Genomic DNA, 57671 nt, shown 5'->3' with positions numbered 1-57671 from the left:
GGCACGAACAATGATTTTTTGCGACTGACCCGGGTTTTTATTCAGGTCGTAATAGGTGCACATTTCATGTTCGTTCAATATCTCATAAACCATTTTGCAGCCCTCACAACAAAAGTGTTTGTCGTGCGCCTGTATATCTGTGTCTTTGCAGGTTTCACCACAATGGTAACAGAGGGTTTCTGTATGAATATGACTTCCTTTATGCATGATCCGTTGTTGTGCGTTGATTGGTTAGTCTTGGATATAAACTGCTTTGCTCAAAATGAATCCAGCGTAATACATCAGTTTCCATCTGAAACATTTCATTCACACAAGATTTTAAGCTTTGTGACCAACTGGGGTGTGTGATATAATGATGCATCAGTTGACGCATTTTTTGCAGTAATTCAATCAGCAATTCATGTGTATGCAGCATTGTTTCAACCACTTTAGGTTGAATAGTAATTTTGTCTTTACTAATTTGTTGCTGAATAAAAGGAAAAATGATCCCTGTTTCCTTTTTGAATGTGTGGGTTAATTCGTCTTCAATTTTTTGAAAAACGAGTTGCACTATTTCTGAAACAGGTGCTGGCAACTCATCGATAGATGCATGTTTATCAAGGTAGCTACGTATGTTGGCACAGGATGCCAGAATAGGGGCATGGTAAGTAGCTGGGATAATTTGACAAATTTCTCCCAATGTTTCCTTCCCCTGAGATAACTGGCTACCGGCCTGCAACAACATGATGAATTTATTTGTTGCAAGGTAGTTGTGCCGCAAAAGCTCAACTATGATACTACTCAAGCCAAAACATGATTTTTATCATGTTTAGTCTTGCAGGTTCGCCGTCTGAACCAATAATTGGTGTTTGAGGATTTTTATTTTCTTGCCATCCAGTTCAACCATACCATCTTTCTTAAAATCAGACAGCAGGCGAATGGTAGATTCTGTAGCGGTGCCGACTAAATTGGCTATTTCTTCGCGAGACAAGCGCACATTGAGTGTTGTGCCATCTGCTTCAAAGCCATAGGTTTCTTTGATAAATAAAAGTGTTTCGGCTAATCTTTCCCGGATGGGTTTTTGAGCGAGGTGAGTAAGTTTAACTTCTGTTTTATGTAATTCGTCACTCAATAATTTCATCATCTCAAAAGCAAGACCTGTGTCGTTTTTGAGTGCGGTTACAAATATTTCTTTAGGAATAAAACACACCTTGGTATCCTCCAGTGCCACCGCAGAAGCGCCATATCTGTCGCCACTGAGCAAAGCCCTGTACCCGAGCACATCACCGGAGTTCAGTAAGCGCACAATCTGCTCCTTACCATCATCGCCCTGGTGTGAAAGCTTAATTTTGCCATCGTTGATGCAATAAACCCCGAAAGGATAAGATCCTTCATGAAACAATACCTGCCCCTTTTTATAGGTATTACAGATTTTCTGCTCATTAATGGTTGTTACGTACTCTTCCCTGGCCTTACAAAAGATAGACTTAAACCGCTGGGCGCAAGTTTGACAGGTGGAAGAATCGTGGTCGGTATGCATCATGGTTATTAAGGTACAAAAATATAACTTATTGACTATTGATAATATTAAAAAAAATTGAAATCACCAGTTCAAAAGCAGCTTTTGAAACGCTGATGAGTCGCCATTAAACACGTTACAGTCTATTTTCGACCTTATTCCATTGATGGTACCTTGTTCACTATGTTGCCAAAAATGCCAGGAACGATTAATACGTGGTTTTTCCGGCTGAAAATAATGTGCCACCCAAAGAGGATATTCATTAAACTCTTTACCGAGGTAACGTTCATAAAAGTCGGCATAAGTGTAGATCATTGGCTTAACGCGATAATAAGCCTCGATTTCTTTCAACCATTCCTTCAATCTTTCACGCATCAAAGCAGGTTTTACGCCATATAGTTTTTCGATATCTACAACAGGTGGCAAATCGCCTTTTCGAAGGTGAACCTGACGAATAAATTGCAAAGCTTGTTTTTTACCGCTTTTGGTGGCTAAGAAGAAATGATAAGCTCCCCGAACCATTCCAGCCTCTTTTGCATCATCCCAGTTTTTATGAAACCGCTTGTCTGTATCATTCAACCCTTCCGTAGCTTTTATAAAAACAAAACCCATACGTGTTTGCTGCTCCTTCATTCCATATACTGAAGGCCAGTGTACAGGGCCTTGATGGACACTTACATCGATGCCATGAATTTGAAAACCCGGGGGTAGTGGAACACCAAATGCTTCATAACGAACGGCTTCAAGCGTTCGCTCCCTTTGTTCTTCCCATTTATGCAGCAGGGTAAAATATAATATAAGCGCAAAGCCCCCTATCAGTAATACCAACCATAATTTTTGCTCCCTGTTCAGTCTACGGGTATTTTTCCTTGCCATAGCCGTACAAAAATCGGTTAAATAAGTATTCCTTAACTATCCGAGTTGATTAAGCAAAACAGTATTTGCACCTTTTTAGTAATTTTACACCGATGGCTTATTTTAATTGGAATGACAGCGTAAATTTTCTCAGCAAGCTAACAGCTAAGCGTATTTGGAACAGTATTAAAGTTTACAGCAGTTACCAGCTCAGTAAATTCAGCAAGAAGCCAATACAATGGGGCTTACCTATTTCTATTTCATTTGAACCTACCACTTCCTGTAATCTAAGATGCCCCGAGTGCCCTAGTGGACTGCGTGCGTTTAGCAGGCCGACGGGAATGCTACAGAAGGATTTTTTTAAAGAAACCATCGACGATATTCATCAGCACCTGCTATACCTGATCTTTTATTTTCAGGGAGAACCTTATCTGAACCCAGATTTCCTCGATATGGTGAAATATGCTGCTGATAAAGGCATTTACACAGCCACTTCAACCAATGCACATTACCTGACCGATGAAAAAGCCAGGAAAACAGTGGAGAGTGGTTTGGACAGATTAATCATATCCATTGATGGAACTACGCAGGATGTATACCAGCAGTACCGGGTAGGTGGTAAACTGGATAAAGTGCTGGAAGGTGCGCGAAATATAGTGAAGTGGAAAAAAGAACTGAATAGTAAAACGCCTTTTATCTTTTTCCAGTTTCTGGTAGTAAAACCAAATGAGCATCAAATACAGGCCGTTAAAGAACTGGGTGCTGAAATTGGGGTAGACCAGGTTCGTTTTAAAACAGCCCAGGTATATGATTATGAAAATGATCCGCATAACCTGATTCCGGTTAACAATAAATACAGCCGTTATAAAAAAGACAAAAACGGAAATATGCAGGTAAAAAGCGGATTAACCAACCGATGCTGGAAACTCTGGCATGCTAATGTAATTACATGGGATGGTCTGGTAGTACCCTGCTGCTTCGATAAAGATGCCATGCATCAACTGGGGAATCTTAAAACACAAAGTTTTAAGCAAATCTGGTATAACGATAATTACCGGCAATTCAGGAGCGAACTAATGACCAGTAGAAAAAATATAGATATCTGCGCTAATTGCAGTGAAGGACTTAGTGTGTGGCAGGATTAATAAGTGAATCGTGAATTGTCAATGGTGAATTGTCAATGGTGAATGGTCAATGCTATTTTCATAACTATTTCGGTTCATTAAGCAATGCAATTCACAATTCACCATTGACCATTCACAGACCTTCTTAATTTTTCCTACATTTACAACTATGGGTATTGAAAAAGATATACAACAACAGCATTTCAGGAATGAGTACCAGAAGGCTTCTGTGAATATCATTTATTCTGCCAACTGGTTGAATGAGAAGATCAAAACCATGCTCGATCCGGATGATATCACCCCGCAACAATACAACATACTCCGTATTTTGAGAGGAAGCCATCAACCATTGAGTACATTACAAATACGTGCCCGCATGCTCGATAAAATGAGTGATACCAGCCGTATTGTAGAACGCCTGTTAAAAAAAGGACTGGTAGAGAAAAAAGTCTGCTCGGCTGATAAAAGACTGGTTGATGTGAGTATTTCTAAAAAAGGACTTACCCTTCTCGATAAACTCGATAAACGCAACTCAGAAATAGACCAGTTATTACAGGGCTTGTCAGAAACAGAAGCCAGCACCTTGAATAAATTACTTGATAAAATGCGTGATTAACTGCCTAATTGTTAATTTCTATACATTCTACTCGTTTTCATCCACAGTGCCTTATTTACCTTATGGGTGGCTTTATCTTTGAAACATGAAATGGTTTCAACTCCTTTTGCTGTTTATTGTATTGTCTGTAAAGCCTCTTAGTGGTATTGCACAATATTCGCCTAACTACGAATTCAGGGCCGCATGGGTAGCCACTGTTGAAAATATTGATTGGCCCAGCAAAAGAACACTTTCAGTTGCTGACCAACAAGCCGAGTTTATACAATTAGTTGAAATGCACCGCCGCAATGGCATGAATGCCCTGATAGTGCAGGTTCGTCCATCTGCCGATGCCTTCTACCCTTCTACACTTGAACCCTGGAGTGAATACCTTACCGGTAAACAAGGACTGCCCCCAAATCCGTATTACGATCCACTCGCTTTCATGATCGCAGAAACACATAAACGTGGTATGGAATTTCATGCCTGGCTGAACCCATACAGGGCTGTGTTTAACATTATCCGATCTTCTGTTGCACCTAATCATGTTACCAAACAACACCCTGAATGGTTTGTAACTTATGGCGACAAAAAATATTTCAATCCCGGATTAACAGAAGTTCGTAAACATGTGGCAGAAGTGGTGAAAGATCTTGTTAGCAGGTATAAGATCGATGCCATACACATGGACGACTATTTCTATCCATACAAAATCCCAGGTCGTGAATTTCCTGATCAGGCTACCTATGTAAAATATGGGAAGGGGATGGAAAAAGATGAATGGAGAAGAAGCAATTGTGATAGTATCATCGTTCTCTTACAACAAACCATCCGCAAAGCAAATCCAAAAGTAAAATTCGGTATTAGTCCTTTCGGTGTCTGGAGAAACAAAAGTCAGGACCCCATGGGTAGTGAAACAAGATCAGGACCAACCAACTACGATGAACTTTATGCTGATGTATTACTCTGGCTGCAGAATGGCTGGATTGATTATATAGCGCCACAGTTATATTGGGAAAGAGGGCACCCATTAGCCAGCTATGATATTTTATTACGTTGGTGGAATGAACATAGTTATGCCCGTCATTTGTACATTGGTCACGGCATTTACCGCGCCGGCTCCAACACAGCCTGGAAAAACAGGGATGAAATTCCTGCACAGATAAAAGCCCTTCGCGGCTACGAAAACACACAGGGTAGTATTTATTACAACAGCAATGTCTTCAACCGCAACCCCAACGGCTGGAACGATAGTTTACAACAAAACTATTATCGCTATCCCGCCCTTGTACCACCTATGTTTTGGTTAGATAATACCACCCCACCACAACCACTCGTTGAAAAAATCAACGAACATACCTACCGACTGGTATATAAGGGCGAGGAAAGAATCAAAGGTTTTGCTGTATTTATGAACGATAGTAAAGGAGAACCTGATTTTGGCAATAGTCAACTCATTGAATTCATTGTCGGCGATAAAACAGCCACAGTAGATATCAATAAACACGCTGAAGCCAAAGGGAAAAAGATACTCATAGCCTCAGTTGACACAGACAACAATGTAAGTCCGCTCAGGTTGCTCAACTAGAAAGAGGGTATTTTTGATCTTTGATCTTTGATTTTTTGATTTTGGGGGTTATGCTGGTAATTAAGCCGCCTGATACGGACAAGGCTTTCTTCGGGAGTTCTTCGGGAAAACAGGGGGTTTCTTCGGGGTTTCTTCGGACATCCTTCGGTAATCCTTCGAGAACTCTCGAAGCGGCTTCGGGAAGTACCGAAGGATTACCGAAGAAAACACGACCATGATTCGAAGAAATACCTGTCTTGATCTTTGATCTTTGAATTTTGACTTTTGATTTTAGGAGCATCCTACCGTATAGGAACGCCAACTATAGTCTATTCTCCCCGCTGCCATGCCATTTCCCAAAACGTTCTTCTACTGCGGTAAAGCGGTATTCAAATATTTGTTGAAGCTGGCGGCGTACAAACAGGGTATTGGCTATATCTCCAAGTATCCAAAGTGGAAGTTTATAATGAATGATATCGGTCATTTCAACCCCTCCCTCAATGGCTCTAAAGTGATGTTGATGGTGCCATAAGCTATAAGGTCCGAAACGTTGTTCGTCCACAAAAAACTGCTGATTTACTACATGGGTTATTTCGGTCATCCAATATAAGGGTATACCAAGAATGGGTTTCACTTTGTATTCAATAACCTGTCCCTGATACATCGTATTTCCATGGTGCTTGCTAATGATATTAAAACCAAGGTTTGCAGGTGTAATTTCTTTCAGGTTCTCTGGCCTGCTGAAAAAATCCCAGGCCTGTTCTAATGAAACAGGTATTTGCTGAATTGTTTTTAATGAATATACTCTCGACATGGGTCTGTTTCGGTTAATAACAGCTAACGTACCAAAAGGTTTAGCTCCATGTAGGCAAGCGCAAATAAAATAGCATTGACTGTCTCTTGGCTGCAAGCTACTAGCCTCTAGCTGCTAGCCTAGATTGGTGCTATTTTTAGGCTTGCAGCTTGCGGCTTGTAGCTTGAAGCCAGTTTTACCCGGCCTGCAATGGCAATATGGACCATATACCATAAGCTATAAGCCCTATCTCCATTCTTCTCTTTAAACTATCTTTATTGCATGATATCGCGTGAACAGCAACTGGCACAGTTTAAAAAAGTTTATGAAGGACTGAATGAACAACAGCAAAAAGCAGTTGATACCCTCGAAGGGCCTGTGATGGTTATTGCCGGCCCCGGCACGGGCAAAACCCAGATATTAGGTGCAAGGATTGGTAAACTTCGATTAGAAACAGATACACAACCCGAAAATATTCTCTGCCTCACTTATACAGACGCAGGAGTGGTAGCCATGCGTAAACGCCTGCTCAGTTTTATTGGACCCGATGCCTATAAAGTAAATATCTGCACTTTCCACGCGTTTTGTAATGATATCATTCAGGATAATCTATCCTTATTTGAAAAAACTGCACTTGACCCTATTTCAGACCTGGAAAGGATAAGTCTGTTCAAAGAATTAATCGATAGTTTCCCCAAGAACCATCCTTTGAAAAGATACAGGGGTGATGTGTATTATGAAATTAACAACCTGCAACAGCTTTTCAGTACTATGAAAAGAGAAGGTTGGACAGCACCCTATATTCAATCATGTATTGATACTTACCTCGCTGATTTACCCAACAGACCTGCTTTTATTTACCAGCGAACAAGTGGCGCCAATAAAAAAGGAGATCTTAAGCAACATAAGATTGCAGAAGAAACCGAAAAAATGGAAAAGCTGCGTGCAGCAGTGGAAGAGTTCAATCGCTTTCAGCAATTGATGCGTAAAAAGAACCGGTACGACTTTGATGATATGATTAACTGGGTAATTGATGCATTCAATAATAATCCAACCTTACTTGCTCGTTACCAGGAACAATACCAGTACGTATTGGTAGATGAATTTCAGGATACAAGCGGAACACAAAATGCATTGATTAAACTCCTTATTAATTATTGGGAGGTTCCGAATGTATTTGTGGTTGGTGACGATGATCAGAGTATTTATAGATTCCAGGGTGCGAACGTTGAGAATATGGAAGCGTTTGCCCAGCAATTCAGCAAATCACTTCATACGGTTATCTTAACTAATAATTACAGATCTACCCAACCGATTTTAGATATTGCCAAATCACTTATTGAGAGAAACAATGAGCGACTGGTAAAAAAACTTGATGGATTAAACAAGGAGCTTATTGCATCCAATACGGCACTAAAAGAAATAAAAGATCAGCCCAGGGTTTTTGAATACGAAAATCCAAAACAGGAAATGATTCATATTACCCTGCAGGTTGAGGAACTGATCAGTAAAGGAGTGCAACCCGGGCATATTTGTGTAATCTATCGGGAGAATAAATACGGAGAAGAACTTGCCCGTTATTTTCAGTTAAAACAAATACCGGTTTATAGTAAGCGGAATGTAAATATTCTCGCAGAGCCATTAGGCAAACAACTTATTCAGGCTTTAAGATACCTGGCTGCCGAGCACGATATTTCTTTTGGTGGCGATGAAATACTATTTGAGCTGCTACATTATAAATGGTTCTCCATACCTCCGATTGAAATCGCCAAATTAAGTGCTGAAGTAGCTGACAGAAGGTTTGGAGAAAGAAAAGTTTCGCTCAGGCAACTGATTGCTGAAAAATTGGATGGCCCTTTGCCTGATTTATTCAGCAAAGAAATCCCAGGTTTAAGAAAAGCGCAGTCTGCCTTTGAAAAACTTATTGAAGACGTACCCAATGTAACGCTCCAGCAACTTTTCGAAAACCTGATCCGGCATGCCGGCGTGTTGTCATATATCATGCAAAGTCCGGATAAACACTGGTTATTGCAGTTGCTAACTGGTTTATTCGACTTTATTAAAGAAGAAACGCACCGCAACCCGCAACTGAGTCTTCAGCAACTCATCAACATTTTCGACCTGATGGAAAAAGAAGGTCTTTCCCTACCGCTGGTAAGGGTTGGGGGAAATGATCAGGCAGTTAATCTTTTAACGGCACATGGTTCAAAAGGACTGGAATACGAATATGTATTTATTGCAGGTTGTAATGCATCGAACTGGGAGAAGAAAAGAAAACCAGGTGGCGGTTATAGTATGCCAGATACCATCTTTTCATCGCAACCGGTACATAGTGAGGAGGAAGAGTTAAGGAGATTGTTTTATGTAGCCTTAACAAGGGCTGCGCTTCAGTTGAACGTATCTTATGCAAAAGCAAATAAAGATGGAAAAGAAATTGAGCCTTCTATGTTTGTTGCAGAAATAAGAGAAGAGCATCAGTTACCTTTTACTGCTATTTCACTCGACGAAAATACCATCGCAACATTTGCGGCACTTTCTTTCAGTCAGGAACAAAAGCCTGAAATAGAAAAAATTGAGGCAGACTTTATTTCACATATCCTCGAAAAATTTGTGATGAATGTAACGGCACTCAATAATTACCTGAAATGCCCGCTCCAGTTTTATTTTAATAACCTCGTGCGCGTTCCTTCAGGAAAATCAGAAGCCACTGAATTTGGTTCGGCCGTACACCATGCATTGCAGTTGTTGTTCCAAAAAATGCAGCAAAGAGAGCAAGTGTTTCCTGATATTCAGGAATTTCTGACAGATTTCAGGTGGTATATGAACCGTCATCGCGAAAACTTCACCAAAGAGCAGTTTGAGCGAAGAATGGAACAGGGAGACCAGGTATTACCGGAGTATTATAACCGGTACGTGAATCAATGGAATAAAGTTGTAGCAATTGAAACCAATATCCGAAACGTAACCGTAAAAGGAATTCCATTAAAAGGAAAGCTGGATAAACTTGAGTTTGATGGCAAGCAGGTTAATGTGGTAGATTATAAAACCGGAGATGCTGAAAGAGGAATTAAAAAATTAAACCCACCCAGTGAAAAAGAACCCGATGGTGGCGATTACTGGCGGCAGGCGGTTTTTTATAAAATACTGGTCGACAATTACCCTTCTAAAAATTGGCAGGCTATTAGCGCAGAATTCGACTTTATTGAGCCCGATAAAAAGAAAGGATACCTGAAAGAGAAGCGTGTGATAACACCTGAGGATATCACAACCGTAACACAACAGATAGAAAAAGTATGGGGCAAAATACAGGAAAGAGATTTTTATACAGGATGCGGTAAACAAGACTGTCGCTGGTGCTCCTTTGTAAAAACCAATGAAATAGCCGTTGTTTTACACGACCCTGATGAGGAAAGTGATGATTAACATGATTTTTCAGCAGAAGCTTCCATAGCTCAGCAGAAAGCCTGTAAGTTTGCAACATTCATGAAACGAATTAACCATTTAACTTCCTATACCTTATTACTGGCCTTGTATACCACATTGCTTGGTTTGGCCAGTTCATGTGCCAATATTGTTCCTCCGGGTGGTGGTCCCCGCGACAGTTTGCCGCCAAGATTGGTTACGGCAATGCCAAAGGATTCTGCAGTTAATGTAAAAACAAAGAATATTACCCTCAGTTTCGATGAGTTCGTCAAACTGGAGAACCCTTTTGAAAACCTGATTTATTCTCCGGTGGTGAAAACACCTCCTTTGGCAGATTACAAACTCAGGAATGTAACCATTCGCTTTCGCGACTCACTCGAAGCAAATACAACCTACGCTATCGACTTTGGCAATTCCATCCAGGATGTAAATGAAGGTAACATCGCTAAAAATTTCCGGTATGTTTTTTCTACCGGACCAACTATCGATTATAACAGTTATACTGGCAAAGTAATTGTGGCCCAAACAGGTAAGGTAGATAGTACATTATGGGTAGTGTTGCACCGCAATCTTGCAGATTCAGCCATTGAAAAACTACAACCGCGTTTTTATACCCGACTCAATGGTAAGGGAGAATTTAATTTTCAAAACTTACCTGCGGGAAATTTTGCAGCCTATGTGGTAAATAAAAACAGTTATAATAAAGTCTTCGACAGCACTGAACTTTTTGCTTTCAGGAATGACCCTGTGCTGGTTAGCACTAATACGCCTTCAGATACGTTTTATGCGTTCATCCAATCTCCCAAGCTTACAAAATCATCGGGTGATGGTGCTGCATTGCCAGCCAATATAAGGGATGACAGAAGATTAAGGTATCTGCCCGATTTGGATAATGGGCAGCAGGATTTAATGGCTGGCTTACCATTGTATTTCAACAGAAAACTCTTTTCAGTTGACACTACTAAAATTCAATTAACGGATAGCAATTTTGCAGACATAAAAGGATACACGGTTCAGTTAGACTCAACCCGTAAAAAACTCATTATTGATTATCCCTGGAAAGAAAATAATGTATACAAGTTGGTAATTCAGAAAGAAGCTTTTGCTGATACCAATTCGGTAATGTTAACCAAAGCAGATACACTAAGAATTGCAACAAGAAAAGAAACCGAGTATGGAACTATCCGATTCAGGTTTACAAACCTGAATCCATCGCAAAATCCGGTGTTGCAAATTGTAAGAAATGATGAACTTATTGCGTCCTATCCGATTAACACCAACGATTTTACTATTAAAAGATTCAAACCCGGGACTTATGAATTAAGGATTTTGTATGATGCCAATAAAAACGGTAAATGGGATACTGGCCAGTTTGGTTCCGGAAAAAAACTTCAACCCGAAAAGGTAATAAGCATCCCCCGCCCCCTTAGTATCCGCGCTAATTGGGATAATGAGGTTACGATTGGTTTGCTGTAAATGAATTATCTACTACTAATAGAACGCAGATTATCATGATCTATCATGATAATCCGTGTTCTATCATATCCAGAACTGTCCGGGGAAAATAGGCTGCGAGCTTCTAGCCCCTAGCTGCTAGCCTTGATTGGTGCCTGTTTTAGGTTTTCTGCTTTTATTTGAATAAATGACAGGGCTTGCGAATTTGTTTTGTAAAAATCCTACTTAAAATAAAAATTCAACTACCATATTTACACTTTGGGTGGTTAAATGAATAGCAAAAAAAAGCTAGCAGCTAGAAGCCAGTAGCTAGAAGCTGTTCCCCCCGACAGCAATGACTAATAACTTGCAGCTTGCGGCCTGCAGCTTGCAGCCTGAACCTCACCCTTCCTCCCTATCTTTGCCAAATGCAACTTCCTTCATCACTTCTTGAAAATGCGGTAGCGCAGTTTGCCAAATTACCTGGTATTGGTAAGAAGACGGCATTGAGGCTGGTGCTGCATTTACTTAAGCAGGATGTAAATGATGTTCAGCATTTTGGGGAAACCATTGCGCGGATGCGAAGGGATATCAAGTTTTGCCAGCGTTGTCATAATATCAGTGATGGTGATATTTGTTCAATCTGTGCCAATTCAATGCGCAACCAGAAACTGATTTGTGTGGTAGAAAATATCCGCGATGTTATCGCCATAGAAAGTACCCAACAGTTTAATGGAGCCTATCATGTGCTGGGGGGTATTATATCTCCACTTGATGGTATTGGACCAGATCAGTTAAGTATCGAATCGCTGATTACAAGAATTGAAAAAGAAGAAACAGAAGAATTGGTTTTTGCACTTAACCCTAATATTCAGGGTGATACTACCATATATTATATCCAGAAAAAACTGGCTCATCTCTCCTGTCGCGTTACCACTATTGCCCGTGGTATAGCATTTGGCGGAGAACTGGAATATGCGGATGAAATGACCCTTGCCCGCAGTATTGCCAACCGCTTACCTGTACAACAGTACGTGAAATAACAAAATTTTAGTCTCAGGCAACCTTTGCCACACTCATGCGTAATTGTTGGTATTGATGGAATTAACTAATTTGCAGTTTAAACATTGAATTTGCCGCCGGCCCTTTTTGTATATTTAAAGGGTAAAAGGCCGGTTGTATTCATCCATCTAAACAAAAGAAACATGGAATTTGCAGGTATTGTAGCGGGATTGATTTGCGCAGGCATCATTTGGGTTATTATTTTGATCCTTGCTCTGGTAAAGCTCTTTAATAGAAGTGATCTGGATCAAAATACCAAATTGGCATGGATGGCATTTTTGGTACTGGTACCTTATGCAGGCTTGTTGATTTACATACTTCGCAATTGGGGTAAAGCGAAACAACTATTTTGGATTGCGGCTCTCGGCATCGCTTTATCTGCAGCGCTTACCATATACTTTGTTTATTCGCGTGAGCACCGCGATGTAGCAAAAGAAAAAGGCATTCAGGTGTCGGCTCAGCAGTTATTTGAAGCTTTTGTAGCGGATGAAGCCAAAGCCAACACCCTATATCTCGATAAGGCCATTGAAATTACGGGTGAAGTAGTAGCCACTACAACAAACCAGGATGGTAATATTGTCGTAGATTTTAAAACGAATGATCCGTTTTTTGTCATTAACTGTACGTTTAAAACAGATCCAGGTACGCTGAAGGCGGGCGACAATATTACATTTAAAGGCATTTGTACCGGATATATTCCAGATGCAAATGTGGTCATTAACGAAGGTGTATTAGTAAAATAAGCAAGGATAAATTTTATGAAACTGATGAAAGTTATAGCCATATTGTTCCTGTTCGTATTCGCAGGAAATGAGGCCAAGGCACAGAAAGTATTTGGTACCAGAAATGGACGTATCACATTCGAATCTCCTACTGATGGTGATGTGAAAGCAGTAAACAATGAAGTAACCAGCAGGGTTGCAGATAATGGGCAGTTAACTTTCAGCCTGCTGATGAAGGGCTTTAAGTTCAAACTTGCAGAAATGCAGGAACACTTTAACGACCAATATGCTGAAAGTACCAAGTTTCCAAGGGCCGATTTCAAAGGAACTATCAGCAATCTGAAAGATGTAAATTTTGCCAAAGACGGCAGCTATAAAGTAAGTGTAAAGGGCGATCTTACCATGCATGGTGTTACAAAAAATGTTACCGTAAATGGCGTAATAGAAATAAAAGCAGGTAAGCCAAATGCCCGTGGATCATTTACCATTAACCTCAAAGACTTTAAGATTGACGCTTCATCTGTTACAGAAAAAGTTGAAGTAGAAGTTAGCTGTCAGTACCAGTAATCATTTTATCAATATAAACCAACTGTATGAAGACCCTGTTAAAAAGGTCACTGGCAATCTATTGCCTGGCCTGTACCACTTTAATTGCCAATGCACAGCAAGTTGACCTGTTTAAAATGCAGGATAGTACCAATGCTGCAGACGACAAAAACAAATCAGAAGCAGTATTAAATACTTTCTATTCTACCCGTTTGGTTACCACACAAACAGTAGAAATAACCGGAAAAGGCAGTATGGATTTCCGCATCAACCACCGTTTTGCACCTCTTAACCAGGGCTTTTATAATCTCTTTGGTTTAGACTTTGTTTCCGCCCGTATCGGTTTTGATTTCGGATTATCCGATAACCTTATGATAGGCATCGGCAGAACCGGAACAAACAAAGAAGGTGATGCCTTTTTAAAATACCGCATTCTAAGGCAACAGGCTGGGGTAAAAAATGTGCCTGTTACCATTACCGTTTTAGGTGCTACTGCCTACAGGGGAATACGGTATTCAGATCCTACACTAAACGTGAAAACAAAAGACAGGATGTATTATACGGCGCAATTAATGATCGCCAGAAAATTCAATGAACATACCTCTTTACAAATATCGCCGACTTACACCCGTTACAATAGAAAATTATTCCTTACAGGAGGTTCGCAGGATCTGCTATCTATTGGATTTCTGGCCCGCCAGAAAGTGAGCAAAAAAGTAAGTATTAATGCGGAATATTTTGTTCAAACCCAACGATTCGACGGAACCTACAACCCTTTATCAATAGGCGTTGATATACAAACCGGCGGCCACGTATTCCAACTACATTTTACCAATTCCATTGGTATGAACGAGCATACATTCATACATGAAACTTTTGGTTCATGGGGTAAAGGCGATATCAGATGGGGCTTTAATATTTCGCGGATATTCAATATAGGACGGAAGAAATCGTAGGTTTTTGAGCGGCGTAGTTCTAGCTTCAAGCTTCAAGTCGCAAGCTACAAGCTTAGATGGGTGCTTATTATAGACTTTCTGCTTTTAATAGAACACAGATCTTCATGATTTTCAGGATTTATCATGATAGATCCTGAAAATCATGAAAATCTGTGTTCTATCGTACTCGACACTTATAGTTCGCGGTCAAATTTCCCCAGACTGCAATAGCTTGAAGCTTGCAGCCTGAGGCTTGAAGCTAAAAACCCCGGCACGCTGTTGCCGGGGTTTTTTATTGCATTTTTGCTATCTTTGTATTCTACACAGGCGGATTTGTTTATTGTTCGGCCTGCTTTTCAGCCTTTGGCTGAGAAAAATCGAACTAATAAACGTACAAAAGACCCCAAAGGTACTTCTCCTACGTTTTTTAGTCCGACCACTTTAGTAATAACCAAAAGGTTAAATACAGCGGTATGAGTATTAGAAAAGCACTCGAAAAGAGAATTTTAGTGATCGACGGAGCCATGGGTACCATGATTCAGCGTCATAAACTTACAGAAGCAGATTATCGTGGAGAACGATTCAAAGACTGGCATTGCGATGTAAAGGGTAATAATGACCTTTTATGTATTACGCAACCAGACATCATCAAAGGTATTCACAAACAATACCTGGCAGCCGGGGCAGATATCATTGAAACCAATACATTCAGCAGCACCACCATTGCCATGGCCGACTACGACATGCAATCACTGGCTTATGAATTAAATGTTGCTGCAGCAAAATGCGCCAAAGATGCAGTGAAAGAATTCATGGAAGAAAATCCAGGTACAACTGAAAAATATGTAGCAGGAGCCATCGGTCCATTGAACAAAACATTGAGTCTTTCACCAGACGTAAATAACCCCGGATACAGAGCAGTTACGTTTGACGAAGTGGTAACAGCTTACAAAGAACAAATCAAAGGACTGGTAGATGGTGGGGTAGATATTTTATTAATAGAAACCATCTTTGATACCCTCAATGCCAAAGGAGCCATTTTCGCCGCTAAACAATTCTTCCGCGAAACAGGTATCCCTGAACTTCCGATCATGATCAGCGGAACCATTACAGATGCTTCCGGCAGAACACTTAGCGGACAAACACTGGAAGCTTTTTATACCTCTGTAATGCATGCCGAACCTTTAAGTGTTGGTTTAAATTGTGCATTAGGTGCTTCTGAAATGCGTGCACATATTGAAGAGTTGAGTCAGATAGCCGCCTGTTATACTTCTGCCTACCCCAATGCAGGTTTACCAAATGCTATGGGAGAATATGATGAAGCACCACACGAAACAGCCCATTTTATTGAAGAATGGGCCAAACAAGGTTTTGTAAACATTGTAGGAGGATGTTGCGGTACAACACCCGACCACATTAAACATATTGCAGACAACGTTAAAAAAATTACTCCAAGAGCAGTTCCGGAAGTTGAAACTTCATTGGCTTAATCAAGACCAGACATGAGCGAAACCATTACTATCAAGCCTTACCTAAGGTTATCAGGACTAGAACCACTTGTTGTTCGCCCCGAAACCAACTTTGTAAATGTTGGCGAACGTACCAATGTTACAGGATCTAAAAAATTTGCCCGACTAATCAGGGAAAATAAATACGAAGAAGCCCTCTCCGTTGCCAGACAACAGGTTGAAAACGGTGCTCAGGTGCTGGATGTAAATATGGACGATGCCCTGCTCGACGGGGTTAAAGCCATGACTACCTTCCTCAACCTGCTTCAGAGTGAACCAGATATTGCCCGTATACCTATTATGATCGACAGTTCTAAGTTCGAGATCATTGAGGCAGGACTAAAATGCGTGCAGGGTAAATGTATCGTGAACTCTATCTCCATGAAAGAAGGAGAGGAAAAATTTATTGAACAGGCATTTATCTGTAAAGCATTTGGTGCAGCCGTTATTGTAATGGCGTTTGATGAAGTTGGACAGGCAGATACCAAAGACAGAAAAATTGAAATTTGTCACCGTGCCTATAAAATTCTTACTGAGAAAGTAGGTTTTCCGCCTCAAGACATCATTTTCGATCCAAACATATTTGCCGTAGCAACGGGTATTGAAGAGCATAATAACTACGCAGTTGATTTTATTGAAGCCACCCGTGAAATTAAAAGACTGATGCCCCTTACCAAAGTAAGCGGGGGTGTATCGAACGTATCTTTTTCATTCAGGGGTAACGATCATGTGAGAGAAGCTATTCACTCCGTATTCTTATTACATGCCATTAAAGCCGGTATGGATATGGGTATTGTGAATGCCGGTCAACTGGTGGTATATGATGAAATAGAACCAACACTTCGCCAGCTTTGTGAAGATGTGCTGCTGAATAAAAACAACGACAACAACGAAGCCACAGAAAAACTCATCGCTTTCGCAGAAACCGTTAAAGCAAAAGGCAAGGTTGAAGTAAAAGATGAAGCATGGCGCAATGAGCCTGTTGAAAAAAGACTGGCACACTCACTCATCAACGGCATCACCGATTATATTGAAGCAGATACAGAAGAAGCACGCCAGAAATATCCTAAGCCATTAGATGTAATTGAAGGGCCGTTAATGGATGGAATGAATATTGTCGGTGACCTTTTTGGCGCAGGTAAGATGTTTCTTCCACAGGTGGTAAAGAGTGCACGTGTTATGAAGAAAAGTGTAGCCGTTCTTACCCCATACATTGAAGCAGAAAAAGAAGAAAAAAGACTGGCACACCTCGCTGCAGGCACTACCAATACAGAAACTGCAGGGGCAGCCAAGATTTTATTGGCTACCGTTAAAGGTGATGTACATGATATTGGTAAAAACATTGTAGGAGTTGTATTAGGCTGTAATGGCTACGATATTGTAGACCTCGGTGTAATGGTTCCTGCCGACAAAATTCTGGAAGCAGCACAAAAAGAAAATGCCGATATCATTGGCTTAAGTGGTCTTATTACGCCTTCGCTCGATGAAATGGTACATATTGCCAAGGAAATGAAGCGCCGGAACATGACACAGCCTTTACTGATTGGCGGTGCTACTACTTCTCGCATGCATACTGCGGTTAAAATTGCACCGGAATATGGGCATGGTGTGGTGCATGTACTGGATGCTTCGAGAAGTGTTACGGTAGCAGGATCATTATTAAACAAAGAACAAAAACAACCCTTTCTTCAATCCATTACAGATGAGTATGTGAAACTGAAAGAAAGTTTTGATAATAAAAAAACAGTGAAGCAATACCTTTCTTACCAGGATGCATTGCAACACAAGGCAAATATCGACTGGAACAGCTTCACCCCTGTTACACCTCAGTTTACCGGTACCAAAGTATTTGAAGACCTTGACCTAAATGAACTCAGACCTTATATAGACTGGAAACCCTTCTTTATTGCCTGGGAAATGCATGGCAACTTCCCTGAAATATTAAGTGATACTGTTGTAGGTAAAGAAGCCACCAAATTATACAATGATGCCAATGCCCTGCTGGATAAAATAATCGGCGAAAAATGGCTCACTGCAAAAGGAACCATTGGGTTCTGGGAGGCAGCAAGTGCCGATGATGATATAACAATTACCCATCAGCAAGGAAATACAACATTATCTTTCTTGCGCCAGCAGATTAAAAAAGCGCCGGGACAACCGAATTTATCATTGGCTGATTTTATTGCCCCACAAACAAGTGGCAAAAAAGATTTTATCGGAGCTTTTGCTGTAACGATTCATGGCATTGATACCCATATCAAAAACTTTGAAGCCAATCACGACGACTATAACAAAATTATGTTACAGGCATTAGCAGATCGTTTAGCAGAAGCTTTTGCAGAATACCTGCATTTGAAAACGAGAAAAGAATATTGGGGTTACGATACCAATGAAAGTCTTACTAATGATGAACTGATCAAAGAAAAATATGTAGGTATACGTCCGGCACCAGGTTATCCTGCCTGTCCGGATCATACAGAAAAGTATAAACTCTTTGCACTCCTGCAAGCCACTGAAACCATTGGTATTGAACTAACGGAAAGTCTGGCCATGTATCCTGCCTCTTCCGTTTGTGGCTGGTATTTCTCGCACCCGCAAAGCCAGTATTACGGTGTAGGTAAGATTCAACGCGATCAGTTGGAAGATTATGCCAGAAGAAAAAATATGCCACTCGAAGAAGCGGAGAGATGGCTGAGTCCGGTGTTAGAATAAAAACAGAAGAATATCGAATGTCGAACTTCGAAGCATTGTTGTCCGGGGAAATTGGCTTCAAGCTGCATGCCGCAAGCTACAAGCCTTGATGGGTGCTTATATTAGACTTCCTGCTTTTAATGAAATTAAAGAGGAGGAGAAAATTTAAAGTCAGTTGCTTAAAAAAATATTTGGTTGCCCTAAATGCACTATCTGCTATTAATAGAACACGGATCTTCATGATTTTCAAGATCTATCATGATAAATCCTGAAAATCATGAAGATCTGTGTTCCATCATACGCGACACCAACAGTTCGCAGTTAAATTTCCCCGGATGGCAATGGCTAGAAGTTCGCAACCAATTTTCCCCGTAAAACGATAACTTCGAAGTTCGAAGTTGGACATTTCTCTGTTGGAAATTTTTCACCTTTTCTCAAATAGCCACCACAATCTTCTTCTTGGTTTTACGGTGTAGTTTTTGCGGACGTAGGTTTGAATATAGTGCATGGCTTCATCTATATCATCGGTGAGGAAAATCAATTTTTTATCTTCTGCAGATATTGTTCCATGCTCGGCCATTTCGTCTATACTGTTCAGTAAGGGCTGGAAATAATCTTTACCATATAAGACAATAGGAAAATCATTGATCACTTTGGTTTGTGCGAGGGTGAGCGTTTCAAAAAATTCATCCATGGTACCAAAGCCGCCGGGCATGATGATAAAAGCATAAGAATATTTCACCAGCAATACTTTCCTGATAAAGAAATAATCGAAAGTGATCCATTTATGCATGTAGGGATTGGGATATTGTTCAAAGGGCAGTTTAATATTACAACCTACCGATTGTCCCCCGTTTTCATAAGCCCCTTTATTGGCCGCTTCCATAATTCCTGGTCCTCCGCCGGTCATAGTGGTAAAACCTAATTCAGCAATACGCTTACCAAAAGTTACCGCTGCCTGATAATAAGGATGATCTGGTTTGAACCTCGCAGAACCAAATACGGTTATACAAGGTCCCACAAAGTGAAGGGTTCTGAACCCCTTGATAAATTGCTTAAAAATTTGCCAGGCAAAGCCTAACTCATAAATCCTGGGCTTAGGTCCGTCTAAATATACCGACTCCTGTGCCGGTATGAATCTTTCTGTTTTCTCCATTTCTGTACTATATTGATAAAAATTCAAATTAGCACAAAATTTGCTGTCAAAGACGGTAGCTAACCTTACTTAACAGTTTTATGAGAAAATTCAGCCTTCTTCTACTAACAACTTTATGCATCAGTCTTTCTGCAAGTGCACAAAAAAACATCATACTGGAACAAGTCCGTACATTTTCGATGTTAGGACCTATAATGAATTATTGGACATTGCCTTCCACCAGATCTACTTTTATCAATCAACTAACTGATCAGTTACTGAATAAAAAAAATGCGGTTCTTTCCGATACTACAATCAGAATTATTCCCATTAATAATTTAAAAGATAAAGGCACTGAAAGTATCTACTTTACTACTGCCGATACTACTACACAACATCTCTATGTAGACATTTATGAATACGATCCGGTTACTTTCTTTTACTATCAGCCTGAATATATTCATGACTCACTTTTATTTAAGCGAACCAGGTCAGTATTTCAGGTAGGACTTTTATTTGTTGACCATAAAAAGAATGTTATTTCTAATGATGGATTGACCATTTGTGTGGGACAAGGTAGTGGTAATGGATTTGGTATTATAGCTGGTAATCTGGCAATTACGCCTAAAGGGTTTACGGATATGTTAAACCTGTCTATCGGGAAATTATTAGATACTGCCAATAACTCCGCCTTAATAGAAGTAAAAGTTGCACCGGCTTTTTATGCAGATAATTTTATTCTGCCCGAAATCGGGAAATATCCTGTTTTACAAACAAAGTCGCAGAAAGATATTTATTCCTACCAGTATAATGGAAAATCAGAAATGATCAGGATGGGCGATAAGTTTTATGAAGAGTTGATTGCAAAAGGAAAGAAGAAGAATATACCAGACAATTCACCCATAGAAAATGTGATCACTGCTACGGGCAATATAAACAGCTCTGATTTTGTACAGTTACGGCAGGAATGCAGAGATGTGATAAGAGATAAGAATTATACGATTAAGTTGATCAACGAAGTTAACCCCAACTTTAATTACCTTTCTGAAGCCGATCTTTTTACGCATTTTTTATCTGGTCCGGTTCATGTTCTTTTAAAAGAAAAAGATACCATTGCGAGGTTCAGTATTTATAAGAATATTGGCATGCCAGAGAAAAAGATTTTCCTGAATAAAATAAGTAATGGCTACGATAGTAGTTCTGTTGTAAACATTAATGCTTCATCAGCAACCAGAAATGTTTTTTGTGAATACAAGGTTCAGGGCTATCTGGGCGATCAACCATTTTCAATATTATGTACAGATAGAAACAGTCTGAAAGAGATTTATTTAGACGAAAAAAGAATAGCAGTTGCCAAAGGCAATTTTTTACCTGAACGTATTGCTATTTTTGATGCATCTTTAGATATTGAAAAACTCAATCAGTTAATGATGATTGCGTTTACAAAATTTTACCAATAAAAGATTGTTTATGCGAGTTATATCCTACAATGTTAATGGCATAAGGGCCGCTATGAAAAAAGGATTTACAGACTGGCTGGCAACTGACCCTGCAGATATCATTTGTTTACAGGAAACAAAAGCCACGAAAGAAGATGCCGATGTTGCTGCGATAGAAAAACTTGGCTATGAGACTTTCTGGTTCTCCGCTCAAAAAAAAGGATACAGTGGCGTAGCCATTTTTACAAAGATTAAACCCGATAAAGTGCTTTATGGAAATGGCATTGAGCAAAGTGATTTTGAAGGAAGGGTGATTCGTGCGGATTTTGGAGACATTACATTGATAAATGCCTATTTCCCCTCTGGTACAAGTGGCGATGAAAGGCAGACTTATAAATACCAATGGCTGGATGAGTTCTTTGCGTATGTACAGGCTTTACGTAAAACCAGAAAAAAATTAATTGTAACTGGTGATTATAATATAGCGCATACCGAAACGGATATCCATGATCCAAAGGGAAATAAAAAGTCTTCCGGTTTCTTACCCGAAGAAAGGGCCTGGATGGATATGTTTCTGTCGAATAAGTGGACAGACAGCTTCCGTTTCCTTAATCCGGAAGCTAAAGGGGCGTATTCCTGGTGGAGCCAGCGATTCCCGTCTGTGCGCTTACAGAATAAGGGCTGGAGAATTGATTATATCAGTATTACCGACAACCTTAATAATCAGTTGAAAGAAGCCGCTATTTACCCGGATGTAAAACACAGCGATCATTGTCCGATTTATGCTGCTTTTACCGTTTAATAGAAATAAACTACTTTTTCATGTATATCTATAATGTTACCATACAGTTGGCCTGGCCAATACATGAGCGCTGGGTTAACTGGATGAAATCGAAGCATATACCAGAAGTAATGGAAACCGGTTGTTTTTCTGAGTTTCGGTTTGTGCGTGTATTGGAAGTAGATGAAACTGAGGGACCAACCTATGCTACCCAATACTTTGCTCCCAGCAAAGAAGCTTATGATCGGTATATTGAAGAGTTTGCCGCTGCATTAAGGCAGGATGCACTGAATGAATGGGGCAACCAATTTGTTGGTTTTCGCTCCCTTATGCAAGTTGTGAATTGAGTGTGGATAGTTTTGCAAAATCATTTTGTCAATCACAAAACTTCGCTATATTGTCCTGAAACCCGCTACGGTATTGATTTTCAGCGAATATTCTCTGAAAGCATTGAAAATAAAGGGTTTCAGCGGTTTATTGCAACTAAAGTTTAACCACCCGATTTTGCATAATCGGCTGAAATCCTTTACCGGGCAGGGTTTTATGCATTCAGAAAATATTTCTAAAGTTGGAAAAATATTTTGCTGTTTGCCAAAAGCCAATAAATTTGTTTCTCTTATTAAAACACATCTAAAAACACATCTATGAACAAAGCTGAATTGATCGCACAACTCGCAGAAGATGCAGGTATTACAAAAACACAAGCAAATGCTGCTTTAGATTCTTTTGTTGATACAGTAACCAAAACCCTGAAAAAAGGTGATAAAGTTACACTGGTAGGTTTCGGTACTTTCTCTGTATCTAAGCGCGCTGCTCGTACAGGTCGTAACCCACAAACTGGTGAGACTATCAAAATCAAAGCTAAAAAAGTTGCCCGCTTCAAAGCTGGTAAAGAACTGAGCGCTAAGATCTAATCCGGGCTCATTAAAAGAATTGAACCCCGCTTTCGCGGGGTTTTTCTATTTTTGCACCTCACTATTATTCATTCTTAAATAACTGTACCATGGGTAGAGGCGATAAAAAAACCGCAAAAGGTAAAAGATTTAAAGGGTCATTTGGCAAAAGCCGCCCTGCAAACGCTAAAGCAACTGCAGTAAAAGCAAAAAAAGCAGCAGCGAAAGCTTCTTAGGAATGTCTGATGTCGGATCGCTGATGTCGGATGTGTCTTTCAAATCCGACATCAGCGATCCGACATCCTACATTTTCTTCTTTGCAGTTTCTTCCAGCGCAAACACCAGCTTATCAAGATCCTGTAATTTGGTGTACACATGAGGTGTTACGCGCACACAACTGATATTTTCCCAGACAATTCCTACTGTGTGTATTTTATAGGTATTAAACAATGCCTGATCTAGTTGTGCTGGTGTCATTCCATCAACAGATACCCCGCAAATAGCACATGAATACTCAGGCTTGAATGAGGTATGGATTTTTACTCCAGGAATTTTAGCGGCTTTTTCGGCCCAATAGTTTTTGAGGTAGCGGATACGTTCTTCTTTTCTTTTAGGTCCGATAGCATTGTGAAAGTTCAATGCCTCACCGATCCCCTGTTCAATAGGAAAGCTTCTGGTACCAAGGGTTTCAAACTTTCTGATATCACTGCTTCTTGGTTTGTCGTTACAAACCAGTGGCCAGATTTTTTCAATTTTTTCTTTTTTGATCCACAGCATCCCACTTCCAATCGGGGCGCTCAGAAATTTATGTAAACTGGTACCAAAATAGTCACATTCAAGATCCGGTATCTTAAAATCCAGTAGTCCAAATGAGTGTGCCCCATCCACAACAACTTCGATGCCTCTTCTATGCGCCATTTGCGCAATTTTTTTTACCGGCAAAATCTGACCGATCCAGTTGATGATATGGGTGAGGTGAAGGATTTTTGTTTTAGGAGTAATCGCTTTCTCAAAAGCGGCCACAATTGTTTCATCGTTCTCAATAGGAAAATCAAAATTCAACTGGGTGTAAACGATTCCTTCTCTTAAAGCACGCTGACGCCAGGCTTGAATCATATTGGGATAATCCTGCTTGGTTCCAATTACTTCATCACCCGCTTTTAAATCAATTCCATAAATGACAGTATTCAATGCCTCTGTAGCGTTTCTGTTAATCGCTATTTCTTCCGGAGTGCATCCTGCAAGGGTTGCCAGCTTATACCGAAGCGGCTCCCTCCCCTGATCCAAAATGCGCCACATATAATAAGAGGGCCCTTCATTCGATAATTTATTAAACCGCTCAACTGCTTCCTGTACCACCCTTGGGGAAGGACTAACACCCCCATTATTCAGGTTTATCAGGTTTGGGTTTACGGTAAACCCTTGCTGAATAACACTCCAGTAATCTTCATCTGAAGCAATTTCCCCGGCCGATAAAGCAGCAACCCTGTTTTGGGCAGCTTCCCATTCGGCAGCATGTAACTGCTGAAAAAGACTATTCGCTGAAAAAGCTCCGGCCAGCAGTCCCACCCGCTGTAAAAAACGACGACGTTGTTCCATGGAATCAGGTTAAGGAAGAAAGATAAGAAAAACAGAGGAACAGAGAAATAAGGAACAGAGAAATGTCCAAAGTGAGAAGACAGGCGCTTTACTTTCTCATTCCTTATTCCTTATTTCTTATTTCTCTGTTCCTTATTTCTCTGTTCCTCTGTTTTTCCACTATTCAGTATCTTTGTATAAACATTCCGGTTATGGCGCAGGTATTTAAGATGGTGATTTGTGTGGGTTTGTTGCTGCTGATCAGTCAGTTATCTATGGCGCAGTGTTCGATCTGTACCAAAACGGCTTCACAATTGGGTGAAGGCCCGGCCAAAGCATTGAATTCTGCCATCATTTACCTGGCAGGTGCCCCATTGGCCATTATGGGTTATATCGGATGGAGATGGTGGAAGCGTGAAAAAGAAGTATCGGCACACGAAATGGAAAACAAGTCATAATCCCCCTCAAAATTCATGGATCAAACAAATCCCCTGGTATCGGTAGTTATTCCATGCTATAATCATGGGGCATATATACAAGAGGCTTTAGATAGTATTGAAATTGATAAAATAAATTACCCGGTAGAAATCATCATTGTTGACGACGGATCCACCGATCAGCCCACTTTACAAAAACTTGAAGCACTAAAAACAGCCGGATACCAGGTTATTTTTCAAACAAATGGGGGTCCGGCCAGCGCAAGGAATACAGGTGTTAAAGCATCAAAAGGAACTTATATTTTACCGCTTGATGCCGATAATAAAATAACCCCCGATTATATTAATAAGGCCATCCCAATTCTAACCGAAAAAGCGGTTGACATTGTGTATGCAAGACCCATATTTTTTGGCGATTTATCGCAACGAAAGAGACAATATAAAGTCAGGAAATATGATGACCTGAATATTGCAACGGGCAATTTTGCTGATGCCTGTGCTGTTTATAAGAAAACCGTTTGGGAAAAGAATGGTGGTTACGATACAGATATACCCTTTTATGGTTTTGAAGATTGGGAGTTCTGGATCAATGCAGCTTCTAATGGATTTCATTTTTACTTCCTGGATGAAAAACTTTTCTATTATAGAATTGTAGCTAATTCTGTCATTACCGGATATAATCAGGAAGAGCGGATAACCCTCAATAAGCAGTATATCGCTAAAAAACATTCGGATTTCTATCTGCAAAAGCTAATTCGCTTATCATACATAAAAGAGCGTTATGAGGTAGATATCATGCGGTTCATCATTACCCCAATTCTCTACCCACTCTATTTATTAAAAATCATTGATTCACCTATTGTAAGGGCCAGGAAAAAGTTTCGCTGATAACATATTATCAAACGCATTAATTGCAAGGCTGCACATGGATAAGAAACAAATTGAAAAAGTATACATCAAGCCAACCCTTAAGTTGGGTTATGGATATTACCTTATCCAACGCTCACTCATAGAAGCCGTGCGGGACCTTAAAGGAAAAATCGGCGGTAAAGTACTCGACCTGGGTTGCGGTGTAATGCCATACCGCGACTTTCTGATGGAGTCGGGAAAAATTGAGCAGTATACTGGAATGGATCTGCAATATTCAAACTACCATAATAAAGTCGTTCCTGATATGTATTGGGATGGATATACCATTCCACTTGAAGATGCATCCATAGATTGGATCATTGTAACAGAATTCCTGGAACATTATTATGATACGGATGCTATTTTAAAAGAAATGCATCGTGTGCTAAAACCAGGGGGCAGCATCTTCTTTTCTGTTCCATTTATTTATTCTTTACATGAGGTTCCGCATGATCATCATCGCTTTACCCCATATGCCCTCACCAATCATTTTACCAATACCGGATTCTCAAGTCACTCCATTTATCCAAGAGGAGGATTTAATTACAGTCTGATCATAATGATGAGTTTATGGGCCAAACAAGCTGGCAGTAAGGGGTTCATTAGATTAGTTGTGAAATTTTTCTTATTCTGTTTCCATAAACACTTAATAAGAAATGATAAAAAGTATGCTACTTATAATAAAGGGTATACCAGTTTCGAAAATCATACCATGCCTTCCGGCTTGTGGGGCTATGCTACTAAGTAATCAATAAAAGGAACGATAAATTTCCAGGTACTTTTCTGCAGCGGTGCGCCAGTTAAACTGTTGAGCGTGTTGAATTATTGCTGCTGCATTATTATTCTGTTTATAAGCAGCAAGTCCTTTATGCAACACTTCCTGCATAGACTCCTGTTCAAATCCGGAAAAATAAAAAGCATGTTCGCCACCTATCTCTGGCAAACTCGTATGTGTTGATAAAAAAACAGGTTTGCCAAATGCCATTGCCTCAATTACAGGCAATCCAAAACCTTCTGCAATAGATGGAAAAACAAAGGCGCTGCAATGTTTATAATACCATTGTTTGTCGTTTTCAGAAATAGCACCAACAAAATGCACCCGATCAGAAACCCCTAAACGGGTGGCTTCTGCCATAATTACCTGCTGGTAATTTTTATCTTGTACAACACCTGCTATCAAAAGCTCAAATGTATTGTTTACCAATAGTTGTGGAAGTACATGGAAATTCTTTTTCTCTGTAATGGTACCAATGGTAAATAAAAATGGATGTTGGGGAGCATGTTCAGGTGCAAGCAGCTTAGGTATCGGGGTAATATTGCATCCATTATAAATTACCGAGACGGGTGTATTTCCAATATTAATATGTTCTTTCAAATCATTCAGTACATAATTCGAAATAGCAACCACATGATCTGCTTTATTTATTTTCTGTTGCAACCGTTTAAGATATGCATGTTGCTTTGCGTGATTTTTAAGGTTTCCTTTCAGAAAATTCAGGTCATGAATAGTAAGCACAACAGGTATTTTACCATTTTGGGGTTGGTACATACTATCCTGGTGAGTAGTATGCCAAACATTGTACTTTTTCACTGATGGCAAAAAAATCTTGTGAAGGGGTTGTTGCAGGAGGTATTTTTCATTCGGCCCAAAAATTCCCTTATTCGTTTTGTCGGTATAAAACACCAATGATTCTTCCGGAAGTTTCATATACAACAATGCCTGTCCGAGGTGCAAGCAGAAATGATACAATCCTGTATGGTTGTATTTCATTCTTTCACAATCCAGTATGATGGTTTTTACTACCCGCATAGTTGAAAGGACAAAACATTTATTGAATGGTAAAAAACAATTTAATACAGTATAGCCATCTTCGCAACATGCTTCTTTGCTTATAGGCCATTATACGACGATTATAAGCAAAGAACAAAAACATTCGGTTAAAATTATTCAGCAAGGAAAAAGATGCATAATATTTATCACAACGCCGGAGTATTTCTTTTTCTTGCTTCATCGATGCCGGGCATCTGTTATACATTAATCTTACCCTTTCTCTTATTGCTGAAAGATCTTTTGCTTTTTTAGTTCTTACCACCTGCAGCTGTTCTTCACCCTCCTGCACTTTTACGGCCCCGAAAACGCTGCTATTATGTTGTCTGTAGTATACCAATGGTATATCTAAGTACTTTATACCCTTGTACAAGGTGGCAACAAAACCTATCCAGTGATCATGTGGTATCATTGGCGCAAAGGGAACCGCATCTTTTATCAGGGATGTTTTGATAAGCATTGCGTGTCCTGCAGCGGAATTTCCAACCAGAAAACTGATACAATCATTAAAATCGGCCAATCGTTTAATATCAGATAATTTTTTACCGATAGGTTTATCCTGACCATCAATTAACAAGGAGTCTGCATAAACAATGGTTGATTCTCCAATAGCATCCAACAGTGTGCTAATTTTCTCCGGCATCCATATATCATCCTGATCACTGGGAGCAACAAATGCACCTTTGGCCATGAGCAGCCCTTTTTCAAAATTTTTGATGTATCCCAGATTTTCTTTGTTCTGAACCAGTTGTATCCGATCATCTTTCGCTGCAAATTCTTCCAGTTTACTTAGTGTCTGATCAGTTGATCCGTCATCAACAATAATAATTTCAAGGTTTGAATATGTTTGTGAAAGTATGCTTTTAACCTGTGCATCAATAAAAGCAGCTCCATTATAAGTAGCCATTACAACGGATACCAGTGGTGTGTTTGCTGTGTCTGCTATGGAATTATTCACTTATAACTGTATTAAAGATACTGCTGGATAAAAGTAAATAAATTGAATTCACCTTTAGCAAGATTCGTTTCAATTGCATCTTTAATTGCCGATTTTTTAACACCTCGCATTTTCTCGCGTTGTATTAATTGATAGGCTCTTTCTGCCAGCAGCCATGCTTTTCGGGGTCTGGTTTGTTGTAATAAAGCATGTTCCTCTATTGCCTTCACCAATTCATCAATACCAGTTCTGGTTGATGCGATTGTTTTGATGATTGGCACCTGCCATTGAGTTTGGTTAAAAGTAGGTGCAAGCATCAACCGGAGATTTTTTACAAAATGATCTGCATCGGGTCTGTCGCTTTTATTCACCACGAAAATATCGGCTATCTCCATTAAACCAGCTTTCATGGTTTGCACTTCATCCCCCGCTTCCGGTACCACCACCACAATCGTTGTATCTGCCAATCCGGCTATTTCTATTTCGCTTTGTCCAACCCCTACTGTTTCAACAATTATATGATCGAAACCCGCAGCCTGCATCAGCGCAGTAATATCAATGATATGCGGGTGTAGTCCACCCAATGAACCCCTGGTAGCTAATGATCGGATAAATACATTGGGATGATTATACCATTCACTCATGCGTATCCTGTCGCCAAGTACCGCACCAAGATTAAATGGAGAAGATGGGTCAACACATAATACCCCTACTTTTTTGTTTTGTAAAACCCATGTGGCAATCAGTGCATCTACCAGCGTGCTTTTTCCTGCTCCTGGCGGACCTGTAATACCTGTTACCGAGGCATGACCAGCAGGCAGTTCTGCAAGAAACTGTTCAAAGCCGGGCACTTCATTTTCTACACAAGAAATACTTCTTGCCAATGAGCGCTGGTCGCCCTGTTTTATGCCTATTAATAATTGCTGCCACATAATGCTATGCTAAACGTAAATTTACCCTTGTTCCTGCAAAAGAAAGTAAATGAATCCACAGAAATACAGTTTAAAGAGGATATCGTGAAAAAAGTATCGTTTATCATGGCTTTATTCATCATCTCCCTTGCAGGGTTATTGTGGAGTCGTGCTATCTTATCCCTATCAATGGGTGCGTGGTTGATTTTTTCCATCTGGCATTTTCGATACTGGATTAACAACTGGTCCAGGAATCCTATCATCATCTGGGGAATAACACCTGTACTGTTTGGCTTGCTGGGTATATGGCAATCACCCGATGCCGCTGCAGGATGGGATCACCTGCTTACTTTAGCTACTTACCCGGTTTTGGCAATCAGTGGTGCCTGTATTTCATCTATTGAACCACGTTTATTCAAAACATTTGGTTATTGCTGGGTTATTGCTGCATTAATAGCAGTGCTGTATCCTTTGGGCTGGTATATTTTGCATAGCCAGGAAGCGTTGGAAAAATACAGTAGCGGACAATCATTACCTGTATTTATGGATAATGACCATGTTCGCTTTTCCATGTTCTTATCTGGCGCCGTTCTGATTGCATGGTTCAACAGAAAGGCACATAAATGGTTATTGGCAGCCAGCATTTTTTTAGCAGTTTGTATTCTCTTCTTAGCAGCACGCACCGGATGGGTAATGATTATACTGATGGGATTGATCATTGGCATTCAAACTATATGGAAAAAAGAACAGCGAAAAAATGGTTTGATTGTATTGGCAGGATTATCGGCTTTGCTTATTATAGCCTGGTTATTGTTTCCCACTGTACAACATAAATTGGGTTATAGTTTTTATGACTGGAACCAGTACGTACCCGGCAAATATGACCCTACCCTATCTGATAATGCCAGGTATGCAGTAAACAAAGCTGCATGGCACGCAATTCAATCTGGTCAGCAAAATATAGGCTGGGCTGCTATTCCGGAGGTTTTACAAAATAATTTCAAACAAGTATTTCCAAACTATAATACCAACTTCGGCTGGCCATTTAATCAATGGTTATTCTGGTGGATGGGAAGTGGATGGTGGGGAATGTTTTTATTTACTGCATGGTTATTATTTCCAGTTTATCTCGGTTGGCGACAAAAAAATATAGCCCTTACCTCTTGGACCCTTGCCATTGCCGCAACCTGCCTGGTAGAATGTAATTTGGGATACCAGTATGGGGTTTGGTTGCATGGGTGGATTATAATTTGGAAATTTGGAAATTTGAAAATTTGAAAATGATATTAGTTGGAGCGTTCTTCCAATAAATTTAGTGGTAAAAAATTTTCAAATTTTCAAATTACCTAATTTTCAAATTATTCGATAGTTCCTGAAATCAAACAACCTAATCCCTGTTTTCTTTTCGAAATAGTAGAGGAGTTTATCTTTAAAGGAGAATTTCTTTTTGCTGATGTCTAAATCTGTTTTCCAGTTTTGGCGGGCTATGCGGTCCAGCATTACTTGTGGGTGAGTGCCCGTAAATTTTTGTAAGGAATCGAACTCATCATAGTTCCAGAAGTCAGGTTCTTTCATTAAGTCTTCCAGTACTTTGTCTGAATGCCAGAGCTTGCTGAAATTTTTCATCTTTTTCATCATTTGCTCAGGGCTCTTCACCCAGCCATAATGGTACACATAAGCATCAATTGGTTTTACCCATAATTTCTGCTTTCCGATTCTGAATCCCTGGGCATCTTTATAAGAGGAAATCCGTTTATCGTTCCGTATTACCCTCACTTCGTGGTCGTACCATTTTCTGCTGTCGCCTACATAATCATAGGTGCCATAGAAATGGAGGTATTTAAACACCAATCCTTGTACCCTTTTATCATCCTTATACTGCAAACAGGCATTACGAATGGTTTCATGGTATTTTTCATGCACCGCTTCATCCCCCTGAATATAAAATGCCCAGTCGCTCGCAGGATCGATCAGTTGAAATGCTTTATTTGTTTCTACGGCTAATACTGAACCTCCGGAGCGAAGGTTAGGATCCCATACAGAATGATGGATTTTTATTTTTGGATCACCTATCGACTGCATTAGTCCAAGTGTATCATCATCTGAATTTCCCACCAGAATAATCATTTCATCTACTACCGGAAGAATAGACTTAATGGCTTCAACAATTGGGTAATCATTGATTACGGCATTACGGATAATGGTAAACCCGGAAATTTTCATAAGACAAAGTAAATACGAAATTGCATATCAAAACGACAACATGAAGTAATACTGTTCATATATTAACTGCTTTTATTTACTTCGTGGTAGCATATGACAAATTTCATCCCCATTTTCCCCCTTGGTATCATAATCTTTCCAGGTGAAACAGCTAACCTGCACATTTTCGAACCCAGGTATAAAGAGTTGATCAATGATTGCCATAACAGAAAAAAACCTTTTGGCATTCCCACTGTAAACAACAATAGCGTTTCCGAATTGGGTACACTTGTACAAATAACAGAGATCGCTCAGGTATATCCTGATGGCAGGATGGATATCCGTATTATGGGCGATAAAGTATTTCGTGTGCTGGAGCTTGTGCAATCGATCCCCGATAAATTATACAGCGGGGCAATTGTACATTATCCGGAAAATAATGAAAGCAAACAGCCTCAATTGTTGGAAACAGTACTAGTTGGTATTCGTGAATTGCACAAGCTGATCCATGTTACCAAACAGTTTAAGAAACCTGATCATTTGCTGAATAGTTATGATCTGGCCCATCATGCCGGACTTTCTGCCGAGGAAGAATATGAATTTTTAGGTCTTATGCACGAACTTCAGCGACTGGAATACCTTAAAAGACATCTTTCCAAAATTATTCCGGCGGCTACAGGCATTGAATCACTGAAGGAAAGGATTCACCTGAATGGACATTTCAGGGAGCTAAAAGGTTTTAATTTTAATGAATAACCGTATTTATGCAAACCAGTCTATGTTTTGATTTTGGGAATACACGTCTAAAATGCGCCATTTTTACCGGGCGCGAACTAAAAGATGTGATTGTATTGGAGAACGATAGCAATGAAGCGATTGAAGACCTGATTAAACAATACCAACCACAGAAATCCATTCTTTCTTCTGTAATTAACCATAATCCTTCAATAGAAACCATTCTTTCTGAAAATACCCAATTTCATAAACTTGGGCATACCAGCAAGCTACCATTCAGCACTCCGGTTGGTAAACCAGAAACAATTGGGGCCGACAGATTGGCTATTTGTGCGGCTTCGGTGGATTTGTTTCCAAATCAGCATAACCTGGCTATTGGACTGGGAACCTGTATAACCTATAATTACATCAATAAAGCGCATGAGTTTTTGGGTGGCAGCATCTCTCCGGGCTTAACTATGCGCTTCCGGGCTATGCATGAACAAACAGCATTATTACCCCTTGTAACGCCTGACCATCATGTTCCTTTAATTGGTTATGATACCAAAACCAACCTCCAAAGCGGTGTTATTTTGGGCATGGCTAAGGAAATTGACGGAATTATTGAAGCTTATGCCTTGAAATTCAACAACTTTAACGTGCTGTTAACCGGGGGTGATATGGCTTTTTTTGTACCGCATCTAAAAAACAGGATATTTGCCGACCCTTATTTAATATTTAAAGGCCTGTATGCGATCTGTGAGTACAACACTATTCAGAATTAGTTGCTGTTTTCTGGTTACCGGAATAAGCATTTTTAATGCCAATGCCCAGGAGAATTCTCCTTTTACCCGATATGGTTTAGGCGATTTTTACAATGGCAGCCATGCTATCAGCCGGGCCTTAGGCGGACTAGGCGTTGCTTACTCGGATGGCACCAACAACAACGTAGGACAAGCCATTAATTTTATGAATCCGGCTACTTATGGTCAGTTTTTTATGGTTTCTTATGATTTGGGGCTAACCATTGACAGCAGAAACCTGAGAAGCGAGAACCCGGCTGGGAAATTCAGGTCAAATTATTTCTATCCATCATACCTCGGTGTGGGAGTTCCATTAAATAAAGACAAGGGATGGGGTATGGCATTCGGTTTACGCCCATTAAGCCGAATCAGTTATTCTGTAATAAATCGTGAAAAAGTAGCAGGAGATAGTTTGGCAACAGTATTCGAAGGATCTGGAGGACTAAACCAGGCTTTTATCGGTATCGGTAAAAAATGGAAAGACCTGAGTGTCGGATTCAATACCGGGTTCAATTTTGGAAGAAAAGAAATCTCAACTAAAAAAGCCTTTATCAACGACACGACCTTCTTCTATCAATCTAATTCTTCAACCCTTACTACTTTTAGTGGTGTATTCTTTAATCCAGCCTTTCAGTATGAATTTACGGTTGGTAAAAAGGTAATTGAACAAACCAAAACAACGAATAGCTATAAAATAATTATTGGCGGTTCAGCAATGCTGGCACAAAGACTATCTGCTTCTCAGGATCAGAAAAGAGAAACTTTTGTAGAAACACAGTCAGGAGATATTACCGTTGATAGTATTTCTAATACAACCGATATTAAAGGTCGTATTCAAATGCCTGCAACATATGCAGCAGGTATTACCTTCCACAAAACCAGCAGTAATAACCGCGGAACCTTTGAAATGTGGTCTATCGGAGCAGAATATACCACCACTCAGTGGACCAAATATCGTTTCTACGGACAACCAGATCAGCTAAATAATAGCTGGCAGTTTAAAGTTGGCGCGCAGCTTTGTCCTGACCCACTTAATGGCAGAAATTACTGGAGCAATGTTAACTACCGCGTAGGTGCTTTTTTTGGTAAGGACTACTTAAATCCGGATGGTAATGGACTGAAACATGTTGGATTTTCATTAGGTGCTGGTTTACCTATTAAAAAATGGAACAACTATGATCGCCAGTTCACTATTTTAAATACAGCTTTACAGTTTGGAAAAAGAGGGTCTTCTGTTAATAATATTACAGAAAGCTATGTTCAGTTTACATTGGGAATTAGTTTAACCGATCTTTGGTTCCAGAAACGCAAGTATGATTAAACCTTCTTTTCATATAAAAAACATATTAGCAGCCTGTTTATTAGGCTGCTTTTTTGTATGCGGTTGTGAAAACGATGTAAATGATGTGAAGGAACTGAGCAGAAGGGCTCCTGGTATAGAAGAAGGAAAAAATATTGAAAGTTATCTTAGTCAAAATGGCCGCATTAGTGCCAAACTCACTGCACCACTCTTACTGCGCTACCAGGGTGATAGCATGCGTAAAACAGAATTTCCGAATACATTACATGTAGACTTTTTCGATTCTACCATGAAAACAGAAAGTCAGTTATTTGCTAAATATGGGCGTTATCTTCCGAATGAAAGCAAAGTTTTTCTGCGAGATAGTGTTGTAATTTTCAATACCAAAGGAGATACTTTATACAGTAATGAGTTGTATTGGGATCAATCACTTGGCCAGTTCTATACAAATACACCTGTTACATTGGTTCAGCATTATCCATATAAACAAAAAGGGCGTTATGCGAATGGGTTTCGCTCTAATCAGGATCTCACCGATATTACTTTCTTCAATATCCAACCCGGCAGTTTTGCTATTATTCCTGATAGCACATTCAACCCATAAACACATAAAAAAAATCATTTATTAAAGGCAACGATTTTTCATTGCCTTGTGTCTTATGCGTAACCCCTGTGAACTGTTGCATACGGTTCTTTTTTATTGTTCTATATAAGCCCTTAAAATCAATCATTTATGTGTTTACGCAAGTCGTTATTGTGTTTATTTTTCTTTGCTGTTGTTTTTGCTGCCTGCAGCATTTCCAAGCAATCTGCGCATGTAATTGTAAATAATGAAAGCAGGGAACATGTGCCAATGAAGTTGGTAATCAGTGATCAGGAGAATGGCAAGACAAAAGAAGCGGTGGATTATCTGTTAAAGCCCGGATTACAGGAGGTACACATTCGTAAATTTCCAAAAGGGGCCTATGACATATCTCTAAACCTGAAAAACGGCGTTATTCATAAAAATTACCCACTTGCTTTAGATACAGACCGGTGGATCATGGTTACCTATATGCAAGATGATTCCCTCAGGCTTCAAAAGAAATACGGGTATATCGACACTTCTTCTTTGAAAAAAATAAATGGTGAATATGCCGGACTCAATCTGTATGTTGAAAACAGAAGGCCTCCAAATTTATAGACCATAGACCATGGTCTATGGTCTATGGACTATGGACCATGCGCTTCCTCACAAAGTATCTGTTTCTCTCACCTCCCTCAGGTAACTGAAATTTTACGGGCTTCAATCAAAATAATTAAATAAATTCATGGCTCATTGTTTATCCAACCCATAACCAACCGATTGCTATGAAAAAGAAAGATCTGAACAAAAAACAGGAAAAGACCATTTCCGATAACTCCAGGCGGAAGTTTCTACAGAATGGCCTTACAGCGCTTGCCGGATTCTACATTGTTCCCCGACATGTTATTGGAAGAGGCTATATAGCCCCAAGTGATAAACTCCAGGTTGCAGGTATTGGAGCCGGTGGTAAAGGTGAGAGCGATTTATATAACTTTTTTATGAGTGGAAAAGCCGATATCGCTTTCTTATGTGATGTTGATTCACGTCAAAGTGCAAAGAGTCGTGAACGCTACCCAAAAGCCAAAGTATACGAAGATTATCGCGAGATGCTCGATAAGGAGCATAAAAATATAGATGCAGTATCTGTATCAACACCCGATCATATGCATGCGGTACAAGCTATGGCTGCCATGCAGTTGGGAAAACATGTTTATGTTCAAAAACCACTTTCGCACGATATATATGAGGCACGTGTTATGACCGAAGCGGCACATCGTTATAAGGTAGTAACACAAATGGGTAACCAGGGTGCTTCAGGTGATGGCGTACGTCAATTGGTTGACTGGTATAATGCCGGATTAATTGGTGATGTACACACTGTATATTGTTATACAGATCGTCCTGTTTGGCCACAGGGTATTCAGTGGTCAAAAAACTCGTTACCTGTACCTAAAGAGTTAAACTGGGATCTATGGCTGGGTACCGCTCCTTATAAGGATTATGTAGATAATCTGGTTCCATTTAACTGGCGCGGATGGTGGGATTATGGTACCGGTGCATTAGGTGATATGGCCTGCCATATTATGGCACCTGCATTTGCTGTACTTGGACTTGGCTACCCTGAATCAGCCGAGTGTAGTGTTGCAAAAAGATATGAAAGGAACTGGAACGCCATTTATGCACCAGAGTGTGGACCATTGGCTTCTCATATTATTTTGAAATTTAAAGGCCAGAACGGCAAGCCTGATTTAACCATGCATTGGATGGATGGTGGAATTCAGCCAGAGCGTCCTGCAGAGCTTGGACCAAATGAAATGATGGGTGATGGCGGTAATGGTACCATTTTTATTGGCACTAAAGGAAAGATGATGTGTGGTACATACGGAGCCATTCCTAACCTGTTACCGACCAATCTTACCAAAACCACACAGGTTCCACAAACTGTTAAGCGTGTACCTAATGGCGATAATGGTCACTATGCAGCATGGGTTGAGGCAGCAATTGCAGGCTATGGTTCTGAAGCAGCAAAAACCTTAAGCTCTAATTTCGATGTTGCTGGTCCGCTTACAGAAAGCGTATTGATGGGCAACCTTGCAATCCGTAGTTATGATCTTCAAAAGAAAATGGATAATGGCCGCATAGCTTATCCTGGCAGAAATATCAGACTGGTATGGGATGGTCCGAATATGAAAATCACCAACTTCGACGAAGCCAACCAGTTCGTAAAACGTCAGTACAGAGAAGGCTGGAGTTTGGGGGTGTGAGAACAGAGAAATAAGGAATAAGAAATAGAAAATAAGAAAGGAATGAGGAAGTGTAAATACAACTACACTTTCTCATTCCTTATTTTTTATTCCTTATTCCTCTGTTTCTTTAGATCTGAAACTTACTCATATACCCTGCATTCACTTTTGCGCTATCCATGGGGGTTGTACCGGTAAAGGCTTCCTGTTCTACGATAAATTTATTCAGTCCATATTTACGGCCTTCTGCAAGGATCGATTTAAAATCGATGCTGCCTTTACCAATATGGCATGATTCATTTCCTTTATCGGTTTTCGTAAGGTCTTTAACATGACATAAACGGAAACGGTTAGGGTATTTTTTGAACCAGGCTTTTGGATCTTCGCCTGCTGCCACTACCCAATAAATATCCATTTCAAAATCAACCAGGTCTTTGTCGGTACCTTCCATCATAACCACCTGCGGAACCTGATCATCCAATACTTTGAATGAATAGTCGTGGTTATGATAGGCGAAACGGATACCATTCTTTTTCGCTATCTGGCCAGACTTATTAAACTCATCATTGAATTTTTTGAAATCGTCGATTGATTTTTGTGGGCCTTTCCATGGGCAAATCAAATAAGACATACCGATCTCGGCTGCTTCTGCTGATTTCTTTTCGAAATCAACGGTATTGTTACAATGTGCTGAGACCAATTTCATTCCCAGGTCATCCATGAGTTTTTTAAACTCGGTATTTTTCATACCCCAGAAAAAGCCTTTCGGTCCTTCAAAGCTTTCGATTTGCTTATATCCGTATGATGAAAGTTTGGTAAGGGTATCTTTTGGGTCGACCATCATGGCTTCTTTTACGGTCCATAATTGAATGCCAAAATCTCCTAATGGTTTATAAGCCAGTTCATCTAATATTGATGACTTCCCCGCAAATGGCATCGACAATGCCGCTGCCGCAAAACCTGTATTGCGTAGAAAGTTTCTGCGATTGATTGTCATAAGTACTGAGATTAGAATTAAAAAATCAAGACTCAAAAGTCAAATACATATTTTGAATTTGACTTTTGAGTCTTTACTTACCTTAACTAGTGGCCCAGGCTTTATCGCCTTTGGCATAAGGTATATTACCTTCATATTTACCTGGCACAGCAACATAGCGTAAAGCCTTTGTTGCACCTACTTCAGAAGTGAAGAACCCAAGCAGGGTTAATTCTTTCATCATCCTGAAATAATGATTAGGATCTTCCGGTTTTTTGACTTTCTGGTATTCTTTTGTTTCCTTATCAAGGTCAACCAGTAATGCATGTCGCTGTTCTGGTGTACTGTCCATAAAGGATTTACCATTTTTGGTTTTACTGGCCTCATCCAGTTTTGTAAACCCTTCTTTAAAGATGGTTTGGTCTTTTGCTTCGTAACAATCTGTTACATATACCGACATAAACTCTCCTACCTTGGCTTCTTTGGCACCCGGTGTGCTTGTAGCAGGTAAAATTGTTTCTCCTACTTCATTCAAAAAACTGATTTCATCCGGAGAAAAACTGATACCACTATCTGTACCAGTAGTTTTACAGCCCGTTAGAAAAGCAGTTGAACCTATTAATGTTCCCCCTAGTAGCAATGCTACACTTGAAAGGGCTTCTCTTCTATTCATGGTAATGTTTTTTTTCGTGAATAGTGAATAGTGAATGGTGAATGCTGGTCTCTTTATTGACCATTCACCATTGACAATTGACTACTATAAATTTTGTTTTTTCAATTCACTAACCGCATGGTCTGCAGCGCGTGCAGTAAATGCCATATAAGTTAATGATGGGTTTACACAAGCTGATGAAGTCATGAATGCGCCATCGGTAACATACACATTTGGTGCATCCCAAACCTGGTTGAATTTATTTACAACCGAAGTTTTAGGATCATTCCCCATACGTGCGGTTCCCATTTCGTGAATACCACGACCCAATACACCATTGCCTTCGTAACCATACACATCTTTTACGCCTGCATTGGTGAGTATTTCAATAGCATCGGCCTGCATATCTTTCCTCATTTTGATTTCGTTCTCTTTGAGTTCGCAATCAAATGAAAGAACAGGAAGCCCCCATTTATCTTTCACGTTTTTATCGAGGGTAATTTTATTGCTATGATCAGGCAGTACTTCTCCAAAGCCCATCATACCGAAGGTCCAGCCACCCGGTTCTGTAAGAGCATCTTTAAATTCGGCACCGATACTTAATTCGGCAACTTCTCTTCCCCATCCCTGTCTGGATGCACTTCCCTGATATCCAAACCCGCGGAGATAGTCGCGTTTATCGCCATAGAGATTGCGGTAACGTGGTACATAAATACCATTTGCCCTGCGACCGAAATAGTATTTGTCTTCATAACCTTCCACACGACCGCCGGCGCCAACACCTAAATGGTGGTCCATGATATTATGACCCAATTCACCACTGCTGCTTCCTAATCCATCAGGCCAAACATCCGTAGCTGAATTCATCAGAATCCATGCTGTGTTTAATGCAGATGCATTTAGGAAAACTATTTTAGCATTGTAGGTATAGGTTTTATTTGTTTCGGCATCGAGTACTTCAACACCTGTTGCGCGTTTTTTGTCTTTATCGTACAATACCCTTGTTACAATTGACCATGGACGCAGTGTTAAATTACCTGTGGCCATCGCTGCAGGTAAAGTAGATGACTGTGTACTGAAATAAGCGCCAAACGGACAACCCAGCCAACACTTATTACGGTACTGGCAATTGGTACGGCCATTATGTTCCTGGGTAAGGTTTGCTACACGACCAATGATCATGTGGCGCTGGTTCTTATAATATTCTTTTATACGCTTGGCCAGGTCTTTCTCTACAACGTTAAGTTCCATCGGGGGAAGAAAATCGCTGTCTGGCAGGTGAGGTAACCCTTCTTTACTGCCACTGATACCTGCATGACGTTCTACATAAGAATACCAGCTTTCTATGTCTTTATATCTAACCGGCCAATCAACACCTACTCCGTCTTTCAGGTTGGCCTCAAAATCAAAATCGCTCCATCGATAACTTTGGCGGCCCCACATTAAAGATCGTCCACCAACATGGTATCCACGGAACCAATCGAAGCGTTTTACTTCTGTGTAAGGACTTTCCTTTTCATTTACCCAATAATCGAGGTTTGTTTCATTAAGTGGGTAGTCGCGTTTGAGAACTGGATAATCATTGATCATCTGTTGGGTTCTTCTTCCGCGATGGGGATAATCCCAAGCTTCTTTGTTGGCGTTTACATAATCCTTAATGTGTTCAATGTTACGCCCACGTTCGAGCAAGAGCACTTTCAGCCCCTTTTCAGTAAGTTCTTTAGCGGCCCATCCGCCACTGATTCCTGAACCTACTACGATTGCATCATAATTTTGTTCGGCCATGGTCTGTTTGTTTATGATTGTTTGTGGTTTGCTGTTTTAGTCCATGGTTGATAGTCCATGGTTCATAGTATTATTTAACCATGGACTATGGACCATGGTCTATCGACTATTCTATCACACATCACAAATCTGAATAGCTTTTCTCAGCGATCCGATTTTATCGTTGCCTGTAGCTATAAATTCCTGTGCTACATATTGTTTAAAGCCGGTCTCTACAATTGCCTTCATGATTGCCGGATAATATAATTCCTGCGATTCATCTATTTCATGGCGGCCTGGAACACCTGCAGTATGGTAATGACCGAAATACTGGTGGTTGTTTTTGATGGTACGGATGATATCTCCTTCGTTAATCTGCATGTGGTAGATATCATACAACAGTTTAAAGTTTGGAGAACCCAACTGTTTGCATAATTCAACGCCCCATGCCGAGCTGTCGCACATATAATCTTTGTGATCTACTTTACTGTTGAAGAGCTCCATCTGAATAATCACCCCTTTCTTCTCTGCCAGCGACATAATCTGTTTCAATCCGGTAACACAGTTTTTTAATCCGGTCTCATCATCCATTCCATTCCTGTTGCCGCTGAAACAAATCAGGTTGGTATAACCTGCTTTTGCTACGAGTTCAATATGTTCGGTATAATTCTTAATCAATGTTGCATGATACTGCGGGTCGTTCCATCCTTTTACCAAACCTATTTCAGCACCATTACACATGGTTGAGATAAGGTTGTGTTTCTTCAAAATATCCCAGTCTTTAGGACCAACCAGATCAATACCAACCAATCCCATTTCTTTAACGATTACGCATAATTGATCAAGCGGGATATCACTATAACACCAGCGGCAAACAGAGTGATTGATATTTCCTTTGAGTGCCATAGTTGTTGAGGTGGTGTTAGTGGTAAATGCAGAAACGCCCGATCCGGTTGCCAGTAATGCTGAACCGGCAAGCAATTGTTTAATCGTTTTTCTTCTTGATGATTCTGTTGCCATGATTGATCTTTCGCAGGATAATAAATATAAGGATTAATGTTTAACCAACGTTCTAAGCAGGCATATTTGACTTTGTTTTATTCCTCATGTATAAGAATAGTCCGGCAAATGCCACAGATAAAACAATGGGTATGAGCATGGTGGCATTCAGTATTTCAGGGCCGGCGAGTTTTTTTGCTTCCCCTAATGCATTAGCCATTTCTGTTCCGGCAGCGGCATTTGAATAATCTGCAAGATTTGCACCTGCCGGAAGTTTAGCAGCCAGTAAATTATCATAATAATCACTCATGAATATCATATAAACCGAAACGGCAAACATACCGGCTCCACCCATAAGGTTTAAACCTACTGCACCTGTTTTGGGAAGATTTTCCGACACAAAACCGAGCATGGTAGGCCAGAAATAACAAACACCCATTCCAAAGATGATGGCACCAACAAAAAGCATATTACCGGTTGTATGTCCCATAAGGTATAAACCTACTGCCGATAAAATTGCTGATATCAGGAGTACACCTGCCGGAGAGAACCGGTGTACAACTGGCTCTGCAAAAGCCCGGCCCAGCACCATAATACCCGTTTCTATGGTTAAAAGCAGAATTGCATTATCTGATACATTTTTCAGGAGTACATCAATCCACTGGCCTGTAAACAATTCGGTAATAGCAGTACCAAACATCAGGATGATCATAAAAATAAAGAGGGGGTTCAGCAGCGACTTATACATTTCTGCCGCAGAAACACCACTTGCCACCCGTTCGGTAACGGGGAAATTCAGTTTGCTGAACAGGTAGCCGTACAGAATGGTTGGTATTAACATTAAACCAACCTGTACTTGCCAGCTAACGCCCACTTTATCCAGGAAATACACCAGTAAAGTACCGATAACAATACCCCCTGGAAACCACAAATGAAAATGGTTAAGCTTAGTGGTTTTATTATCTGAATAAATGGTTGCAACTAATGGGTTACAGGCTGCTTCAACAGTTCCGTTGGCAATACCCACACAAAGTGTTGAAATGAACAGGGTCCAGTAACCACCCGCAAAAATGGTGAGCAGAATACCGGCGAGATGGAACAAAAACGCAACGATCAGCAATCTCTTCATGCCGATAATATCTACTACAAATCCACCGATTACCACAGCAAGTGGAAAGCCCCAGAATGCGGTAGCGGCAATAGTTCCGAGTTGTGACGCATTTAATTCGAATTCTACACCAAGTCGGCCAAGTATTCCGGCCCTGATACCAAAAGAAAGAGAAGTTACCAATAATGCCAGACAGCTGGCAACAAATAATTGTTGACGTTGGGGAGTGGCGTGCATATCGTTTGAGTTGTTGGTTGAAATAAGCCACTAAATGTAATTTTATTTTCAAACAAAGCAGCGAAAAATTTTCCCATTTTACCGTCATTTGTACCGATTTCTCCGCAAACGATTGTGCTTTTTTATCCGATACTGTATGATAAAATTTCTCTGGCTTCCATTTTTTTAATAACCTTACATCCCTGAAATTATTTCTTCTACTCAAGAACCTAATAAAAAAATCGTCTCATGAACCGAAAACTCAGAATGGGTATGGTTGGTGGTGGCCGCGATGCCTTTATCGGCGCCATTCACCGTATTGCTGCTAATATGGATGGACTAATTGAAGTTGTATGCGGAGCGCTTAGTATTAACCCTGAAATTGCCAAAGCTTCCGGGGAAGACCTCTTTCTCCCTGCAGACAGGATCTACATGAATTTTGAAGAGATGATCACAAAGGAAAGTCAGTTACCTGCAGATAAAAGAATGGACTTCATCACAATCGTAACGCCCAATTTTGCCCATTTCGCGCCTGCAATGATGGCATTGGATCATGGCTTTCATGTTGTGATTGAGAAGCCGATGACTTTCACTTTTGAAGAAGCGCAGTTACTTCACCAGAAAGTGCAGGAAACGGGTTTATTATTATGTCTTACACATACTTATTCAGGGTATCCCATGGTAAAACAGGCACGTGCAATGGTTGCCGGCGGTGTATTAGGGAAAATCAGGAAGGTATGGGTTGAATATCCACAGGGCTGGCTCAGCAAACTGTCTGAACGTGAAGGCAATAAACAGGCAGCCTGGAGAACAGACCCCAAGCGCTCCGGCAAAGCCGGCGCAATGGGCGATATTGGCACACATGCTGCCCATCTTGCCGAATATATTACCGGAGCAGAAATCACCCATTTATGTGCCGACCTTAATGCACTGGTAGAAGGCCGTTTACTGGATGATGATGGTAATGTACTGTTGCGTATGAGCAATGGAGCAAGAGGAGTGTTAATGGCATCACAGGTAGCCGCGGGCGAAGAAAACGCTTTGAAAATAAGGGTTTATGGAGAACTTGGCGGACTTGAATGGGCTCAGCATGAGCCGAATACATTACTGCTGAAATGGCTTGACCAACCCACTCAAATTTTAAGGGCCGGTGGAAACTATGGTGACAGGTTAAGTTCCTTCGCTACCCATAATTGCAGAACACCGGGCGGCCATCCGGAAGGTTACCTGGAAGCATTTGCAAATATTTATCGCAATTTCGCCTTAACCCTGGGTGCACGCATAGATGGTACTCAACCAACTGCTGAAATGCTCGACTTCCCAACCACCCGCGATGGCTTGAGAGGCATGGCTTTCATCGACAATGTTGTGGCTTCTGCTGCATCTGATGTAAAATGGACGGAATATAAAATTTAGTGAATGGTCAATTGTGAATGGTGAATATGGAATCCTATATGACCATTCACAATTGACCATTGACCATTGACCATTCACCACTCACTATCAAACCTCTCTACTATGACAACCATCAAAGGCCCGGGTATTTTTCTGGCTCAATTCATGGGAGATGCTGCTCCTTTTAATTCTCTTGAAAGTATTTGTAAATGGGCCGCTTCTTTAGGGTTTAAAGGCGTACAAATTCCTACCTGGGATGCCCGTTGTATTGATTTGCAAAAAGCCGCAGAGAGTAAAACTTATGCCGATGAAATAAAAGGCATCGTTGCTGCTGCTGGCCTGGAGATTACAGAACTATCAACACACCTGCAAGGACAACTGGTAGCTGTTCATCCGGCTTATGATGTAATGTTCGATGGGTTTGCACCTGAAAATGTTAGAGGTAATGCAAAAGCACGTACCGCATGGGCCATTCAGCAACTGCAATATGCAGCCAAAGCATCTGCCAATCTTGGTTTAAATGCACATGCTACTTTCAGTGGCGCCTTATTATGGCATACAGTTTACCCATGGCCACAAAGACCTGCAGGATTAGTAGAGACTGGTTTTACGGAACTGGCTAAAAGATGGAAACCTATTCTGGATGTTTTTGATGAAAATGGTGTGGATCTCTGTTATGAAATTCACCCGGGTGAAGACCTGCATGATGGTATCAGCTATGAAATATTCCTGGAAAAAGTGAACAACCACCCTCGTGCCTGTTTATTATACGACCCGTCACACTTTGTTTTACAATGCCTCGACTACCTAAGCTATATTGATCATTACCATGAACGCATCCGCATGTTTCATGTTAAGGATGCGGAGTTTAACCCAAGCGGTAAACAAGGTGTTTACGGAGGATACCAGGGTTGGGTTAACAGAGCAGGACGATTCCGTTCATTGGGTGATGGACAGGTAGATTTTGGTTCCATCTTTAGTAAACTTGCCGCTTATAATTACAAAGGATGGGCAGTTATGGAATGGGAATGTGCTTTAAAACACCCCGAAGTTGGTGCAGCTGAAGGTGCCCCTTTCATTCAAAAACACATTATTAAAGTAACCGATAAAGCATTCGACGATTTCGCAGGAACCGGCTCCGATGAAAATTTCAATCGCAGCATTTTGGGAATCAATGAATAACTTAGCTGTGAATAGTCGATTGTGAATTGTCAAATATTCTATTCACAATTTACCATTAACAATTCACCTATAACCAAACCACAAAACAATAAAACCGTGAAAAAGTACCTAGTATCACTCTCATTGCTGGCTATTCTTGCCGCATGTGGAGGTAATGAAGAGAAAAAAGAAACAAGTAATTCAACCACTGCATCAGCTACTGAAGACCTTAGCAGTAATCCCGATTATACCAAAGGACTTGAACTGATTGGCAAATCAGATTGCCTTACTTGTCATAAAGTAGGCGATAAACTCATCGGCCCTTCCTACAAAGAAGTTGCGGCTAAATATGAAAATTCAGATGAGAATATCAATATGCTGGCAGATAAAATCATTAAAGGCGGACAAGGTGTATGGGGCTCCATACCTATGACTCCCCATCCGGCAATATCAACTGATGATGCCAAAGCAATGGTTAAATATATTCTCCTCTTAAAGAAATAATTATGCTTCAAAACTGGCTAACAACCGCTATTATCAGTGTTTTCATTTTTGGAAATGCAGTTTCAGAAAACAAAGCCGACGCTACTGCTAATACCATGTTGCAAAAAAATGGCTGGATCTCTTTGTTTGATGGTAAAACTACCAAAGGATGGATTACCTATGGTAAAGACAACATCGGGAGTTGCTGGAAAGTAGAAAACGGCGTGTTACACCTGGATGCTTCAGAAAAAAGCGGTCGGGGTGATATTATTCATGATCTTGAATTAGAAAATTTCCACCTGAAAGTTGACTGGAAGGTTTCTAAAAATGGCAATAGTGGCATCATTTTCTGGGCGCAAAACGATACAGCTAAATATAAAAGGGTTTGGTATACAGGCCCCGAAATGCAGGTATTGGATAATGACGGCCATCCCGACGCTAAAATCAATAAACACCGTTCTGGTAATCTTTACGATCTGGTTGCTGGCAAAGAAGGTGTTACGAAACCTGTTGGCGAATGGAACACAGCAGAAATCATCTGTAATAAAGGCAAAATGGAATTTAAACTAAATGGCGAAAGTATATTGAACACCACTTATGGCGACGATCAGTGGAATCAATTAATTGCCAATAGCAAGTTTAAATCGATGCCCGGTTTCGGCAAAATTTTCAAAGGGCATATTGCCCTGCAAGACCATGGCGACGATGTATGGTTCAGGAATATTGTGGTGAAGAAACTTTAGGAATGATGAATGTTGAATAAAGAATATTCAATGATGAAATAATTGGGCCGCTTCAAAATGAAGCGGCCTTTTTGTTTTTTCAGACCATAATTTATTACATTAGCTTATGCCAGTTACAGACCCACGTGTTGATGCGTATATCGACAAAGCCGAGCAGTTTGCCCAGCCCATTTTGTTGCATATACGTAAATTGGTGCACAAGGCTTTCCCTGAAATTATTGAGACCATGAAATGGAGCTTCCCACACTTTGAGCACAAAGGTGTGGTTTGCAGTATGGCATCCTTTAAGCAACACTGCGCATTTAGCTTTTGGAAAGCATCTATCATGAAAGATCCGAACAAAATTCTGCAGATAAAAGACAGGGGCGCAATGGGGCATTTTGATCGAATCACCAGTATGAAAGATCTGCCGCAAGACAAAATCATGATCGCTTATATAAAAGAAGCCGTAACATTGAATGAATCTGGTATAAAGTTGCCTGCGAAACCAAAATCATCACCCAAACCACTTGAAATACCGGACCACATTACAAAAGCATTAAAAAAGAACGCTAAAGCCAATAAAACTTTTGAAGCGTTTCCCTACTCGCATAAAAAAGAATACATCAACTGGATTACTGAAGCCAAAACTGATGCTACAAAAGAAAAAAGAATCGCCACTATGATCGAATGGCTTGAAGAAGGCAAAGATAGAAACTGGAAATACAGATAGAGGGGTGATCTTTGATTTTTGAATTTTGATTTTTGAATTTTAACTCCCCCATGCACCCCGAAACACACGAATACTACATGCAGCAGGCGCTGAAAGAAGCTCAGATTGCCTTTGATTCAGATGAAGTACCTGTTGGGGCCGTTGTGGTGCTCAACAATAAGATAATTGCTCGTGGGCATAATCAGGTAGAGCTCCTAAACGATTCCACTGCACATGCAGAAATATTGGCACTAACTTCTGCCTACAGTAGCCTTGGATCCAAATACCTTCCCGATGCCACATTGTATGTAACCCTTGAGCCCTGTTTAATGTGCTCTGGCGCATTGTACTGGGGTAAAATTGGACGCATTGTATATGGCGCCAGTGATATAAAAAATGGTTTCCGAAAACACCTGAAAGAACATCAATCCCCCTTCCACCCCAAAACAGAAATCATCAGTGGCATTCTGGAAGACGAATGCGCCTGGCTAATGAAGAATTTCTTTCAGCAGAAGAGATAAAAGCAGTCCATAGACCATAGTTGATGGTCCATGGACTATGGTCTATGGACTGCTTTCGATTTAAGAAAGAATTCACCTTCATTCAACCGAAGCATTGTAAATTTGTAGAATAGTTTTTAATCATTTAAATATTATAGTTATGGCATTTACACTAGCACCCTTACCGTATGCTCATGAGGCATTGGAACCACATATTGATACTACTACCATGCAGATACACCATGGCAAGCACCACCAGGCTTATGTAGACAACCTCAATAAAGCCATTGCAGGTACTGAACATGAAGGAAAAACACTTGAGCAGCTTGTTGCAGCAGCAGGATCTATTAGTCCGGCAGTACGCAATAATGGCGGTGGACATTGGAACCATACTTTCTTCTGGGAAAGCCTGGCCCCTAATGCAGGCGGCGCCCCTACAGGTGCACTGGCAGATGCGATCAACAGCGCTTTTGGCTCTTTTGATGCATTTAAGGAGAAATTTGCTGCGGCTGGTATGACACGTTTTGGTAGTGGCTGGGCATGGTTGATTGTAAAAGACGGGAAACTGGAAGTTACTTCAACCCCTAACCAGGATAATCCTTTGATGGATGTAGCCGATGTAAAAGGCACACCCATTTTAGGTGCCGATGTATGGGAACATGCATACTATCTTAAATACCAAAATCGCCGTGCAGACTACCTCGCTGCTTTCTGGAACGTAGTAAACTGGAATAAAGTAGCTGAACGTTTTGGTGCTTAACTCGCACTAACCAATAAAACAGGGTGTTGGACGCAGGTTTCAGGTGGTTTAAAAAGCTTATGTCTGAAGCCTGCAACCAAACCCTGATTTTTTATACACTGAATCCTGCGGCTTTATTTATCTACCATTTTAAACTTGCTTATGAAATCATTTATTTTTTCCGCTGTTGCCATTATTCTTTTTGCCTCTTGTTCTTCTGACCAAAAAAGAGTGGTTGTATTCAGTAAAGGACCTGCTGAAGTTAATACGGAAACAAAAACGATAAAAGCGGGTGACGGCGCCGGACATGAGGATAAGACGATTGACTTTGTTGGAAAGAATGTTGAAATTACCTTGAATACTCCTTCCGGAGAAGCAAAAGTTACCCTTACTGAAAATGGCTATTATATCGTTAATGTAAAGAATGATACCATTATTGGCAGCCAGGTAAATTATACCGATCCACAACTCAGTAACCAGGTAATCAGTCAGGAAGCATTACGTTTCAAAATCGATTCGCTTCATAACCTGGTAAATAATGTGAATGTTAGAAAAGCCAACCGCAACTTTTACATCCTGCCCAATTCAGCAGCACATATCACCGATAATTTTGACGCTATCATTGTTGGCCCCTTTCACAATATGCGCTCAGCGGCCAGTAAAGACGGCAAAGCTCCCGAGGTATACCGCTTCTACAGCATCAAAGAAATCCGCGAAACAATCGCCCGCCTGGAAGGAATGACAGGAGGGAAGAAAACTGAGGAATAAGGAACAGAGAAATAAGGAATAAGAAAGTAATGTTGAACTTCACTTTCTTATTCCTTATTTCTCTGTTTCATGTTTCTCTGTTTACTCTGTCCGGCACCGGATCATAGCCATGGCCGCCGCCGGGCCTGCATTTACTGATGCGTTTTATGGCCAGCCAGCCTCCTTTGAATAATCCATGTTTTTGTAATGCGGTAATGGCATATTGTGAACAGGTGGGTGTAAACCTGCATTTTGGGCCAAGGGCCGGTGAGATTACGTATTGGTAAATACGAATCAGGAAAATAAAAGGGTAGCTAAGTATTCGAAGCAATATGTTCATGAATAGGTGTCGAATTATTGCGCTAATTGTTTTTGCTTAGTTTCTGCTGCAGTTTTGCTAAACTGTCTTTCATCTTCGCTCTTATTACCTCATAAGTTGGCAATTCCTTATCAATGTATAAGATGAAAATTGAAACCCTTTTTTGTTGAAGTTGTAAATCTTCCAACAATGACTGTTTCTCCAACCGGTATGCTTCACGTAATAATCTTTTGATACGGTTACGATGAACTGCTTTTTTGAAATGCCGTGCACTCACCCCTACCCCTGCTTGCACAGGTGCAGTGGTACTGGCATTAGATTCAATAAAAAACAGTTTTAATGGAAATATAGAAAAACTTTTACCCGAAGCAAATATGGCTTCGAGCTGTGTTCTGCTCTTCAGTTTTTCCTTTTTATTGTAACTAAATGATTTCATTGCCAGACACTAAACTAAAAAAGTCCCGCCGTAAAGCGGGACTTTATATTTTCATTGTCAGTCGTTCAAAACCTGAAGACTGAACCGGATGATTTTATTTTAATCCTTTCTCGCTGGAAACTGTCAGTTTCTTGCGGCCTTTCGCTCTGCGGCTGGCCAATACTTTACGACCGTTTGCAGTTTGCATACGCTTACGGAATCCGTGAACAGATTTACGGCGGCGCTTATGCGGTTGAAATGTACGTTTCATAATTACGTTTTTTTAACTAACCCTATAATCTTGTTTCATTTCATTACGGCAGTCACCATACTGCTGTTTGTGAAAGGACGGCAAAACTACAAAAAAGCATCGAAAAACAAGTAAAAAAACAAAGATGTTTTTTTAATCGATTGATTATCAGCACAAATATCGCTTATTATGAAAGCTCAACATGCTTTGATGAGAGTTTTTCACCAAAGAAAATGCTTGCATGGCTATCAAAATCGCTCACAGAATCAGTAGTATAAAAGGTTCTGGTTCCCTGCTTTGTACAAAGCGCTGCTATTTCAGGGTGTCTTTCAAGGTAGTTTTTTAGGCTATTGGCTACTATTTCGCCCTGTGAGAGTATGGTTGTACCAGCGGGGGCAAATGCTCTTATTTTATCCAGCAGAAGCGGGTAATGTGTGCAAGCCAATAAGAGCGTATCAATATCGGGTGCATTACCAAATAACTGTTTCAGGTGTTGATCAATAAAATAATCGGCTCCGGGCTTATTGTATTCATTGTTCTCAACCAGGGGCACCCACATCGGACAAGCTTCCTGGTATACTTTGACGGCGGGAAAGCTTTTGGCTATTTCTATGGGGTAACTTTGGCTCAATACTGTTCCTGAAGTTCCCAGAATACCAACAGCACCTGTTTTGCTGTATTGTCCGATTATTTCTGTTGTGGGTCTGATTACACCCAATACTCGTTTATGCGAATCAATGCCTGGAAGATCGTTTTGTTGTATGGTTCTTAAAGCCTTTGCTGAAGCTGTATTACAGGCAAGAATAACCAGCTCACAACCCTGTGAGAAAAACCATTTTACACATTGAAGGGTATATTGGTATACTGTATCAAAAGACCTTGGTCCATAAGGGGCGCGTGCATTGTCACCCAAATACAGGTAATCGTATTGAGGCAGTGTTTTTACTATTTCTTTTAAAACAGTAAGTCCGCCATAACCACTATCAAAAACCCCGATGGGTTTTATTGTTGCCATAATACAAAGGTATGATATCCTTTATTGAGTGGGTTTTTCGAGTTCTGCTTTTAGTTTTTTGGCATCAGCGTATTGCGGGTTCAGCTCCAGTGCTTTATTCACTTCCACCAAAGATTCCGCTTTCTGTTTATTCATATAATAACTGAGTGCTTTATTGTAATAAGCAATTGCTTTATTGTTTATGCTCTTATAGATACCGGTATTTTTACCAAAGGTTTCTGCAGCTTTTGTATAATTTTTTTGCTGGTAATAGGCTGTCGCCATATCGTTGATTATACTTGAATCGGAGGGATTAGCCTGTACACCTTTTTGATAGTACTCGAATGCTTTTGTATAATTTGGCATTGTTTCTCCCCGCATTTCTGCGTAACCAAGCCAACGGTAAACAATAGCCAGTGTATCTTTCTTCTTTTGGTATAAATCAGCCGCTTTAAGTAAATGCGATTTGCCGGTATAAATACGTTTTAACTGTAGGTGTGTAACCCCGGCATACAAACGAGTCAGTGCCTGATTGCTGTCTATCGAAAATATTTTATCATATATTTCTGCTGCATTTGTATAGGAACTAGCGGCAGAAGCAGGGTATTTTGATGCATTTTCGAAATATTGTTTACCCATAAACTTATACACCTGCATTTCCAGATCCTGTTCCAGACCAAAATTTTTGCTGCTGGTAATTCTCGACCAATAATTAAATGCGCCGGCGCTATCTTTTCTGTCGAGCAGCATTTTCCCTACGAATAAATTAGCATCGTGCGATAAGTAGCTGGTTTTAATAGCTTCTTTGAAATGCTTTGCCGCGGTAGCGGTATCATTTTGCGCATAGGCAACCCTCCCTTTCATATTCAGGATAAAGGGTTTGTATAAATTAGGATATGCATTTGGGACTACTTCCCATTTACTGATACTATCTGAAGCTTCTTTATATTTTTTATCCTTGACCAATCCTTTTATTAATGCTGCTCCAATGTATTCCGTCGGAGGATAGTTTGCCTGCACCGCCAATCTATAATAGTTGTTGGCTTTTACTTGTTGCTTATGATAGTCGTACAGCAGGCCTGTATTATTATACAACCATGCCAATTCTGGTTTCATCTCATATTTTTTATACGCAGCAATCATCGGTGTTAACAAGGTTTCAAGTGATTTCAGGTCTTTTCTTTTGAAAACAAGGATATCAAGTGCATTGGTAAAACCTTCTTGCTCTATATCATACCGCATGATTTCTGCGAGTTTTTTAATTGCATTGGCAGTATCTTTCTCATTTGCATAAACACCTAACAGGCCTTTATTCATTTCCCCAATAAAAATGCTATCGCTAAAGAGTGGCTTTTGCTGTTTTTTCGTGAGATCAATTGCCAGTTGGTACGTTATTTTGGCGGAATCATTCATCTTCAGGTTTAAATAACAATCTCCAATATAACCAATGATTTGTTTGTCTTTCGGGTTATAGGCCAGTGCTGTATTATAATCAGGGATAGCCAAAGCATATTTCTTTTGAGCGTATTTTGTTTCGCCGATCATTTTATATGCATAGCTTATGTTTATAGAGTCTTTCGAAAGCGACAGGAGTTTTTTGAAGGCTGATTCTGAAGCTGTGTAATTTTTCAGGGAGAAATAGGTTCTGGCTATATAGGTATTTGTATTGATATCGGTAGAATCGTGTTTAAGACAGGTATTAAACTGAGTGCTTGCTCCCGAATAATTCTTGTTATAGAAATAGGATAACCCTGCATAATAGGATGTGTTTTTCTTTTGTTCGTTTGTAGTAGCCAATCCATACGCACGTATATAATAGATTGCTGAAGAGTCGTATTTATAGGTACTATAATGCGCAAAAGCTAGTGACCAGGTTGGGTCGAGTTCTGTTTTCTCATTTAATGCACGCCTTAACCAAACTTTAGATTCTTCATATCGTTTCATATTATTCAGGCAATAGCCGATACGGAAGAAAAGAATATTTTTTACTGCCGAGAGGTTGGCCTCATAGCCTTTCATATAATTATCATAGGCGCAACTATAATTTTTTTGATTATAACAGGCATCCCCCTGTTTTAAATAATCCTGGGCATTCAGTAAATTCAGGCAAAGCATGCCAACAACAATAAGCAGCAGTTTCATAAGTGGGGCTTTTCACTAAACTAAACATATCATTTATAAACGCATATTAGAATTCCTTTAAAATTCAACAAAAAACCCGCCACAATGGGCGGGTTTATAATAAATCTCATATACAATAAGGTAAGTTAGTTCTTTTTAGGAGGCGTTGCAGCTGGTTTATTTCCTGCAGCTCCCGGGATGGTTCCACCTGCAGCTTTCCAGGCATCAGCCCATTGTTGTGGCAATTCTAATTTTAATTTGATTGCTGTACGTATGGTCAGATTATCCAGAATATTTGGTTCTGCATATGGCGATAATGCTTCAGATTTTATTACAGTAGTGTATTTATTTTCGGCAATTACCTGCTGCAATGCAGCTACCATTTGCTGTCTGTATGGTAACAACAAACGATCCATTTTATCCTGCTGCATTTCCTGAGAATATTGCTGCCAGTTAGCAATTTTGTAATAGAACTGATTCAGTTCATCTACTGCCATTTCTCTTGCTTTTGCGGGCATAGAAGCAGAATCTTTTTTGAAGATGCTGTCTCTGCGCTGGTATTCTTTCACAGAATAAGCGTATTCAACATTTAATGAATCTCTTACATAAGAATTCATCAATGTATCAACTTTATTGATACCAGGAAACAGGCTCAAAAGTGTTTGTTCGTCGAAATAGCCAATCTTAACCTGTGATTGAGCATTGTTGGAGAACAGTAAGCTTGCCGCTACAGTCACACACACAAGTAATAATTTCTTCATTGTAGAGAGGGTTTGTGAAAATTTGGTTTTAGTTACTTATTTAATCCCCAGTTCTTTCAGGATATCATCACTTTTATCCAGCTTGGGGTCGGCAAATATAACGGTAATTCCTTCACTTTTATCCAGTACAAAATCATAAGAACGGGCCAATGCCATTTTCTGAACGGCATTGTAAACCCTGTCCTGTACCGGTTTTATGAGGCGCTGACGCTCTTTAAACAGGTCGCCCTCATAGCCAAAGCGCTTTTTTTGAAGATCTCGGATTTCCTTTTCCCTAACAAAAAGTTCATCTTCTCTTTTCTTCCGGAGCTCTTCGGTTAACATAAACTGTTCAGCCTCATAGTTTTTATACATTTTATCAAGCTGGGTTTGTTTATCATCGATCTCTTTCTGCCACTGCTCACCTACCTGCTGCAGTTTTTTATCTGCATCCCTATACTCCGGAATACGCTCCAGGATATATTTTGTGTCGATGATAGCATAACGCTGCTGTGCTTGTGTTACAAGGGCTGTACATACCAATAACAGGGTAAAGAGTAAGGTTTTTTTCATAAAATTTTTTTAGGGTTCAGGTTTATTCCGGTTCAAAGCCCAGCATAAAGGTAAACCTTGCTGCATCTTTCATTGAACCATTCGGAGAAAACCTATCCAATCCTATGCCATAATCAAATCCAAGCAACCCAAACATCGGCAGGAAGAAACGCATACCCAGTCCGACAGACCTGCGAAGCTTAAATGGATTATAATCTTTGATATTAAACCAACCATTAGCAGCCTCATAGAATGCAAGCCCATAAATGGTGCTGCTCGGATTCAGGCTCAATGGATACCTGAGCTCCATGGTGTATTTGTTAAAAATTGTAAAATATTGTCTTGCAGACTGCTGATCGGGGTTGATTTTAGGGTTTGAGTTATCATAAACAGGGTATCCTCGATGCGCAATGATATCATAACCCAATAACGCAAACTGGTTACTTAACCCTGCATCACCCACCTGGAAACGCTCGAATGGAGAGATTTGCAGGTTCTTATTAAACTTACCCAGGAACCCAAACTTAGCTGAGGCCCTCAATACAAACTGCTTGTTTCTATCTTCTCCATGTGGTTTACCTAATGGCACAAACCATTCACCATTAAAACGCCACTTATGGTATTCTACCCAACGGTATGGATTTGATGCCGTTGTTATGTTTGGATTAATTAATGAATATGGTGGCGTTACCGCTAAACTCAACATAAAGTTTGAACCAGAACGCGGGAACAATGGCTGATCCACAGAAGAACGCTGTAATGCGATTCTTAAGTTGAAGTTGTGTACGTTACCGTTGTCGAAACCAGGCAGGTTTATCGGATCAATCGCATAGTTACTCAATTTATACCTGGTAAAGTTTAACCCGATAGACAATGAGAAGAAATCGTCTGGCCATTTTAACTGCTTGGCAAGACTTATAGTAGCGCCTGTTGTTGAGATAAAGCTTGTTTTTGAAATATTTGGATCGAATATACCTGTATTTGGATCGAATGTCTGGCCAAAACGGGTATTATAAATACTGAATGTTAGCGCATTTCTTTTCTTACCCCCTAACCATGGTTCGGTAAATGAGAAGTTATAAGAACGGAATGCCTTACCATTACTTTGCACACGCAAACTTAGTTTCTGGCCATCACCCATTGGCAATGGATCCCATGCAGATTTCTTCCAGATATTTCTAATGGAGAAGTTATTAAAGGATACACCAAGTGTACCTGTTAAACCAATTACACCACCCCATCCTGCACTCAATTCTAACTGGTCACTTGATTTTTCTTCTACACTATAATTGATATCCACAGTACCATCTTCCGGATTCGGAATCGGATTAATACCAATTTTTTCCTGGTTAAAATAGTTCAACTGAGCAATCTCACGCTGAGAACGAATAAGATCGGTACGTCTGAATTTTTCACCAGGTATGGTTCTAAGCTCACGACGAATTACGTGCTCCTTTGTTCGGTCGTTACCGCTGATGCGGATATTCTTGATGGTCGCCTGAGGACCTTCAATGATTCTTATCTCGAAATCAATGGTATCGTTGTATACCGCAGTTTCAACCGGGTCCGTTCTGAAAAACAGGTAGCCATCATCCTGGTAAAGCCCGCTGATATCAAGCCCTTCCGGTGAAGCTGATTTACCCAGTTTTTTATTCAGTACATCCAGGTTATAAATATCTCCTTTTCTGATACCCAGGATAGCAGAAAGTACCGAGTCAGAATATTTGGTATTTCCTCTCCAGGTAATATCTCCGAAATAATATTTACGTCCTTCATTGATCTTTAAATCAATGTTGATATTACCCGCCTTATTATAATACACAGTATCTTTTTCTATGAGAGCATCACGAAAGCCCAATGAATTATAATATTCCAGCAAACTCTCTTTGTCTTCACTAAATTTCTGACGATCGAATTTTGCTGAAGATAATTTTATGCGAGCATAAGGATCCAATACTTTCTTGGTTTTGCTAAGGGTAAGAAATCCTTTTTCTCTCCAGTATTGTTCAAAATCATAACGCTGAACCGTTACAATCTGACCGCTATCGAAACTTGGGTTGAGGGTAAGTCTTGATTTTTCTTTGGTTCCTTTGAGTTGCTTTTTAAGTCTAGATGCATCAACCGTATTACCTCCGAAATTGATATTATTGATTTTTACCTTGGCTCCTTTGTTGATTACAAAATCGAGAATCAGGGTATTATCGAAAGATGAATCCGCTCTTTCATCAATTCTAACAGATGCGTTCTGGTATCCTTTTTCTGCATAGAATTTTTTGATAGCTTCTATAGCAGAGATCTTCATGTTTTCGGTAATCACACGGTTACGAACCAACCCTGTTTTACCTGTTAGATCTTCCGACTCTCCTTTACGTACTCCTTTAAAGAAGAAATTTGACAAGCGGGGTCTTTCTAATACTGCGATCTCAATTTCAATTTCCTTATCAACCAGTTTGGTAATAAAGATTTCAACATCACTAAAATATTTCTGTTCCCAGAGTTTGGTAATAGCTTTCGAAAAAGCATCCCCACCCGGAATGGCAATTTCATCGCCTACATTAATATTGGCGATAGAAATCAACAGGTTCTCGTCAAAAAATTTATTCCCTGTAACCTTAATGGCAGAGACTTTATATTTTTTTGGTGTTCGTTGGTTGAAGATATTGAGCAGATCAGCATCT

The 57671-nt window shown here is 40.2% G+C and carries 58 protein-coding genes (2 of these 58 only partly in view); 34 read left to right on the top strand and 24 right to left on the bottom strand.

Annotated elements, in window-relative coordinates:
* The 4 genes in view from ACH30E_RS03445 to ACH30E_RS03430 are tightly spaced (at most 60 nt apart) and all read right to left on the bottom strand, a layout consistent with a single transcriptional unit that may run on beyond the window.
* Positions 1-207 carry the beginning of a heavy metal translocating P-type ATPase gene (locus ACH30E_RS03445; protein ID WP_294988458.1) on the bottom strand. It extends 2190 nt beyond the left edge of the window, so the window shows 207 of its 2397 coding nt (coding positions 1-207); its start codon is at positions 205-207; its stop codon lies off the left edge, out of view.
* Positions 200-784, bottom strand: coding sequence for a hemerythrin domain-containing protein (locus tag ACH30E_RS03440; RefSeq protein WP_294988462.1), 585 nt, complete (start codon positions 782-784; stop codon positions 200-202). The genes ACH30E_RS03445 and ACH30E_RS03440 overlap by 8 nt, the downstream gene beginning before the upstream one ends.
* 24 nt (positions 785-808) lie before the next feature.
* Positions 809-1522, bottom strand: coding sequence for a Crp/Fnr family transcriptional regulator (locus ACH30E_RS03435; protein ID WP_294988465.1), 714 nt, complete (start codon positions 1520-1522; stop codon positions 809-811).
* A gap of 60 nt (positions 1523-1582) precedes the next feature.
* Positions 1583-2374, bottom strand: coding sequence for a glycoside hydrolase family 25 protein (locus ACH30E_RS03430; protein WP_294988468.1), 792 nt, complete (start codon positions 2372-2374; stop codon positions 1583-1585).
* Between the two features lie 92 nt (positions 2375-2466).
* Here ACH30E_RS03430 and ACH30E_RS03425 point away from each other — a divergent pair, with 92 nt between their 5' ends.
* The 3 genes from ACH30E_RS03425 (at position 2467) to ACH30E_RS03415 (ending at position 5660) form a co-directional block, all read left to right on the top strand.
* Positions 2467-3498 carry a radical SAM/SPASM domain-containing protein gene (locus tag ACH30E_RS03425; RefSeq protein WP_490823654.1) on the top strand — a complete coding sequence of 344 codons (1032 nt, stop codon included), beginning with the start codon at positions 2467-2469 and terminating at the stop codon, positions 3496-3498.
* Between the two features lie 148 nt (positions 3499-3646).
* Positions 3647-4093: a MarR family winged helix-turn-helix transcriptional regulator gene (locus tag ACH30E_RS03420; RefSeq protein ID WP_294988475.1), complete on the top strand. Its 447-nt coding sequence runs from the start codon at positions 3647-3649 to the stop codon at positions 4091-4093.
* Between the two features lie 85 nt (positions 4094-4178).
* The gene (locus tag ACH30E_RS03415) at positions 4179-5660 is read left to right on the top strand and encodes a glycoside hydrolase family 10-like protein (protein WP_490823653.1); all 1482 of its coding nucleotides are present in this window, start codon (positions 4179-4181) and stop codon (positions 5658-5660) included.
* A 301-nt stretch (positions 5661-5961) separates the two neighbouring features.
* Here ACH30E_RS03415 and ACH30E_RS03410 read toward each other — a convergent pair whose 3' ends face one another.
* Positions 5962-6453 (bottom strand): SRPBCC family protein, encoded by a 492-nt coding sequence (locus ACH30E_RS03410; RefSeq protein WP_490823652.1) that lies wholly within the window; start codon positions 6451-6453, stop codon positions 5962-5964.
* 261 nt (positions 6454-6714) lie between these two features.
* On the opposite strand from ACH30E_RS03410, the gene ACH30E_RS03405 reads away from it, so the two are divergent.
* From ACH30E_RS03405 to metH, 8 genes are all read left to right on the top strand, one after another.
* Entirely contained in the window at positions 6715-9855 is a 3141-nt protein-coding gene (locus ACH30E_RS03405) for an ATP-dependent helicase (protein ID WP_490823651.1), read from the top strand.
* Between the two features lie 60 nt (positions 9856-9915).
* On the top strand, positions 9916-11331 hold the full coding sequence (locus ACH30E_RS03400) for an Ig-like domain-containing domain (protein WP_490823650.1): 1416 nt from the start codon (positions 9916-9918) through the stop codon (positions 11329-11331).
* A gap of 386 nt (positions 11332-11717) precedes the next feature.
* Positions 11718-12332 (top strand): recombination mediator RecR, encoded by a 615-nt coding sequence (gene recR / locus ACH30E_RS03395; protein ID WP_294988490.1) that lies wholly within the window; start codon positions 11718-11720, stop codon positions 12330-12332.
* 162 nt (positions 12333-12494) lie between these two features.
* Entirely contained in the window at positions 12495-13094 is a 600-nt protein-coding gene (locus ACH30E_RS03390; RefSeq protein WP_490823649.1) for an OB-fold protein, read from the top strand.
* Positions 13095-13109: 15 nt separating this feature from the next.
* Positions 13110-13640, top strand: a complete 531-nt coding sequence (locus tag ACH30E_RS03385) for a YceI family protein (protein ID WP_294988496.1) — start codon at positions 13110-13112, stop codon at positions 13638-13640.
* Positions 13641-13666: 26 nt separating this feature from the next.
* Positions 13667-14575, top strand: a complete 909-nt coding sequence (locus ACH30E_RS03380) for a DUF5777 family beta-barrel protein (RefSeq protein ID WP_294988499.1) — start codon at positions 13667-13669, stop codon at positions 14573-14575.
* A gap of 452 nt (positions 14576-15027) precedes the next feature.
* Positions 15028-16044, top strand: a complete 1017-nt coding sequence (locus tag ACH30E_RS03375) for a homocysteine S-methyltransferase family protein (RefSeq protein ID WP_490823648.1) — start codon at positions 15028-15030, stop codon at positions 16042-16044.
* Between the two features lie 12 nt (positions 16045-16056).
* Entirely contained in the window at positions 16057-18774 is a 2718-nt protein-coding gene (gene metH / locus ACH30E_RS03370; protein WP_490823647.1) for a methionine synthase, read from the top strand.
* 403 nt (positions 18775-19177) lie between these two features.
* Here the strand turns inward: metH and ACH30E_RS03365 are convergent, their stop codons facing one another.
* On the bottom strand, positions 19178-19909 hold the full coding sequence (locus ACH30E_RS03365; RefSeq protein WP_294988507.1) for an LOG family protein: 732 nt from the start codon (positions 19907-19909) through the stop codon (positions 19178-19180).
* An 80-nt stretch (positions 19910-19989) separates the two neighbouring features.
* Between ACH30E_RS03365 and ACH30E_RS03360 the strand changes: the two genes are divergently transcribed.
* The 5 genes from ACH30E_RS03360 (at position 19990) to ACH30E_RS03340 (ending at position 23237) form a co-directional block, all read left to right on the top strand.
* Positions 19990-21348: a hypothetical protein gene (locus ACH30E_RS03360; protein WP_294988509.1), complete on the top strand. Its 1359-nt coding sequence runs from the start codon at positions 19990-19992 to the stop codon at positions 21346-21348.
* Positions 21349-21358: 10 nt separating this feature from the next.
* Positions 21359-22129: an exodeoxyribonuclease III gene (locus tag ACH30E_RS03355; protein ID WP_294988512.1), complete on the top strand. Its 771-nt coding sequence runs from the start codon at positions 21359-21361 to the stop codon at positions 22127-22129.
* A gap of 20 nt (positions 22130-22149) precedes the next feature.
* Positions 22150-22455 carry a DUF4286 family protein gene (locus tag ACH30E_RS03350; RefSeq protein ID WP_294988515.1) on the top strand — a complete coding sequence of 102 codons (306 nt, stop codon included), beginning with the start codon at positions 22150-22152 and terminating at the stop codon, positions 22453-22455.
* Between the two features lie 297 nt (positions 22456-22752).
* Positions 22753-23022, top strand: a complete 270-nt coding sequence (locus ACH30E_RS03345) for an HU family DNA-binding protein (RefSeq protein WP_133474259.1) — start codon at positions 22753-22755, stop codon at positions 23020-23022.
* Positions 23023-23111: 89 nt separating this feature from the next.
* Complete coding sequence (locus ACH30E_RS03340; protein ID WP_294988521.1) at positions 23112-23237, top strand: 30S ribosomal protein THX; 126 nt, start codon at positions 23112-23114, stop codon at positions 23235-23237.
* Between the two features lie 67 nt (positions 23238-23304).
* Here ACH30E_RS03340 and ACH30E_RS03335 read toward each other — a convergent pair whose 3' ends face one another.
* Positions 23305-24600: an aminotransferase class V-fold PLP-dependent enzyme gene (locus ACH30E_RS03335; protein ID WP_490823645.1), complete on the bottom strand. Its 1296-nt coding sequence runs from the start codon at positions 24598-24600 to the stop codon at positions 23305-23307.
* Between the two features lie 191 nt (positions 24601-24791).
* On the opposite strand from ACH30E_RS03335, the gene ACH30E_RS03330 reads away from it, so the two are divergent.
* The 3 genes from ACH30E_RS03330 to ACH30E_RS03320 are packed head-to-tail and all read left to right on the top strand — an operon-like array spanning position 24792 to position 26673.
* Complete coding sequence (locus ACH30E_RS03330; protein ID WP_294988527.1) at positions 24792-25037, top strand: hypothetical protein; 246 nt, start codon at positions 24792-24794, stop codon at positions 25035-25037.
* A 15-nt stretch (positions 25038-25052) separates the two neighbouring features.
* Positions 25053-25904 (top strand): glycosyltransferase family 2 protein, encoded by an 852-nt coding sequence (locus ACH30E_RS03325; protein WP_490823644.1) that lies wholly within the window; start codon positions 25053-25055, stop codon positions 25902-25904.
* A 37-nt stretch (positions 25905-25941) separates the two neighbouring features.
* Entirely contained in the window at positions 25942-26673 is a 732-nt protein-coding gene (locus tag ACH30E_RS03320) for a methyltransferase domain-containing protein (RefSeq protein WP_490823643.1), read from the top strand.
* On the opposite strand, the gene ACH30E_RS03315 is transcribed toward ACH30E_RS03320, so the two are convergent.
* Genes ACH30E_RS03315 through meaB form a run of 3 tightly spaced genes read right to left on the bottom strand, consistent with a single transcriptional unit; the run spans position 26674 to position 29622 of the window.
* Positions 26674-27735: a glycosyltransferase family 4 protein gene (locus ACH30E_RS03315; protein WP_490823642.1), complete on the bottom strand. Its 1062-nt coding sequence runs from the start codon at positions 27733-27735 to the stop codon at positions 26674-26676. It lies immediately after the preceding gene.
* A 19-nt stretch (positions 27736-27754) separates the two neighbouring features.
* Positions 27755-28711 (bottom strand): glycosyltransferase family 2 protein, encoded by a 957-nt coding sequence (locus ACH30E_RS03310; protein WP_490823641.1) that lies wholly within the window; start codon positions 28709-28711, stop codon positions 27755-27757.
* 11 nt (positions 28712-28722) lie between these two features.
* Positions 28723-29622: a methylmalonyl Co-A mutase-associated GTPase MeaB gene (gene meaB, locus ACH30E_RS03305; RefSeq protein WP_294988538.1), complete on the bottom strand. Its 900-nt coding sequence runs from the start codon at positions 29620-29622 to the stop codon at positions 28723-28725.
* 6 nt (positions 29623-29628) lie between these two features.
* Between meaB and ACH30E_RS03300 the strand changes: the two genes are divergently transcribed.
* Positions 29629-30879: an O-antigen ligase family protein gene (locus ACH30E_RS03300; protein ID WP_490823640.1), complete on the top strand. Its 1251-nt coding sequence runs from the start codon at positions 29629-29631 to the stop codon at positions 30877-30879.
* A gap of 75 nt (positions 30880-30954) precedes the next feature.
* Here the strand turns inward: ACH30E_RS03300 and ACH30E_RS03295 are convergent, their stop codons facing one another.
* Positions 30955-31824: a glycosyltransferase family protein gene (locus ACH30E_RS03295; RefSeq protein WP_294988544.1), complete on the bottom strand. Its 870-nt coding sequence runs from the start codon at positions 31822-31824 to the stop codon at positions 30955-30957.
* Positions 31825-31917: 93 nt separating this feature from the next.
* Between ACH30E_RS03295 and ACH30E_RS03290 the strand changes: the two genes are divergently transcribed.
* The 6 genes from ACH30E_RS03290 to ACH30E_RS03265 all read left to right on the top strand — a co-directional run bounded on the left by ACH30E_RS03290 (position 31918) and on the right by ACH30E_RS03265 (position 37449).
* Complete coding sequence (locus ACH30E_RS03290) at positions 31918-32559, top strand: LON peptidase substrate-binding domain-containing protein (RefSeq protein WP_294988547.1); 642 nt, start codon at positions 31918-31920, stop codon at positions 32557-32559.
* Between the two features lie 8 nt (positions 32560-32567).
* Complete coding sequence (locus ACH30E_RS03285; protein WP_294988550.1) at positions 32568-33302, top strand: type III pantothenate kinase; 735 nt, start codon at positions 32568-32570, stop codon at positions 33300-33302.
* Complete coding sequence (bamG, locus tag ACH30E_RS03280) at positions 33268-34641, top strand: BamG family beta-barrel-assembly machinery protein (RefSeq protein ID WP_294988553.1); 1374 nt, start codon at positions 33268-33270, stop codon at positions 34639-34641. The genes ACH30E_RS03285 and bamG overlap by 35 nt, the downstream gene beginning before the upstream one ends.
* Positions 34634-35224, top strand: coding sequence for an LPS export ABC transporter periplasmic protein LptC (gene lptC, locus ACH30E_RS03275; RefSeq protein ID WP_294988556.1), 591 nt, complete (start codon positions 34634-34636; stop codon positions 35222-35224). Before bamG ends, lptC begins: the two co-directional genes overlap by 8 nt.
* Before the next feature lie 129 nt (positions 35225-35353).
* Positions 35354-35803: a hypothetical protein gene (locus ACH30E_RS03270; protein WP_490823639.1), complete on the top strand. Its 450-nt coding sequence runs from the start codon at positions 35354-35356 to the stop codon at positions 35801-35803.
* Between the two features lie 167 nt (positions 35804-35970).
* A complete protein-coding gene (locus ACH30E_RS03265; protein WP_294988562.1) occupies positions 35971-37449 on the top strand; it encodes a Gfo/Idh/MocA family protein in 1479 nt (492 codons plus the stop codon).
* Positions 37450-37558: 109 nt separating this feature from the next.
* Here the strand turns inward: ACH30E_RS03265 and ACH30E_RS03260 are convergent, their stop codons facing one another.
* From ACH30E_RS03260 to ACH30E_RS03240, 5 genes are all read right to left on the bottom strand, one after another.
* On the bottom strand, positions 37559-38425 hold the full coding sequence (locus ACH30E_RS03260) for a sugar phosphate isomerase/epimerase family protein (RefSeq protein ID WP_490823638.1): 867 nt from the start codon (positions 38423-38425) through the stop codon (positions 37559-37561).
* An 82-nt stretch (positions 38426-38507) separates the two neighbouring features.
* On the bottom strand, positions 38508-39077 hold the full coding sequence (locus tag ACH30E_RS03255) for a gluconate 2-dehydrogenase subunit 3 family protein (protein WP_490823637.1): 570 nt from the start codon (positions 39075-39077) through the stop codon (positions 38508-38510).
* 84 nt (positions 39078-39161) lie between these two features.
* Positions 39162-40841 (bottom strand): GMC oxidoreductase, encoded by a 1680-nt coding sequence (locus ACH30E_RS03250; protein WP_294988571.1) that lies wholly within the window; start codon positions 40839-40841, stop codon positions 39162-39164.
* A 114-nt stretch (positions 40842-40955) separates the two neighbouring features.
* Positions 40956-41840, bottom strand: a complete 885-nt coding sequence (locus tag ACH30E_RS03245; protein WP_294988574.1) for a hydroxypyruvate isomerase family protein — start codon at positions 41838-41840, stop codon at positions 40956-40958.
* A gap of 52 nt (positions 41841-41892) precedes the next feature.
* A complete protein-coding gene (locus ACH30E_RS03240; protein WP_294988577.1) occupies positions 41893-43164 on the bottom strand; it encodes an MFS transporter in 1272 nt (423 codons plus the stop codon).
* 228 nt (positions 43165-43392) lie between these two features.
* On the opposite strand from ACH30E_RS03240, the gene ACH30E_RS03235 reads away from it, so the two are divergent.
* The 8 genes from ACH30E_RS03235 to ACH30E_RS03200 all read left to right on the top strand — a co-directional run bounded on the left by ACH30E_RS03235 (position 43393) and on the right by ACH30E_RS03200 (position 49623).
* Positions 43393-44559 carry a Gfo/Idh/MocA family protein gene (locus ACH30E_RS03235; RefSeq protein ID WP_294988579.1) on the top strand — a complete coding sequence of 389 codons (1167 nt, stop codon included), beginning with the start codon at positions 43393-43395 and terminating at the stop codon, positions 44557-44559.
* 102 nt (positions 44560-44661) lie between these two features.
* Positions 44662-45720, top strand: coding sequence for a sugar phosphate isomerase/epimerase family protein (locus ACH30E_RS03230; protein ID WP_490823636.1), 1059 nt, complete (start codon positions 44662-44664; stop codon positions 45718-45720).
* A gap of 96 nt (positions 45721-45816) precedes the next feature.
* Positions 45817-46203, top strand: a complete 387-nt coding sequence (locus ACH30E_RS03225) for a c-type cytochrome (RefSeq protein WP_490823635.1) — start codon at positions 45817-45819, stop codon at positions 46201-46203.
* Between the two features lie 2 nt (positions 46204-46205).
* Entirely contained in the window at positions 46206-46925 is a 720-nt protein-coding gene (locus ACH30E_RS03220) for a 3-keto-disaccharide hydrolase (protein ID WP_490823634.1), read from the top strand.
* A 106-nt stretch (positions 46926-47031) separates the two neighbouring features.
* A complete protein-coding gene (locus ACH30E_RS03215) occupies positions 47032-47637 on the top strand; it encodes a YdeI/OmpD-associated family protein (protein ID WP_490823633.1) in 606 nt (201 codons plus the stop codon).
* Positions 47638-47687: 50 nt separating this feature from the next.
* Entirely contained in the window at positions 47688-48137 is a 450-nt protein-coding gene (locus tag ACH30E_RS03210; RefSeq protein ID WP_294988592.1) for a nucleoside deaminase, read from the top strand.
* 139 nt (positions 48138-48276) lie between these two features.
* Complete coding sequence (locus ACH30E_RS03205; RefSeq protein ID WP_490823632.1) at positions 48277-48876, top strand: superoxide dismutase; 600 nt, start codon at positions 48277-48279, stop codon at positions 48874-48876.
* A 141-nt stretch (positions 48877-49017) separates the two neighbouring features.
* Positions 49018-49623: a hypothetical protein gene (locus ACH30E_RS03200; RefSeq protein WP_490823631.1), complete on the top strand. Its 606-nt coding sequence runs from the start codon at positions 49018-49020 to the stop codon at positions 49621-49623.
* Positions 49624-49690: 67 nt separating this feature from the next.
* On the opposite strand, the gene yidD is transcribed toward ACH30E_RS03200, so the two are convergent.
* The 8 genes from yidD to ACH30E_RS03160 form a co-directional block, all read right to left on the bottom strand.
* Entirely contained in the window at positions 49691-49942 is a 252-nt protein-coding gene (yidD, locus tag ACH30E_RS03195) for a membrane protein insertion efficiency factor YidD (protein ID WP_490823630.1), read from the bottom strand.
* A 22-nt stretch (positions 49943-49964) separates the two neighbouring features.
* Positions 49965-50357, bottom strand: coding sequence for a ribonuclease P protein component (gene rnpA, locus ACH30E_RS03190; protein WP_490823629.1), 393 nt, complete (start codon positions 50355-50357; stop codon positions 49965-49967).
* Positions 50358-50451: 94 nt separating this feature from the next.
* Positions 50452-50607, bottom strand: coding sequence for a 50S ribosomal protein L34 (gene rpmH / locus ACH30E_RS03185; protein WP_026774417.1), 156 nt, complete (start codon positions 50605-50607; stop codon positions 50452-50454).
* A 166-nt stretch (positions 50608-50773) separates the two neighbouring features.
* Positions 50774-51601, bottom strand: coding sequence for a glutamate racemase (gene murI / locus ACH30E_RS03180; protein WP_490823628.1), 828 nt, complete (start codon positions 51599-51601; stop codon positions 50774-50776).
* Positions 51602-51622: 21 nt separating this feature from the next.
* The gene (locus tag ACH30E_RS03175; protein ID WP_490823627.1) at positions 51623-53722 is read right to left on the bottom strand and encodes a tetratricopeptide repeat protein; all 2100 of its coding nucleotides are present in this window, start codon (positions 53720-53722) and stop codon (positions 51623-51625) included.
* 125 nt (positions 53723-53847) lie between these two features.
* On the bottom strand, positions 53848-54462 hold the full coding sequence (locus tag ACH30E_RS03170; RefSeq protein WP_294988615.1) for an OmpH/Skp family outer membrane protein: 615 nt from the start codon (positions 54460-54462) through the stop codon (positions 53848-53850).
* 36 nt (positions 54463-54498) lie between these two features.
* Positions 54499-55014 carry an OmpH/Skp family outer membrane protein gene (locus ACH30E_RS03165; protein WP_294988618.1) on the bottom strand — a complete coding sequence of 172 codons (516 nt, stop codon included), beginning with the start codon at positions 55012-55014 and terminating at the stop codon, positions 54499-54501.
* 22 nt (positions 55015-55036) lie between these two features.
* Positions 55037-57671: the 3' portion of a BamA/OMP85 family outer membrane protein gene (locus tag ACH30E_RS03160; protein WP_490847323.1), read on the bottom strand. 104 nt of this gene lie beyond the right edge of the window; 2635 of the gene's 2739 nt are visible here — the last part of the coding sequence; its start codon lies beyond the right edge, outside the window — the gene reads right to left on this strand; its stop codon occupies positions 55037-55039.

It is taken from the genome of Sediminibacterium sp. FW305-C-61 (assembly GCF_058231065.1).
This window is presented reverse-complemented; position numbering and strand designations above follow the sequence as displayed.

Excerpts from the sequence above, each read along its gene's own strand:
- rnpA (WP_490823629.1), bottom strand. The coding sequence starts at position 50,357 with ATGAAATCATTTAGTTACAATAAAAAGGAAAAACTGAAGAGCAGAACA.
- ACH30E_RS03425 (WP_490823654.1), top strand. The coding sequence starts at position 2,467 with ATGGCTTATTTTAATTGGAATGACAGCGTAAATTTTCTCAGCAAGCTA.
- ACH30E_RS03430 (WP_294988468.1), bottom strand. The coding sequence starts at position 2,374 with ATGGCAAGGAAAAATACCCGTAGACTGAACAGGGAGCAAAAATTATGG.
- ACH30E_RS03410 (WP_490823652.1), bottom strand. The coding sequence starts at position 6,453 with ATGTCGAGAGTATATTCATTAAAAACAATTCAGCAAATACCTGTTTCA.
- ACH30E_RS03260 (WP_490823638.1), bottom strand. The coding sequence starts at position 38,425 with ATGACAATCAATCGCAGAAACTTTCTACGCAATACAGGTTTTGCGGCA.
- ACH30E_RS03360 (WP_294988509.1), top strand. The coding sequence starts at position 19,990 with ATGAGAAAATTCAGCCTTCTTCTACTAACAACTTTATGCATCAGTCTT.
- meaB (WP_294988538.1), bottom strand. The coding sequence starts at position 29,622 with ATGTGGCAGCAATTATTAATAGGCATAAAACAGGGCGACCAGCGCTCA.
- ACH30E_RS03420 (WP_294988475.1), top strand. The coding sequence starts at position 3,647 with ATGGGTATTGAAAAAGATATACAACAACAGCATTTCAGGAATGAGTAC.
- ACH30E_RS03330 (WP_294988527.1), top strand. The coding sequence starts at position 24,792 with ATGGCGCAGGTATTTAAGATGGTGATTTGTGTGGGTTTGTTGCTGCTG.
- ACH30E_RS03175 (WP_490823627.1), bottom strand. The coding sequence starts at position 53,722 with ATGAAACTGCTGCTTATTGTTGTTGGCATGCTTTGCCTGAATTTACTG.
- ACH30E_RS03255 (WP_490823637.1), bottom strand. The coding sequence starts at position 39,077 with ATGAATAGAAGAGAAGCCCTTTCAAGTGTAGCATTGCTACTAGGGGGA.
- metH (WP_490823647.1), top strand. The coding sequence starts at position 16,057 with ATGAGCGAAACCATTACTATCAAGCCTTACCTAAGGTTATCAGGACTA.
- ACH30E_RS03405 (WP_490823651.1), top strand. The coding sequence starts at position 6,715 with ATGATATCGCGTGAACAGCAACTGGCACAGTTTAAAAAAGTTTATGAA.
- ACH30E_RS03375 (WP_490823648.1), top strand. The coding sequence starts at position 15,028 with ATGAGTATTAGAAAAGCACTCGAAAAGAGAATTTTAGTGATCGACGGA.
- ACH30E_RS03220 (WP_490823634.1), top strand. The coding sequence starts at position 46,206 with ATGCTTCAAAACTGGCTAACAACCGCTATTATCAGTGTTTTCATTTTT.
- ACH30E_RS03350 (WP_294988515.1), top strand. The coding sequence starts at position 22,150 with ATGTATATCTATAATGTTACCATACAGTTGGCCTGGCCAATACATGAG.
- bamG (WP_294988553.1), top strand. The coding sequence starts at position 33,268 with ATGCGATCTGTGAGTACAACACTATTCAGAATTAGTTGCTGTTTTCTG.
- ACH30E_RS03400 (WP_490823650.1), top strand. The coding sequence starts at position 9,916 with ATGAAACGAATTAACCATTTAACTTCCTATACCTTATTACTGGCCTTG.
- ACH30E_RS03320 (WP_490823643.1), top strand. The coding sequence starts at position 25,942 with ATGGATAAGAAACAAATTGAAAAAGTATACATCAAGCCAACCCTTAAG.
- ACH30E_RS03265 (WP_294988562.1), top strand. The coding sequence starts at position 35,971 with ATGAAAAAGAAAGATCTGAACAAAAAACAGGAAAAGACCATTTCCGAT.
- ACH30E_RS03435 (WP_294988465.1), bottom strand. The coding sequence starts at position 1,522 with ATGATGCATACCGACCACGATTCTTCCACCTGTCAAACTTGCGCCCAG.
- rpmH (WP_026774417.1), bottom strand. The coding sequence starts at position 50,607 with ATGAAACGTACATTTCAACCGCATAAGCGCCGCCGTAAATCTGTTCAC.
- ACH30E_RS03380 (WP_294988499.1), top strand. The coding sequence starts at position 13,667 with ATGAAGACCCTGTTAAAAAGGTCACTGGCAATCTATTGCCTGGCCTGT.
- ACH30E_RS03285 (WP_294988550.1), top strand. The coding sequence starts at position 32,568 with ATGCAAACCAGTCTATGTTTTGATTTTGGGAATACACGTCTAAAATGC.
- murI (WP_490823628.1), bottom strand. The coding sequence starts at position 51,601 with ATGGCAACAATAAAACCCATCGGGGTTTTTGATAGTGGTTATGGCGGA.
- ACH30E_RS03290 (WP_294988547.1), top strand. The coding sequence starts at position 31,918 with ATGACAAATTTCATCCCCATTTTCCCCCTTGGTATCATAATCTTTCCA.
- ACH30E_RS03205 (WP_490823632.1), top strand. The coding sequence starts at position 48,277 with ATGGCATTTACACTAGCACCCTTACCGTATGCTCATGAGGCATTGGAA.
- ACH30E_RS03230 (WP_490823636.1), top strand. The coding sequence starts at position 44,662 with ATGACAACCATCAAAGGCCCGGGTATTTTTCTGGCTCAATTCATGGGA.
- ACH30E_RS03295 (WP_294988544.1), bottom strand. The coding sequence starts at position 31,824 with ATGAAAATTTCCGGGTTTACCATTATCCGTAATGCCGTAATCAATGAT.
- ACH30E_RS03335 (WP_490823645.1), bottom strand. The coding sequence starts at position 24,600 with ATGGAACAACGTCGTCGTTTTTTACAGCGGGTGGGACTGCTGGCCGGA.
- ACH30E_RS03300 (WP_490823640.1), top strand. The coding sequence starts at position 29,629 with ATGCTAAACGTAAATTTACCCTTGTTCCTGCAAAAGAAAGTAAATGAA.
- ACH30E_RS03170 (WP_294988615.1), bottom strand. The coding sequence starts at position 54,462 with ATGAAGAAATTATTACTTGTGTGTGTGACTGTAGCGGCAAGCTTACTG.
- recR (WP_294988490.1), top strand. The coding sequence starts at position 11,718 with ATGCAACTTCCTTCATCACTTCTTGAAAATGCGGTAGCGCAGTTTGCC.
- ACH30E_RS03355 (WP_294988512.1), top strand. The coding sequence starts at position 21,359 with ATGCGAGTTATATCCTACAATGTTAATGGCATAAGGGCCGCTATGAAA.
- ACH30E_RS03200 (WP_490823631.1), top strand. The coding sequence starts at position 49,018 with ATGAAATCATTTATTTTTTCCGCTGTTGCCATTATTCTTTTTGCCTCT.
- ACH30E_RS03250 (WP_294988571.1), bottom strand. The coding sequence starts at position 40,841 with ATGGCCGAACAAAATTATGATGCAATCGTAGTAGGTTCAGGAATCAGT.
- ACH30E_RS03390 (WP_490823649.1), top strand. The coding sequence starts at position 12,495 with ATGGAATTTGCAGGTATTGTAGCGGGATTGATTTGCGCAGGCATCATT.
- ACH30E_RS03340 (WP_294988521.1), top strand. The coding sequence starts at position 23,112 with ATGGGTAGAGGCGATAAAAAAACCGCAAAAGGTAAAAGATTTAAAGGG.
- ACH30E_RS03270 (WP_490823639.1), top strand. The coding sequence starts at position 35,354 with ATGTGTTTACGCAAGTCGTTATTGTGTTTATTTTTCTTTGCTGTTGTT.
- ACH30E_RS03210 (WP_294988592.1), top strand. The coding sequence starts at position 47,688 with ATGCACCCCGAAACACACGAATACTACATGCAGCAGGCGCTGAAAGAA.
- ACH30E_RS03345 (WP_133474259.1), top strand. The coding sequence starts at position 22,753 with ATGAACAAAGCTGAATTGATCGCACAACTCGCAGAAGATGCAGGTATT.
- ACH30E_RS03315 (WP_490823642.1), bottom strand. The coding sequence starts at position 27,735 with ATGCGGGTAGTAAAAACCATCATACTGGATTGTGAAAGAATGAAATAC.
- ACH30E_RS03365 (WP_294988507.1), bottom strand. The coding sequence starts at position 19,909 with ATGGAGAAAACAGAAAGATTCATACCGGCACAGGAGTCGGTATATTTA.
- ACH30E_RS03385 (WP_294988496.1), top strand. The coding sequence starts at position 13,110 with ATGAAACTGATGAAAGTTATAGCCATATTGTTCCTGTTCGTATTCGCA.
- lptC (WP_294988556.1), top strand. The coding sequence starts at position 34,634 with ATGATTAAACCTTCTTTTCATATAAAAAACATATTAGCAGCCTGTTTA.
- ACH30E_RS03240 (WP_294988577.1), bottom strand. The coding sequence starts at position 43,164 with ATGCACGCCACTCCCCAACGTCAACAATTATTTGTTGCCAGCTGTCTG.
- ACH30E_RS03235 (WP_294988579.1), top strand. The coding sequence starts at position 43,393 with ATGAACCGAAAACTCAGAATGGGTATGGTTGGTGGTGGCCGCGATGCC.
- ACH30E_RS03215 (WP_490823633.1), top strand. The coding sequence starts at position 47,032 with ATGCCAGTTACAGACCCACGTGTTGATGCGTATATCGACAAAGCCGAG.
- ACH30E_RS03325 (WP_490823644.1), top strand. The coding sequence starts at position 25,053 with ATGGATCAAACAAATCCCCTGGTATCGGTAGTTATTCCATGCTATAAT.
- yidD (WP_490823630.1), bottom strand. The coding sequence starts at position 49,942 with ATGAACATATTGCTTCGAATACTTAGCTACCCTTTTATTTTCCTGATT.
- ACH30E_RS03165 (WP_294988618.1), bottom strand. The coding sequence starts at position 55,014 with ATGAAAAAAACCTTACTCTTTACCCTGTTATTGGTATGTACAGCCCTT.
- ACH30E_RS03415 (WP_490823653.1), top strand. The coding sequence starts at position 4,179 with ATGAAATGGTTTCAACTCCTTTTGCTGTTTATTGTATTGTCTGTAAAG.
- ACH30E_RS03245 (WP_294988574.1), bottom strand. The coding sequence starts at position 41,840 with ATGGCAACAGAATCATCAAGAAGAAAAACGATTAAACAATTGCTTGCC.